The sequence below is a fragment of the Roseburia porci genome (assembly GCF_009695765.1).
Lineage (GTDB): Bacteria > Bacillota > Clostridia > Lachnospirales > Lachnospiraceae > Roseburia > Roseburia porci.
In genome coordinates this window covers 57,672-115,342 of record NZ_VUNI01000006.1, presented here as the reverse complement: position 1 = coordinate 115,342, position 57,671 = coordinate 57,672, and the positions used below count along the sequence as shown (strand labels likewise).

At 42.4% G+C, this 57,671-nt stretch carries 41 protein-coding genes and 1 pseudogene (1 of these 42 only partly in view); 7 read left to right on the top strand and 35 right to left on the bottom strand.

Annotated elements, in window-relative coordinates; genetic code table 11:
• A protein-coding gene (locus FYJ75_RS05410; protein ID WP_154429441.1) for a MarR family winged helix-turn-helix transcriptional regulator crosses the window boundary here: on the bottom strand, window positions 1–13 show its beginning. 527 nt of this gene lie to the left of the window's left edge; 13 of the gene's 540 nt are visible here — the first part of the coding sequence; the start codon lies at window positions 11–13; the stop codon falls past the left edge of the window.
• Window positions 14–214: 201 nt separating this feature from the next.
• Here FYJ75_RS05410 and FYJ75_RS05405 point away from each other — a divergent pair, with 201 nt between their 5' ends.
• Window positions 215–1,963: an ABC transporter ATP-binding protein gene (locus tag FYJ75_RS05405; protein WP_154429440.1), complete on the top strand. Its 1,749-nt coding sequence runs from the start codon at window positions 215–217 to the stop codon at window positions 1,961–1,963.
• Window positions 1,963–3,861 (top strand): ABC transporter ATP-binding protein, encoded by a 1,899-nt coding sequence (locus FYJ75_RS05400; RefSeq protein ID WP_154429439.1) that lies wholly within the window; start codon window positions 1,963–1,965, stop codon window positions 3,859–3,861. Before FYJ75_RS05405 ends, FYJ75_RS05400 begins: the two co-directional genes overlap by 1 nt.
• 127 nt (window positions 3,862–3,988) lie before the next feature.
• On the opposite strand, the gene FYJ75_RS05395 is transcribed toward FYJ75_RS05400, so the two are convergent.
• The 12 genes from FYJ75_RS05395 to FYJ75_RS05340 form a co-directional block, all read right to left on the bottom strand.
• Window positions 3,989–5,347, bottom strand: coding sequence for an NCS2 family permease (locus FYJ75_RS05395; protein ID WP_154429438.1), 1,359 nt, complete (start codon window positions 5,345–5,347; stop codon window positions 3,989–3,991).
• Between the two features lie 18 nt (window positions 5,348–5,365).
• A complete protein-coding gene (locus tag FYJ75_RS05390) occupies window positions 5,366–7,525 on the bottom strand; it encodes an HAD-IA family hydrolase (RefSeq protein WP_154429437.1) in 2,160 nt (719 codons plus the stop codon).
• 89 nt (window positions 7,526–7,614) lie between these two features.
• The gene (gene purD / locus FYJ75_RS05385) at window positions 7,615–8,889 is read right to left on the bottom strand and encodes a phosphoribosylamine--glycine ligase (protein ID WP_154429436.1); all 1,275 of its coding nucleotides are present in this window, start codon (window positions 8,887–8,889) and stop codon (window positions 7,615–7,617) included.
• 48 nt (window positions 8,890–8,937) lie between these two features.
• A complete protein-coding gene (gene purN, locus FYJ75_RS05380; RefSeq protein WP_154429435.1) occupies window positions 8,938–9,564 on the bottom strand; it encodes a phosphoribosylglycinamide formyltransferase in 627 nt (208 codons plus the stop codon).
• A complete protein-coding gene (gene purM / locus FYJ75_RS05375; protein ID WP_154429434.1) occupies window positions 9,558–10,583 on the bottom strand; it encodes a phosphoribosylformylglycinamidine cyclo-ligase in 1,026 nt (341 codons plus the stop codon). The genes purN and purM overlap by 7 nt, the downstream gene beginning before the upstream one ends.
• 173 nt (window positions 10,584–10,756) lie before the next feature.
• The gene (purE, locus tag FYJ75_RS05370) at window positions 10,757–11,263 is read right to left on the bottom strand and encodes a 5-(carboxyamino)imidazole ribonucleotide mutase (protein ID WP_154429433.1); all 507 of its coding nucleotides are present in this window, start codon (window positions 11,261–11,263) and stop codon (window positions 10,757–10,759) included.
• An 18-nt stretch (window positions 11,264–11,281) separates the two neighbouring features.
• The gene (locus FYJ75_RS05365; protein WP_154429432.1) at window positions 11,282–13,312 is read right to left on the bottom strand and encodes an aminopeptidase; all 2,031 of its coding nucleotides are present in this window, start codon (window positions 13,310–13,312) and stop codon (window positions 11,282–11,284) included.
• A gap of 16 nt (window positions 13,313–13,328) precedes the next feature.
• Entirely contained in the window at window positions 13,329–13,661 is a 333-nt protein-coding gene (locus FYJ75_RS05360) for a DUF6142 family protein (protein ID WP_154429431.1), read from the bottom strand.
• A complete protein-coding gene (locus FYJ75_RS05355; protein ID WP_331467467.1) occupies window positions 13,636–14,121 on the bottom strand; it encodes a VanZ family protein in 486 nt (161 codons plus the stop codon). The genes FYJ75_RS05360 and FYJ75_RS05355 overlap by 26 nt, the downstream gene beginning before the upstream one ends.
• On the bottom strand, window positions 14,099–14,779 hold the full coding sequence (gene pyrE / locus FYJ75_RS05350; RefSeq protein ID WP_154429430.1) for an orotate phosphoribosyltransferase: 681 nt from the start codon (window positions 14,777–14,779) through the stop codon (window positions 14,099–14,101). Before pyrE ends, FYJ75_RS05355 begins: the two co-directional genes overlap by 23 nt.
• Window positions 14,780–15,481: 702 nt before the next feature.
• A complete protein-coding gene (locus FYJ75_RS05345; RefSeq protein WP_154429429.1) occupies window positions 15,482–16,783 on the bottom strand; it encodes an HD-GYP domain-containing protein in 1,302 nt (433 codons plus the stop codon).
• Window positions 16,784–16,895: 112 nt separating this feature from the next.
• Complete coding sequence (locus tag FYJ75_RS05340) at window positions 16,896–19,682, bottom strand: glycoside hydrolase family 3 C-terminal domain-containing protein (RefSeq protein WP_154429428.1); 2,787 nt, start codon at window positions 19,680–19,682, stop codon at window positions 16,896–16,898.
• Between the two features lie 127 nt (window positions 19,683–19,809).
• On the opposite strand from FYJ75_RS05340, the gene FYJ75_RS05335 reads away from it, so the two are divergent.
• A complete protein-coding gene (locus FYJ75_RS05335) occupies window positions 19,810–20,706 on the top strand; it encodes a helix-turn-helix transcriptional regulator (protein WP_154429427.1) in 897 nt (298 codons plus the stop codon).
• On the opposite strand, the gene FYJ75_RS05330 is transcribed toward FYJ75_RS05335, so the two are convergent.
• Window positions 20,694–22,124, bottom strand: coding sequence for an InlB B-repeat-containing protein (locus FYJ75_RS05330; protein WP_154429426.1), 1,431 nt, complete (start codon window positions 22,122–22,124; stop codon window positions 20,694–20,696). The two genes, FYJ75_RS05335 and FYJ75_RS05330, sit on opposite strands and share 13 nt — an antisense overlap.
• Before the next feature lie 140 nt (window positions 22,125–22,264).
• Window positions 22,265–23,629, bottom strand: coding sequence for a LuxR C-terminal-related transcriptional regulator (locus FYJ75_RS05325; RefSeq protein ID WP_154429425.1), 1,365 nt, complete (start codon window positions 23,627–23,629; stop codon window positions 22,265–22,267).
• A gap of 202 nt (window positions 23,630–23,831) precedes the next feature.
• On the opposite strand from FYJ75_RS05325, the gene eno reads away from it, so the two are divergent.
• Window positions 23,832–25,130, top strand: coding sequence for a phosphopyruvate hydratase (gene eno / locus FYJ75_RS05320; protein ID WP_154429424.1), 1,299 nt, complete (start codon window positions 23,832–23,834; stop codon window positions 25,128–25,130).
• Between the two features lie 10 nt (window positions 25,131–25,140).
• On the opposite strand, the gene FYJ75_RS05315 is transcribed toward eno, so the two are convergent.
• From FYJ75_RS05315 to yicI, 8 genes and pseudogenes are all read right to left on the bottom strand, one after another.
• Window positions 25,141–25,965: a sirohydrochlorin cobaltochelatase gene (locus tag FYJ75_RS05315; protein WP_154429423.1), complete on the bottom strand. Its 825-nt coding sequence runs from the start codon at window positions 25,963–25,965 to the stop codon at window positions 25,141–25,143.
• Window positions 25,958–26,773: a hypothetical protein gene (locus tag FYJ75_RS05310; protein WP_154429422.1), complete on the bottom strand. Its 816-nt coding sequence runs from the start codon at window positions 26,771–26,773 to the stop codon at window positions 25,958–25,960. Before FYJ75_RS05310 ends, FYJ75_RS05315 begins: the two co-directional genes overlap by 8 nt.
• A gap of 67 nt (window positions 26,774–26,840) precedes the next feature.
• Window positions 26,841–28,399 (bottom strand): annotated as a pseudogene (locus FYJ75_RS05305) (Na/Pi cotransporter family protein).
• Window positions 28,400–28,504: 105 nt separating this feature from the next.
• Window positions 28,505–29,854: an MATE family efflux transporter gene (locus FYJ75_RS05300; RefSeq protein WP_154429421.1), complete on the bottom strand. Its 1,350-nt coding sequence runs from the start codon at window positions 29,852–29,854 to the stop codon at window positions 28,505–28,507.
• A 24-nt stretch (window positions 29,855–29,878) separates the two neighbouring features.
• The gene (locus tag FYJ75_RS05295; RefSeq protein WP_154429420.1) at window positions 29,879–30,544 is read right to left on the bottom strand and encodes a YkgJ family cysteine cluster protein; all 666 of its coding nucleotides are present in this window, start codon (window positions 30,542–30,544) and stop codon (window positions 29,879–29,881) included.
• Window positions 30,544–31,617 carry an iron-containing alcohol dehydrogenase family protein gene (locus tag FYJ75_RS05290; protein ID WP_235907016.1) on the bottom strand — a complete coding sequence of 358 codons (1,074 nt, stop codon included), beginning with the start codon at window positions 31,615–31,617 and terminating at the stop codon, window positions 30,544–30,546. The genes FYJ75_RS05295 and FYJ75_RS05290 overlap by 1 nt, the downstream gene beginning before the upstream one ends.
• Window positions 31,618–31,774: 157 nt before the next feature.
• On the bottom strand, window positions 31,775–34,009 hold the full coding sequence (locus FYJ75_RS05285) for a glycoside hydrolase family 3 C-terminal domain-containing protein (protein ID WP_235907015.1): 2,235 nt from the start codon (window positions 34,007–34,009) through the stop codon (window positions 31,775–31,777).
• A gap of 26 nt (window positions 34,010–34,035) precedes the next feature.
• On the bottom strand, window positions 34,036–36,390 hold the full coding sequence (yicI, locus tag FYJ75_RS05280; protein ID WP_154429418.1) for an alpha-xylosidase: 2,355 nt from the start codon (window positions 36,388–36,390) through the stop codon (window positions 34,036–34,038).
• Window positions 36,391–36,643: 253 nt separating this feature from the next.
• On the opposite strand from yicI, the gene FYJ75_RS05275 reads away from it, so the two are divergent.
• Entirely contained in the window at window positions 36,644–38,506 is a 1,863-nt protein-coding gene (locus FYJ75_RS05275) for a sensor histidine kinase (protein WP_154429417.1), read from the top strand.
• A 27-nt stretch (window positions 38,507–38,533) separates the two neighbouring features.
• Window positions 38,534–40,084, top strand: a complete 1,551-nt coding sequence (locus FYJ75_RS05270; protein ID WP_235907014.1) for a response regulator transcription factor — start codon at window positions 38,534–38,536, stop codon at window positions 40,082–40,084.
• Here FYJ75_RS05270 and FYJ75_RS05265 read toward each other — a convergent pair whose 3' ends face one another.
• The 6 genes from FYJ75_RS05265 to FYJ75_RS05240 form a co-directional block, all read right to left on the bottom strand.
• A complete protein-coding gene (locus FYJ75_RS05265; protein ID WP_154429416.1) occupies window positions 40,085–42,100 on the bottom strand; it encodes a beta-galactosidase in 2,016 nt (671 codons plus the stop codon).
• 88 nt (window positions 42,101–42,188) lie between these two features.
• The gene (locus FYJ75_RS05260; protein ID WP_154429415.1) at window positions 42,189–43,979 is read right to left on the bottom strand and encodes an ABC transporter substrate-binding protein; all 1,791 of its coding nucleotides are present in this window, start codon (window positions 43,977–43,979) and stop codon (window positions 42,189–42,191) included.
• 24 nt (window positions 43,980–44,003) lie between these two features.
• Complete coding sequence (locus FYJ75_RS05255) at window positions 44,004–44,927, bottom strand: carbohydrate ABC transporter permease (RefSeq protein ID WP_154429414.1); 924 nt, start codon at window positions 44,925–44,927, stop codon at window positions 44,004–44,006.
• Window positions 44,928–44,941: 14 nt separating this feature from the next.
• Entirely contained in the window at window positions 44,942–45,898 is a 957-nt protein-coding gene (locus FYJ75_RS05250) for an ABC transporter permease subunit (RefSeq protein ID WP_154429413.1), read from the bottom strand.
• A gap of 162 nt (window positions 45,899–46,060) precedes the next feature.
• Window positions 46,061–48,298, bottom strand: coding sequence for a glycoside hydrolase family 95 protein (locus FYJ75_RS05245; RefSeq protein WP_195838946.1), 2,238 nt, complete (start codon window positions 48,296–48,298; stop codon window positions 46,061–46,063).
• Entirely contained in the window at window positions 48,288–49,127 is an 840-nt protein-coding gene (locus tag FYJ75_RS05240; protein ID WP_154429411.1) for an alpha/beta hydrolase, read from the bottom strand. Before FYJ75_RS05240 ends, FYJ75_RS05245 begins: the two co-directional genes overlap by 11 nt.
• A gap of 414 nt (window positions 49,128–49,541) precedes the next feature.
• Between FYJ75_RS05240 and FYJ75_RS05235 the strand changes: the two genes are divergently transcribed.
• A complete protein-coding gene (locus tag FYJ75_RS05235; RefSeq protein WP_154429410.1) occupies window positions 49,542–50,090 on the top strand; it encodes a hypothetical protein in 549 nt (182 codons plus the stop codon).
• Window positions 50,091–50,097: 7 nt separating this feature from the next.
• Here FYJ75_RS05235 and FYJ75_RS05230 read toward each other — a convergent pair whose 3' ends face one another.
• From FYJ75_RS05230 to FYJ75_RS05205, 6 genes are all read right to left on the bottom strand, one after another.
• Window positions 50,098–52,755, bottom strand: a complete 2,658-nt coding sequence (locus tag FYJ75_RS05230) for an EAL domain-containing protein (protein ID WP_154429409.1) — start codon at window positions 52,753–52,755, stop codon at window positions 50,098–50,100.
• A gap of 11 nt (window positions 52,756–52,766) precedes the next feature.
• Window positions 52,767–54,242, bottom strand: a complete 1,476-nt coding sequence (locus FYJ75_RS05225; protein ID WP_328596864.1) for a methyltransferase — start codon at window positions 54,240–54,242, stop codon at window positions 52,767–52,769.
• A 15-nt stretch (window positions 54,243–54,257) separates the two neighbouring features.
• A complete protein-coding gene (locus FYJ75_RS05220) occupies window positions 54,258–54,941 on the bottom strand; it encodes a peptidoglycan recognition protein family protein (RefSeq protein WP_154429408.1) in 684 nt (227 codons plus the stop codon).
• 18 nt (window positions 54,942–54,959) lie between these two features.
• Window positions 54,960–55,829, bottom strand: a complete 870-nt coding sequence (gene sdaAA, locus FYJ75_RS05215) for an L-serine ammonia-lyase, iron-sulfur-dependent, subunit alpha (RefSeq protein WP_154429407.1) — start codon at window positions 55,827–55,829, stop codon at window positions 54,960–54,962.
• Entirely contained in the window at window positions 55,822–56,493 is a 672-nt protein-coding gene (sdaAB, locus tag FYJ75_RS05210; protein WP_154429406.1) for an L-serine ammonia-lyase, iron-sulfur-dependent subunit beta, read from the bottom strand. The genes sdaAA and sdaAB overlap by 8 nt, the downstream gene beginning before the upstream one ends.
• Before the next feature lie 135 nt (window positions 56,494–56,628).
• Complete coding sequence (locus FYJ75_RS05205; RefSeq protein ID WP_235907013.1) at window positions 56,629–57,654, bottom strand: branched-chain amino acid aminotransferase; 1,026 nt, start codon at window positions 57,652–57,654, stop codon at window positions 56,629–56,631.
• Between the last annotated feature and the right edge of the window lie 17 nt (window positions 57,655–57,671).

Here is a 57,671-nt window from a genome sequence, read left to right as displayed (position 1 = left end):
GCTGTTGACTCATATCTGTTCTCCTCGTATTCTATCCGTCTGCAGATAATTACAGATTGACAAATAAATTTTTTCGTATTATAACTATATTGTTAGCACACTAACTTTTAAAAATCAAGATATTTTTTTCGAAATACATAGCAGTCTTGTTTTCACAGGACTGCCCTTTTATCGTAACAAATATCTGTAAAATATTATGGAAAGAAGGGATTTTATGCTAAAAACACTGGGAGCACAAATCAAGGAATATAAAAACGCCTCAATTGCTACTCCTGTCTTTATGTTACTCGAAGTTCTGATGGAAACGATCATTCCTCTTCTGATGGCATCGATCATCGACGATGGTGTAAACAAAGGTGATACCCATCACATCTACATTACCGGGATCTGGATGATCGCAGCTGCTCTTTTAAGCCTGACATTCGGCTGCCTGGGTGCCCGTTTTGGTGCAAAGGCTTCCATGGGACTCGGACGTAACTTAAGAAAAGCCATGTTTGAACGTATTCAGACATTTTCTTTTGCCAACATCGACAAATACAATACTTCCGGTCTTGTCACAAGACTTACCACGGATGTCACGAACTGTCAGAATGCATACCAGATGATCCTTCGTATGTGTATGCGTGCCCCTGCCAGTCTGATCTGTGCAATGGCGATGTCATTTTTTATCAGTCCACGGATCGCATCCATTTATCTGATCGCAGTTATCATCCTCGGTGGCCTTTTAATCCTGATCACATTAACTGCAATGCGTTATTTCCAGCAGGCATTTGTAAAATACGACGACCTGAATGAAAGCGTTCAGGAAAATGTCTCTGCAATCCGCGTTGTAAAAGCTTATGTCCGCGAGAATTTCGAGAAAGAGAAATTCAAAAAGGCAAGTGCCAACATCCGTAAGCTCCTCGTAAAAGCCGAGAATGTCGTTGTGTGGAATACACCTCTTATGCAGTTTACCGTATACAGCTGCATTATCCTGATCAGCTGGGTCGGTGCCAAAATGGTCGTAGGCGGCTCTCTTAAGACCGGTGATCTGATGGCACTTCTTACATATTGTATGAACATTTTGATGAGTCTTATGATGCTCTCCATGGTCTTCGTTATGATTTCCATGAGTGGAGCCAGCGCAAAAAGAATCTGTGAAGTGCTGACGGAAGAATGTGCACTGAAAAATCCAGAGCATCCTGTCTATGAGGTTTCTGACGGTTCTGTACGTTTTGATCATGTAACGTTCAGCTATTCTGCCACAAGCGAGACACCGGTGCTTAATGATATTAATTTAACGATCCAGTCCGGCGAAACGATCGGTATCGTCGGTGGAACCGGAAGTTCCAAATCCAGTCTGGTCAACCTGATCAGCCGTCTTTATGATGTCAACGAAGGTGCCGTATATGTCGGTGGAAAAGATGTCCGTGATTACGATATGAAATCACTCCGCAATCAGGTATCTGTTGTTCTCCAGAATAATGTATTGTTCAGCGGAACGATCCTCGACAATCTCCGCTGGGGAAACAAAAATGCCACGGATGAGGAATGCATTGAGGCATGTCGTCAGGCCTGCGCCGACGAATTCATCCAGCAGTTCCCGGATCAATACAACACCCACATTGAACAGGGCGGAACCAACGTATCCGGCGGACAGAAACAGCGTCTTTGTATCGCACGTGCACTTTTGAAGAAACCAAAGATCCTGATCCTTGACGACAGTACAAGTGCCGTTGATACTGCTACAGATGCCAGGATCCGGAAAGCTTTCCGTGAAGCAATCCCGGGCACAACCAAATTCATTATCGCCCAGCGTATCTCATCCGTTCAGGATGCAGACCATATTATCGTCTTAAACGATGGAAAACTGGATGGATTTGGAACCCATGAAGAATTATTAAACACAAATGCAATTTACCGCGATGTCTATGAATCACAGACGAAAGGCGGCGGTGATTTTGATGAAGGAGGTGCAGCATAATGCCAGGACCAAGAGGACCACAAGGCCCAAAAGCCAAAATTAAAAATCCAGGCAGACTCTTTCTCCGTCTGATGGGATTTGTCTTTCAGAGATATGCGATCCAATGCATCGCTGTCGTAATTCTGATTTTCATCAGTGTTGCAGCAAACATTCAGGGAACCATGTTCATGCAGACACTGATCGACAATTACATTACCCCTCTGCTCGGTCAGAAAACTCCGGATTTTGCGCCGTTACTTGCAGCGCTTACCCGTGTTGGAAGCTTCTATGCACTTGGTATCCTTGCAGCTTACGGTTATTCCAAGATTCTGATCTATGTATCGCAGGGAACGATCAAAGAAATGCGTGACCAGCTTTTTGACCATATGCAGGATCTACCGATCCGCTATTTCGATACACACGCTCACGGAAATATCATGTCTGTTTACACAAACGATATTGATACGCTCCGCCAGATGATCAGCCAGAGTATGCCTCAGATGATCAACTCCGCAATTACCATTGTCGGTGTTTTCATCATGATGCTGATCTTAAATGTTCCGCTGACTCTGCTTACACTTGTCATGGTCGGAATCACAATCTTTGTGACCGGAAAATTTGCCGGATACAGCAGCCGTTACTTCCTTGCCCAGCAGGAAAATCTCGGACGTGTCAACGGATTCATTGAAGAAATGATGAACGGACAGAAAGTCGTAAAGGTATTCAATCATGAGGAAGAAAACATTGAAGCGTTCAATGTTTTAAATGATGAACTTTTTGACAGTGCCTATAACGCCAACCGCTACGCCAATTATCTTGGACCGGTAAACGCACAGATTGGAAATGCCAGCTACGTATTATGTGCCATGGTCGGCGGACTTCTTGCACTTGGCGGATTTGGTGGTTTTACACTTGGTAAACTTGCAAGTTTTCTGACTTTCAACAAGAGCTTCAGTATGCCGATCAACCAGATTTCCCAGCAGTTTAACAGTATCATTATGGCACTTGCAGGCTGTGAACGGATCTTCTCTCTTCTGGATGAGAAACCGGAAGAAGACAACGGATATGTCACACTTGTCAATGCAAAGGAAGAAAACGGTGTACTCACCGAAACTCCGGAGCACACCGGTGTATGGGCATGGAAGCATACACATCAGGCAGATGGCTCGGTCGATTATATCAAACTGACCGGAGATGTCGTATTTGATGATGTTGACTTTGGTTATAATCCGGATAAAATTGTTCTTCATAATGTAAACCTTTATGCAACGCCTGGTCAGAAAATCGCCTTTGTCGGTTCCACCGGTGCAGGAAAGACCACGATCACCAACCTGATCAACCGTTTTTACGATATCCAGGACGGTAAGATCCGATATGACGGTATCAACATCAACAAGATCAAAAAAGCTGATCTGCGCCATTCGCTTGGTATTGTTTTACAGGATACCCACCTGTTTACCGCTTCCGTCATGGATAATATCCGATACGGCAAGCTGGATGCTACCGATGAGGAAGTATATGCCGCTGCAAAGCTTGCCAACGCAGATACGTTCATCCATCAGCTTCCAGACGGTTATCACACCATCTTAAAAGGTGACGGTGCCAATTTAAGTCAGGGACAAAGACAGCTGCTTGCAATCGCCAGAGCCGCAATTGCAGATCCTCCGGTTCTGATCCTCGATGAAGCAACAAGCTCGATCGACACCCGTACCGAACGCATCGTTCAGGAAGGTATGGATAAGCTGATGAAGGGAAGAACCACTTTCATCATTGCCCATCGTCTTTCCACTGTAAAAAACAGCGACTGTATCATCGTTCTGGAGCAGGGACGCGTAATCGAACGCGGTAACCACGATCAGCTGATCGAGAAAAAAGGAAAATACTATCAGCTATATACTGGTATGAGCGCTGAAATATAATCAGAAATCTGGATAAAATCTCCAGTTAATCAAAACACCGCCATATTGAAGCAACAGCCTCAATATGGCGGGGTTTGTGATTATTCATATATCTATTATACCCTGTTTTCGTATGACTTACGTCTGTTTACAGCAAAATGTATTTGAGTACAAATAAGACTGCAAGTACATACATAAGTGGAGTAACTTTCTTTGCTTTTCCACATACAACGTTGATTACAACATAAGAAATTACACCGATTGCGATACCTTCTGAAATGCTGTATGCAAGTGGCATAGCGATCAGGCAGAGGTATGCCGGAATTGCTTCTGTCGGATCTTTGAAATCGATATCAGCAACTGCGCTGACCATTAAAAATCCTACAAAGATCAAAGCCGGAGCTGTTGCAAATCCAGGAATTGCAACAAAGATCGGGGATAAGAAAATTGCAATTAAAAACAGGAAACCTGTTACAACAGATGCAAGACCTGTTCTTGCGCCTTCGGCTACACCGGAAGAACTCTCTACAAATGTTGTTGTTGTAGAGGTACCAAGTACTGCACCTGCAGATGTAGCAATTGCATCTGCCAGCAATGCCTGTTTGATATTTGGAAGTTTTCCATCCTTATCCAGCATATCTGCTTTGTTTGCAACACCGATCAGGGTTCCTAATGTATCAAACATATCAACAAATAAGAATGCAAAAATAATAACAATGAAATCAAGTGCATTGATAGAAGAAACGTCTGCTTTAAAACACTGTCCGAATGTCTCTCCGATCGAAGTCAGGTCAAAGCTTGACCATGATGGGAATAAGGAATAAAATCCATTTTCTGCATCAACCACATAGATTCCGGCTGCCTGACAGATCATACCAAGAATCCAAGTTACAATGATACCGATCAGAATAGAGCCTTTTACATTCTTTGTATGAAGAATTGCGATTATGAACAGACCGATCACACAAAGAAGTGCACAGATTCCTGTTGTATGGAAATTCTCTGTAAAATCAACGATCGTTACCAGTGTAGAATCATCATTCACAATCAGGTGTCCACCCTGTAAACCAATAAATGCGATAAACAGACCGATACCAACCGATACACCGACTTTCAATGTCTTTGGAATTGCATTGAAGATTGCTTCACGTACATTTGTCAATGATAATACGATGAAAATAATACCCTCTGCAAATACTGCAAGCAGGGCGATCTGCCATGAATATCCCATTTTGCCACATACTGTATAAGCAAAATAAGCATTCAGTCCAAGTCCCGGAGCAAGTGCAAATGGATAATTGGCAAGGAATGCCATTACCATGGTTCCGATAAATGCTGCAATTGCAGTTGCCATCAGAATTGCATTTTTGTCCATTCCGGATGCTGACAGAATTGTTGGGTTAACAGCCAGAATATAGGCCATTGTCATGAAGGTTGTAATTCCACCGATGACTTCTGTCCGGACATTGGTGTTGTTTTCCTTCAGTTTGAATAGTTTTTCTAACATATCCATACTCCTCTTCTTTTATTTGAACTTCTCTATTGGTAACACAGATGGGATGATCTGTGGAAGCTCCGTAAAGGCTTCAATTGCAGCAGTTTTCTCTTTGATCTGGCCGAAGCCATATGCTGCATGGATGAAAGTAAGACCTGCATGCATGGTTGCATCGTAATCTCCCTGGATATCTCCTACATATACCGCATCGGAAAGATCATTTCTCGCTGTCAGAAGTGCGATATTGTCGCCCTTTTGTTTTAAGTTATTGCCATAGCATTCGATGTCCTCCACAAGATCGTGGAACTGATAATGATCGAGAAATGCCTCGATATATCCCGACTGACAGTTGCTTACAATATAAAGGTGATAACCCATTTCCTTTAATTTTTCCATGGTCTTTCGAATCTCCGGATAAAGGGTGCCTCCATGCTCTCTTAAATAGCCATTTTCGCGGGCGCCACATTTTTGCAAAAGTTCAGCTCTCTCTTTTGGCTCAATGCCCGGGAAAAGAAGCTCTGCAATAACATCCATGGTTTTTCCCATGACACCTTTGATATCCTCTGTTGCGATATGAAACTGCGTATAACCGCATTCCTGTACTACTTCATCCCATGACTTTGCGACATTTTCTGCGGAATCCCACAGGGTGCCGTCCATATCAAAGAGAATTCCCATCTTTGGCTGTTCTTCTAACCGGTAAACTCTGCGATATTTCTTTTTAAAATACCGGATAAGCGGCGCTGCACTGACTTCTATGCCGCAGACTGCCTGGATCACTTCCTTCGGTTCCCGTATGCTTCCGTACCTGTGGATCTTTTCGTTCAGCCAATGTGTAATCTTTGCGATCTCTCCGGATGCAAGGATCTCATCCACAGAACCAAGTTCTTTTTCGATCTGCTCCAAATACATGCCATCGTAGATTGAGCCCAGAAGGTACGATGGAAAATATCCAAACGAACCGTCTGACCAGTGCATATCCTGTAAAATTCCCTCTGCATCACTCTTTGGACAGATGCCAAGGTATTCCTGCATTTTATTACGCCAGATCTCCGGCAGACGATCTACCGGTACATGATTGCGGAAGATCTCCTTCTCGATCTCATAACGTAATATGATGTGGAAGCAATAGGTCACTTCATCCGCTTCCGTACGGATCAGGCTGTTTCTGACATGATTGATCTCATGATAAAATTCATTCAGTGAGATATCCTGATATTCCGGAATGCATGCACAGAGTTTCTCATAGATTGGAACCCAGAAATTCTTATTTCTTCCAAGGATATTCTCGTAAAAACGCGACTGGCTCTCATGAATCCCCATATACTCGCAGCTCTCTGCCTTGGTTCCCTCATAATCCGGATTGACATTCTGCTCAAAAATGGCATGTCCGCCCTCATGGATTGCACTGTATAGCGCTGATATCGCATTCTTATCATAATAGTGGTTCGTGATTCTCACATCATCCTGACTGAAATTCAGTGTGAATGGATGCTCACTTTCCGCCATGGTTCCCGCATCTTTTTGAAAACCAATATAGTCCAGCAGAAGCTCACATGCGGCTTCCTGCTCCGCTTTTGGGATAGATCTTGTGAACTTCTTCTCATCCGGCTGCGGTGCAGCAAGTATCTCTTTTACAAGCGGGATCAGCTCTGCTTTCAGATCCTCAAACAACCGGTCGATCGTTTTTGTATCCATTCCACGCTCATACTTGTCCACGAGAACATCGTACACATCTTTTCCCGGGTCCGTATATCCCGCCATCTGCTCTGTCATCTGGATCATTTTCTCCAGATGTGGGGCAAATATCGAATAATCATCTGCCTTTTTGGCTTCCTCCCATGCGGATTCTGATAACGCCTGTTCTTCTACAAACGCCTCATAAAACTGTTCCGGAATTCTTTTTCTCTTATCCAGTTCTTCCTTCATCCTTGTCACAGTAAACTGGATCTGCGGTTTAAGCTGTTTATACTCATCCGGCTGTGATAATGTCTCTAACATTTCTTCCACTTTCGGATCCCGCTCCAGTTTAAACTGCTCCATTGAAAAATGCGTGAGTGCTTTGATGTGTCCATCCTGTCCTTTCGGTGGTGTCCCGGTTCTCATATCCCAGTAAAGCAGCGTCAGTACATGGTCATACTGCTTCATCTGATCCAGATATTTCAAAAATTCTTCTGATGTTCTGCTCATGAATCTTTGTTCCTCTCTTTACCAATTATCCGATACAAAAGAGGCTCTCTCCATACAGAGCGAACCTCTTTGTTTCGAATTCTTTTATTTTACACCTCATCGATGGCTTTGCCAATATCATGACGCATATATTTATTTTTAAACTGAACCCATTCAGTTGCTTCATAAGCTTTCTTTCTGGCTTCTTTTAAGTCTTTTCCTGTGGCTGTAATTCCAAGTACACGGCCTCCGTTTGTAACGATTTTTCCGTTCTCATCAAATTTGGTTCCAGCATGGAAACAGAAATAATCATCCTTATTCTCAAATTTTTCAAGACCTGTAATCTCAAATCCTTTTTCGTAAGCTACCGGATAACCATCGGATGCAAGTACCACACATACCGCTGCATTATCCTCAAACTGAAGATCGATCGTGTCTAATCTGCCATCCACACATGCTTCCATTACATCGATGATGTCATTTTTCATACGTGGAAGAACAACCTGTGCCTCCGGATCACCAAACCGGGCATTGTACTCTAATACCTTAGGTCCGTCCTCTGTCAGCATCAGTCCAAAGAATATAACTCCGGTAAACGGTCTTCCCTCTTTTGCCATTGCATCTACCGTTGCCTGATAGATGTATTTCTGGCAGAATGCATCCACTTCCGGTGTGTAGAACGGGCTTGGTGAGAAGTTACCCATTCCACCTGTATTCAGTCCCTGATCGCCATCTTTCGCACGTTTGTGATCCTGTGCGGAAGACATGATCTTAATGGTTTTACCATCGACATAAGAAAGAACAGATACTTCACGTCCAGTCATGAATTCTTCCACAACCATGGTATTTCCGGCAGTTCCAAACTTTTTATCTTCCATGATCTCCTTCACACCTGCTTTTGCTTCCTCAAGTGTGTTGCAGATCAGTACACCTTTTCCAAGTGCAAGACCGTCTGCCTTTAATACGATCGGCATCTTTGCGGTCTCAAGATATTTCAGTGCTTCCTCCGGATCTGTAAAATTCTCATAAGCAGCTGTTGGAATATTGTATTTTTTCATGAGATCTTTGGAAAATGCTTTTGATCCCTCTAAGATTGCTGCATTTTTGCGTGGTCCGAAAACTTTTAAGCCTTCTGCTTCAAAACGGTCTACGATTCCACCAACCAATGGATCATCCATTCCAACGATTGTAAAATCAATTGCCTTTTCCTTTGCAAAATCTACCAGTTTGTCAAATTCCATTGCACCGATCGGTACGCATTCTGCAAGTGCTGCAATTCCGGCATTTCCCGGTGCACAATAAATTTTATCTACACGTTTGCTTTTTGCTACGGATGTTACAATTGCATGTTCACGTCCGCCGCTTCCAACTACAAGAACTTTCATATGATTTGTCCTTTCTTTCGCAATTATTTATTTGTTATTTTCAAAATATTATTCATGGATCCGTACATGTCCGTCACTTACCGTAACACGTCCGTTTGCGATCAGATCGATTGCCTTTGGCATAATGATCCATTCCGCCTGCTCCATAACACGTCTCTGAAGTACTTCCGGTGTATCGTCCTGTTTTACTTCCACGGCCTTCTGTAAAATAATCGGGCCTGTGTCCGTTCCTTCATCCACAAAGTGTACCGTTGCGCCGGTCACTTTTACGCCTCTGTTTAACACTCCTTCATGAACCTTAAGTCCATAATATCCGGTTCCGCAGAACGACGGGATCAGTGACGGATGAATATTGATGATCCGGTTTCTGTAACTCTTTATCATTGCCTCCGGGATTACAACAAGGAATCCTGCGAGTACGACCAGATCGACCTGATAAGAATCCAGTTTTGCAAGAAAATTCTGATTAAATGCTTCGCGGCTTTCATAATCTTTCGGAGAGATGCACACGGACTGGATTCCATGTTTCTTCGCACGTTCCAGCGCATATGCATTTTTATTATTACTGATCACAACTTCGATTCTGGCATTCGTGATCGTTCCATTGTCAATGGCATCCATGATGGCCTGAAGGTTTGTTCCACCACCCGATACACACACTGCAAGTTTTAGCATAAAGTTACACCCTTTTCTCCATCTGTAATCTTACCTACTACGTAAGGAGTATCTCCTGCTGCTTTGATTGCTTCCATTGTCTTGTCCACATCAGCCGGATCTACTGCAAGTACCATTCCAAGTCCCATATTATAAGTATTATACATCATTTTCTCTTCTACCTGGCCTTCACGTGCCATCATTGTAAAGATCGGTGGAATTGGATAGCTGTTCTTCTCAATGACAGCATGTTTTCCTTCCGGAAGCATACGTGGAACATTCTCGTAGAATCCACCACCTGTGATGTGGCTGCATGCTTTTACACGTACACCTGCGTCCTTGATTGAACGAAGTGCTTTTACATAAATTCTTGTTGGAGCTAAAAGTGCCTCACCAAGTGTTGTTCCTAATTCTTCATGATAGGTATTTAATGTTTCCTTGTCCATCTTAAAGATCTTACGTACAAGAGAAAATCCATTGGAATGTACTCCGGAAGAAGCCATACCGATCAGCACATCCCCTGCTTTTACATCTGCACCTGTGATAATGTCTTTCTTGTCTACCACACCTACTGCAAATCCTGCAAGATCATACTCGTCTTCCGGCATAAGTCCCGGATGTTCTGCGGTCTCTCCACCGATCAATGCACAGCCGGACTGTTTACATCCCTCAGCAACACCACTTACGATTGTTGCGATCTTCTCTGGGTAGTTCTTACCACATGCAATATAGTCAAGGAAGAATAATGGCTCACCACCTGCACATGCAACATCGTTTACACACATTGCAACTGCATCAATTCCGATGGTATCGTGTTTATCCATAATGAAAGCAAGCTTCACCTTTGTACCACATCCGTCAGTTCCGGAAAGAAGCACTGGGTTCTCCATATCCTTGAGTGCAGCCATGGAAAATGCTCCGGAAAATCCGCCAAGTCCTGTTAATACTTCTGGTCTCATCGTTCCCTGAACATATTTCTTCATCAGTTCGACTGATTCGTATCCTGCTTCAATATCTACACCTGAATTCTTGTAATCCATTTTGTTTCCTCCTGTTATAAACGTTCATTTTACCGTTATTACTTCTATAGTATAGCTTGAAACTCTTATTATTTCCAATTATATATAATAATCTAATTTATTAGTATACCTAATATCAGAAAACAAGAAAAGCATTGCCCCGTCAATCCGACAGCGGCAATGCTTTTTGGTCCTTATTTGGAATAATTCTTATATCCAACTTCCTGCAGATGTGCATCTTTTGCCTCAACCTGCTCTTTCAGATCTTTGGAGTAATCCTTTAATCTCTGAAGGAGCTCCGGATCACTTGTTGCAAGGATCTTTGCTGCAAGGATTCCGGCATTTGCACCGCCATTGATTGCGACTGTTGCAACCGGAATACCTGTTGGCATCTGTACAATGCTGTATAAGGAATCTCTTCCACCCAGGGATGTGGTATGCATTGGAATACCGATAACCGGCATTGGGAAGATTGCTGCACACATTCCCGGAAGATGAGCGGCCATTCCTGCACCTGCAATAATTACTTTAAAGCCTTTGGCTTCTGCGCTCTTTGCATACTCAAAAAATACGTCCGGCTCTCTGTGTGCTGAAATGATCGTCATCTCATAGCTTACACCAAGCTTTTCTAAAATATCTGCAGCCTTTGCCATAACCGGCATATCTGAATCGCTGCCCATTACAATACCTACCTGTGCCATAACTTTTGTTCCTCCTTATTATTCATGATCCAGCGGTACATTTAAGGTCTCCGTTCCTGGAACGACAAACCGGCCGCCCGATATGATATCTGTTTTAATACCATCTTTACCGATTGCAGTGATTTTGTCAAGTTCATCATATGGGATCGTAATATCTGTATGGCAGTTAAAGTACACTTTCGATGGATCTTCTTTCCGGAGAAGTGATACTTCATTGTCTCTTGCAACGATCTCTTTTCCATCCGGATTATACACTGCCGTATCCTCACAGTACGTATAGCAGGTGTCTCCTACTGCAAAATGTGGACCGGTCTTTTCCGCGATCAGAATCGGCAGTTTGTCTGCAATGTGATATTTGCGTGCCATCACATATGCAACCGTATTCGTTCCGATCGCAAATTCACCCATCGGAAGTGTATCATGATGAAAGAGAATATTATCCCTAATATATTTCTGGTTTTCTTTTTCATCCGCAAAATTCGTACATGTATAATGCTCGATCATTCCATCTTTAAAATCAATTTCCAGATTTTCATAGCTCAGTCCGTTCAGATATACCTGACTTACATGAAGCTTGCCTGTCGTTCCTTTTAATACCGGGGAAGTAAACACTTCTCCTACCGGAATATTCACATCTGCCACACAGTTTTCAAAGGAAGTCTGTGTTTTCGGATCTGTCAATGGATACGTTGTCACGATCAGATCTGTTTTATTTCCATTTGCGCCAAGAATATGCACATGATCTGCCCGATCAAGCACATCAATGATCTTCTGCTGCATATCCCGATATAACATGTAATCTAACGTATTGATCTTTACTGTCTCCGCAAAGATCTCCCGAAACTGGTTCCCAATCTCCGGAACGGGATAGGAAATAATCGTAAAACTCCGTTCCTCACCCTTAATATACTGGTTGATGATCTGGCTGTACTCGCTTTGACGGTAGACCTGAAGCTGCTGCTGGTTATCATTAAAATGTGGTGCTTCCTGCTTTGTCACCGGAGAAAATGGCTCCTCTCCAAACACTTCGATCACCGCCGGTCCCGCATAAAGAGCCGCCTTTTTCTTCACCTTTTCAAAAACAGTGCGGTATACCTCGAGTCCCCGTTCAACAAGAGCCTTATCCAGATAAAGCGCCTTATCTTCCCTGTGATCATAGGTATACTGTTTGTTCGCCTCGGTTGAAAATGGTTTCATAACCGGTCTTAAATGCAGTTTTGCAAAATTATTCACCGCACAGCGCACCATACGCTCAAATCCGACCGGATAACGGATCTCTACGGTTTCCTTGATACTCAGATCTTTTCTGGTCATTTCAAATCCAATACGGTATCCTTCTGTATAGGTGTCTGCCATCGCCTGAATATCTTCCTGTGGAAGCGTATTTAAAAACGCTGCGATTCCGGTCTCGTTCGCACTGATATAGCGTCCATAGCGATACAGATAACTGAGGTCTGTCAGATCCGAGTTCATAACGATATCCGTGTAATAATCATAATCCGGATCTACCAGACGTTTTACGGAATCCTCGTTAAACACTTCTGAATAATCGTGTTCAAAAGAATATGCCGCCTGACGGATTTCTTCTCTTGTCAGTTCATCCGGATTCTCAAAATACGTATGCAGTTCCACAAAAAGCTCCGCATAAATGCAAAGATACTGACAATTTCCTTCAAATACAAAGGCTGCCGTATTCCTTACCGATGCATAAACTGCACTGAGAATCTGTCCATATTCCTCTCCCAGTATCCGGACTGCATACGCCGGATTCGCAAAACTGGTTTCATAATTTTCTTGTTTAATCTCTGCAAATAAAGCCTCATTGCAGGCCTTTCCGTCACGTTCTGACATGTGTGAAAGTTCCCCGCTACAGGCTTTTTCATAAACAGAATAAAGAAATGTCAGATACGCTGCCACCTGTCTGTAATATGCATCATACGGTGCTTTTGTCTCCGGGTTTGCAGAAATCTCCTTTACCCGATCCATTACAAGTTCCAGACGTTCTTTCATTTCTTCATTTGTTTCACTGATCAGTTCCCGATATTTCATTTTGCCACCTTACTTTTTATACCAGAATTCCCATTGCATATGTACCGAACCAGCCGGCTGCCGAAAGCACCGCAACGAAAAGTGCCAGTCTCGGAAACAATGGGAACGAATTCTCTTCTCTCAGACTCTGGATCGCCAATACCAGATCCAGAATCCCCCCAAACATTGCAAGCACACCAGCGCTGCCATAATACATGGACAGCCCGCCATTTTGTCTGAAGGCAAGTATTACAAAAGTAATATATACAGCAATCAGCCCAACTCCGAGTGCTGTTGCCAGTATACCCTTTTTTGAATGTTTTTTCTCCGTAAATTTAAAGCGGTTACGCTTTCTTTTTCCGAATGCCATGGTACATACTCCTGATTCGTCTCATAATATGATATATAATACAGCCACACAAGCCTCCCAGCGTATTCAGCATCAGGTCATCGATATCAAAACTTCCAATCTTAAATACCAGCTGCATGGTTTCCGCAAGAAGGCTCAGTTCAAAACTGTATAATGTGACATATGCAATATTTTTATGCCACTTTGTAATCATCGGTACAAAAAAACCAAAGGGCATGAACGCGATCACATTTCCGAAAATATTCAAAAAGACCGCCTCAGGCCCAAGGACATCCCGATACTTGAGAAATCGTTTAATCTCAAGAAAGGGAGTCAGGTTATAATGATACTCTGCATCTGTTCCAGATCTTCCCATCGCTTCTGAAAAGAACAGGAAATAGAACAATAGAATCAGATACGCGCCAAACAAAAGCAGAGCAATTCTGTGCCGCGTTTTTTTATTTACAGCCATACTGATCATAATAATGATCGATTGCTGCTTTTATCTCATCATTGATTACGACTTTTCCCTGGCACTCATGATTGTAAAGATGTTCTACAACTTCTTCCATTGTCACGATTGCTTTGCCTTCAAATCCGTATTTCTCTTTGATTTCATCCAGTGCACTTACTTTTCCGCCCTGTCCGACTTCCATACGGTTTAAGCTGACCATCAGACCAACGATCTGGACATCTGCTGCTGATCTTACTTTTGGTACCGTCTCTTCCATGGATTTACCGGAAGTCGTTACATCCTCGATCATTACGACTCTGTCGCCGTCTTTTAAGCTGCTTCCAAGGAAACCTCCCTTATCTGCGCCATGATCTTTAACTTCCTTACGGTCTGAACAGTAACGGACTTCTTTTCCGTATAATTCATGATATGCGATCGCTGTTACGACTGCAAGCGGAATTCCCTTATATGCCGGTCCAAACAACACATCAAAATCATCTCCGAAATTGCTGTGGATTGCTTTCGCATAATACTCGCCCAGTCTCTTAAGCTGTGCGCCTGTTACATATGCACCTGCATTCATAAAAAAAGGTGATTTACGTCCACTCTTTAATGTAAAATCACCAAATTTCAGAACATCACTTTCTACCATAAATTCTATAAATTCGCTCTTATAGCTTTCCATTTTGTAATTACCTCCTTATTTAAGCCATTTTTAGGTATTTATTTGATTTATCTTCGTGCTACTGTACCACTACTGTACCAATTTGTATTTACCCTACCTGTCATTTTTCAAACTGTTCCAATCCTTTCTGATCTGTCAGCAAATCAAAAAGTCAAGCATAGATATACTTTTTTAGTATATCATCCTCTAGTTGCTTTTTCAACCGACAAATCCGCATAAGCTCAACATTTTCTACCTTTGTACTATTTATATTACATTGTCTCGTTGTCCATCCATCCAATTTTTTCTTATTGGCATACCAACGATTTCACACTTAAAACAAGCACCTTCAGAAAGATGATTCTTTCCGTTGGTGCTTTTGTCATTGAACGTATGTTTGTGTTATGTTATAATTTTCTTGTATAATTGAACAGAATGCAGGATGTGATTTTCCGAGTTATGCCCTCTAGTATTACGAAAGAGGGATGATGCCAATGAACACAATGGAAGTGCTTACGCTCTTACTGGTTGTTTTTGCGGCTCTATCTTACATAGATAACCATAATAGCAAAAAGAAATAGCATCCTCCGACCAAAGCGAATGCTATTTCTATAGTTGAAACTGAGGGCAAATCGGCATCACGTCCGATTCACTTTCTAAGTAGATTATACATAAGGGTGCTTGATTTTTCAAGTGCCCTTTTTATTTCATGAATATGTATTTTCAACACAGATTAACCTGTTGTTCATAGATTTTCCTGATCTGATCTTTGATCTCTAGAAACACCTCTGCAATCACCGGATCAAAGTCCTGCCCTTTCCCTTCTTCAATAATCTGAAAACATTCTTCCAAAGGAAGTGCATCCCGGTAACACCGCTTTGCCGATACTGCATCGAAAACATCGGAAACTGCCATAATCCTCGCACTCAACGGTATTTTTTCTCCTGCGATTCCATCCGGATAACCTTTCCCATTCCATTTTTCATGATGATATCTGGCTACTGCATATGCCATCTTTTCATATTCTTCTTCCCCGGTATGTCCAAACAGTTCCAGAACAATTTCACTTCCACGTTCTGCATGCGTTTTCATAATCTCATATTCTTCTTGGGTAAGTTTACCCGGTTTTTGTAAAATAGCGTCCGGAATCGCGATTTTTCCAACATCATGCATTGGTGCAGCCATCGCAAGCGTTTCGATGTATGCTTTTGTCAGCTGTTTTTTGTAATATCCTCTGTCTCTCAATTCTTCTGCAAGTGTTCTGACGTAGGCAGTTGTGCGTTTGATATGTCCTCCTGTGCTGTTATCCCGGTTCTCAACAAGTGTTGCAAATCCCATCACCATCTCATCATTATGTTTTTTCAGTTCGGTAAGCAATGGATTCTCCATGTTCAGATAAATCCCCGTAATCACAATAGTTGGAACAAGTGCTGTAAGCAGAGCCTCCGGCTGAAGCATCTGATAAAATGTCACAAGAAAAGCTGCTCCCAGACAGGTCAGTATCGTAATTTCCTTATGTCTTCCGATATTTCTCCAGTAAAGCAGCAAGAGCCCGATTGCAGCAAACATATACACTGCGATCATTACAAAACAGGTATATGCTGACAATCCCATAGAATAATTTGTCACACGTCCCCTGTCATAATGAAGTTCCGGAATACCAATTATAACAATTCCCAGGTTCAATATAAGTGGAGTCAAAAGTAACATCCATGTTTTTTTCCGTTTCGGCAGTCCTCTCGTAATCTCGCGGATATACAAATACATTACGAATACAAAAGTATCGATAGCGAGAAGAAACTGCAGATGTAGAAAACGATTCAGCGGTGCTGGTACCTGTTCCAGATGATTCACCGTATATGCAGTAATTCCATCTATGGCAATTCCATAAATTGCAATGCCCAAAAGCCACCCAAATACACGATTTTTATCTTGAATCTGATAGCTTCTTTTCTCTCTGATGTAATTACATGTCACATATAATACAATGATCATGCAGCCGATCTGTAGTTTGCTGTATTGCATTTTTTATTTTCTCCCTCTTTTTTCTCAAACATAAACTCCAAACAAATGACCCCCGTCTACATTACCATTGTTATGATTGTAACATAGACAGGGGTCATCGAAAATACTATTTTTAAACTGGTTTAAATTCAAGCCATTCAATCTCCATCTGTGGCTTGACTTCTTCTGCACGCACTGTATAATCTCCTTCTTTCAGTTCCACACAAATCAGCTTCTGGACTGTACTGTTTCCATCTGTTCCACTGATCTGGATTGTTGTAAGAAGGATGTCATTCATGTAAAGATTCATGGCAGCCTGTGCAATATTCGACTGGGAGGATTTCAGTTGTCCTGTAATCTCATAAGTTCCGGCCTTTTCTACATGAACGGTTTCCGTTGTATCTTTTGTAATCAGCACTCTGCCTGCTGCTCCAATTGTCTGGCTCGTTCCCTTCACAGTTTCAGCAGCAACCGGCTCGACAGCTATGATCTGGTTCCAGGCTTTCAGTGGTCTTTTCATAACCGGTGCATTCAGGATAAAACGACAGATATTTGCTGCGCTTCTCTGTAATTCTCCAATTGTCAGCTTACCATTTTCCAAGGCTTCTAACGTGTCATCGCCTGCTACATTATGAGCAGCTCCGTTATTATCCACAACCATGTACAGATCGTTCTGCGAACGAATCATAGACGAGGTCAGTTTTTTGCCCGGCTCACCACCGGAAACCACATCATTCATGCTGGCCCACCAGTCAGTCATCACAATTCCGTCAAATCCCCATTCTTCCCGGAGAATGGTTGTGTTCAGATCATAATTGGATGCGTTCCAGTGTCCGTTCAAAGGATTATAAGAAGTCATGATGGATGTCGCATTTCCATCTTTTACCGCCATTTCAAATCCTTTCAGGTAAATCTCGCGGAGCGCACGTTCTGAGACAACCGAATCCGCAATACTGCGTGCTTTTTCCTGGTTATTTGCAGCAAAATGTTTTATCGTTGCTGCAGAGCCTCCCTTCTTGATTCCGCGTGTCACTGCCGCCGCAAAAGTTCCTGTCACATAAGGATCTTCACTGAAATATTCAAAGTTTCTGCCGTTTAAAGGATGACGATGAATGTTGATTCCTGGGCCAAGCAGTGTATCGATTTCATTTCCAACAAGTTCTTTTCCTTCCATGACATATAATTCTTCTACCATTGGCACATTAAAAGAACATGCAAGCAAAGTTCCAATCGGAAGCTGTGTCGCTTTTAATCCACCTTCCATACGGATTCCGGAAGGTCCGTCCGATGCACATGCAACTGGAATTCCAAGTGCATGCAGCCCTTCGCTGACTCCGCCAAATGCAGCAGCCGTTCCAGGTGTAACCTTTGGACTGCTCATTCCCTCACCACGCACAATGGCTGCAAGTTCTTCTTTTTCCATCTGTGCAATAAAAGCTCCCATTGATGCCTTTTTCTCTGCCACATCTTTAAGGCGGATTCCTGCGTCACCGGTAATCTGCAGTTCTTTCGGAAGATGCTCTTCGATCCGTTTCTTTAAATCCACGGTTCTCAATGGTACATCCTCACTGCATACCTCGTAGCAGCCGTTTTCTTTTTCTTTTCCAGGACGAATGCGTTTGAATGCCTTTACCGGTGCAAGCGCTTCCATGAGTGTTTCCATGACAAGGGTTTTCTCTACGGAATAATTTCCAGTTCCTTCTATCGATACCTGTTCCACTTCCCGGATGCTGCTTCCTGCATATAATACATATGTGCCTTCTTCCAGAACATAACAAAAGCGGTGTCCCGTCACGCCGGAATCATCATAAGAAGCAAACCTTGCCACAGGAATCCGGAATGTGAGGAGTTCTGAATCTCCCGGCTGAAGTTCTCCGGTCTTTTCAAAAGCGCAGAGGACACGTTTTGCTTTTCCAAGTTTTCCCTGCGGAGCCTCCACATAAATCTGTACAACTTCTTTTCCTTTATATGCACCCGTGTTTTTTACATGGACTAGAATCTCAACAACCGCATGCGTACCGCTTCCAGTCACATGCGCTTCGGTAACCGTCCTTGTAAATTCGGTATAAGACAATCCATAGCCAAATTCAAACATGACTTTTTCCGGACAAAATGTCTCAAAATAACGATATCCCACATAAATATCTTCGGTATAGCAGTTCTCTTTTTCATCTCCAAAATGATCAAAAGCTGGATAATCCTGCAGAGATTCTGCGATCGTATCTGTCAGCTTTCCACTCGGTGTCACTTTTCCGCAAAGCAGATCTGCTACTGCATTGCCACTTTCCATTCCCCCCTGCCAGATATAGCAGATGCTTTTGATATGTCCAAGATATTCCGGATCTTTGCACCACTTCATATCAATGATATTTGATACATTCAAAAGTACGGCAACCTCTGTAAAATACCGGGTAACCATCTTCAGATTTGCACGTTCTTCCTCCGTCAGAAGATAACTGCCCTCTTCATTGGCATAATCTTTATCTTCCCCCGCAGTACGGCCGATGATAAAAATTGCTTTTTGTGACTGTGCCGCTGCTGTCTGTGCAATTTCGTCCGTAATGATCATCTCTTTCTGATTCCACGGTTCCGCAGCCCAGCCGCCTCCGCCATTGTCAAATGGATGATCCTTCAGCCATTCCTCGTAAACAGACGCAAGCTGCTCGTTGATACAAAATTCCCCGCTTTTTCGCATCGCATCAAGAATGTCCACATGATACGGTACATTGACAGCACCACCGGAACCGGTACCACTTCGATATGTTTCAAACTGACAACGCCCAAAAACAGAGATTTTCTCATTCTTTTTTATTGGAAGCATCTGATCTTCATTCTTTAAAAGAACTGCACCTTCTGCTGCCATTTTTCTGCAATATTCCCCAAATCCCGGTAATGGAACTCCAATTGTATTTTTGCTCATTTCTTTATCCTCCAAATCATTTAACGTCCTATATCCTTCTGAAAGATATTCTAGTAAAAAAATGATGCAAATGCTATAATATTCATATCAAAAAATAGAAATATTTTGTCATTTAAGGAGAACAGGAATGAATTACCCGGAAGAAAAACAACTCTATATGGACGGTGTTGCCTGTCAATATCTCTGCCACATTGAAATGCCGAAAAACAGGGGAAATGTTTTTCCTGCACATTATCATTATTATATTGAAATGCTATATGCACTCTCGGGACAGTTTCAAATCTATCTGAATGGAATCTATCATGAATTTGCAAAAGGGGATTTTGTTCTGATTAACTCGAGAGAGGTCCATAAGATTGATGCGGTCTCGGATAACGGAGGCTCTTATATCGTTGTGCGTTTTCTTCCGGAGCTTATTTATGATGGAATGTCCCAGAGTCATTTTGAACTGAAATATCTGCTGCCATTTGTCACAGATAACCTGATCCATGAAAAAGTAATCACACAGGCCACTTTAAAAGACACCATGATCCCGGAACTGATGCAGTCCATCATCCATGAATCCGCGCAAAAAAATTATGGCTATGAATTAGCCATAAAAAATCATATCGGTCGTATTTATCTGTGGCTTCTGCGTTACTGGCATACACACGAAGAGACCTCTCTTCCGCTCGACTTTGAAGACCGGAAATTAAAAGAGCAGCTGACTCCGGCACTTACCTACATGCTCTCACACTATGACAGTGCGATCACTGCAACCGACATGGCAGCGCTCTGTAATTTAAGTTACAGTTATTTCTCCAGAAGCTTTCACCGGCTTATGCATGTAACCTTCAGCGAGTATCTGAACGATATCCGGCTTCGTGAGGCCGAAAAGCTTCTGGTCTCGACCTCACAAAGTATCACGGAAATCTCACAGGCTGTCGGTTTTTGCACCACCAGCTATTTTATCAAACTCTTTAAAGAACATATGCACATGTCCCCAAAGCAATATCAGAAGCATTTAAATTCTTATACGGAGTGATTCTTCTTTCTTCGGATATTTATAACACCAAATGCAACCATGCATACTACAAGCACCATGTATATATGTACAGGCATATCGTCTCCTGTAACCGGAGAAGCTGCCTCTGAATTTGACTGTACCTGTGTGCCGTTCTGCGTCGACATATTATTGACCGGTGTACTATTCTGCACTGTCGGACTGACATTCGCAGATGCATCTGACGGGTCATTTGTACCGGACTGTAATGGTGTATTGTTTTCCCTGTCTTTCACTTTATTTCTGGCCACGATCACATAAGTGGAAAACTGATTCGTATCAAAAGAAATGGTCTCATTTTCTACGGTTGTATCAAGTACCGTCAATATTCCTTCATGATTACGCACGATCTCATACTCCATATTTGGATCATAGTCATCCAGTGCCAGCTTTAATGTAATAGGCTTTTCAAATTCTGTAATATTTTTCTCCCAGTTTTCTCCATTCCCTTTGCTGACAACCTGATTCAATGTAAAGTCAACTGCTTTTGCAGATACTGCACCTTCTACCAGTTTCTGTGCCTCTTTCGTATCGTAACTATAATTATCTGTCACATCCATCTGAAGCGTTCCACTTACTGCTGCATTGTATCCGTTTTCAATACTTATGTTTTTGACTGTGCTTCCAGATTCTTTCAGGCTTATTGTATCTGCGGTTTTCTCAAAGATTCCCTGAAAATGCACATTTGTATCCGGCATGCGGAATGTAAATACGGACATATTGTCATCATCCGGAACCAATGTTGTTCCGTTTAATGCAACACTTTTCAGCTGATATCCATAATCCGGAGTTAATTTTACCGTCACTTTTCTTCCCGGTTCTACCGCAATATGTCCCCCTTTGTCATCTCCCGGATTGTTGGCAAACGGAATATCCCGAAAATCAGAAATTCCTTCAATTGCGATAATCTCGGCTTTTCCATGTTCTAAAAATGCATCCTCTCCAAGTTTGTCCTTCTCGTAAGACCATGTAACCGTCACACTTTTTTTATCCAGCTGTATAAACTGTGTACCTGATGCAATGTCGATCGTTGTGGCATGTTCCTCTCCGATTCCAATTCCAGACATTAACATATACTTATCGGTATTCATCGTAATGTACACACGGATCGATGTGATCGAAGAATCAAATTCATACTGACTATCCGAATATTTTATAATTCTGCTCTGATCAAGCAATTCCTGGAATGTAACATAATCTGCTTCTCCATCCGGCTTTACATAAATCTCAAAAGACGAATCCTGCGCCTTCATTCCCTCATAGGAGGTCCACGCATCTCCCTCTATCCGAAATTCGATTCCACCCGCTCCCGCTGCCTGAATTCTTTCCGTTGGCAGAAATCCTGCAAACAAAATAAGAATCAGAAGTAATCTTAAACCTTTTCCTTTTTTTCGTTTCATACTGTTTCCTCCTGTGTCCATAGATAAAAACATCCCATATATTCCGGAATGCCGTCTCATTTTGTATCAAAATGTTAGCATATTCCCCGAATATATGGGAGTTGACATTTGTCTCAATCGTATAAAAGGAAGAAAAAACTTTAATTTCCTGTATTTTTATTCTGCCATTCGAAGTAAAACTGAATCAATCCGATCCTTGCTTTTGTATGCGTCTTCTCATTCATATTCGAAATGTGACGATACAAAGCTGCTCTTGAAATAGCAAGTTCATCGGCAATCTGCTGCACATTATCATCTGATGTAATCAGCATATGTAAAACTTCCTGTTCTCTTTCTGTCAATGCAAATTTCCTTGCAAAAACCAGAAAACGGTCTTCCTGTTCTTCCAGCTCACCTTTGTCCGTTACTTTTTCTGTTTCCTGATAGATATATAAAACCACACTGATGAAAGCAAAAAGAAGCACTGCTGCAAACATTCCTGTCAATTTGTCCGATTTGAGAAAAAATGCAAAGACCGCTGCTGCAATTACAGAACTTGCATTATTTACAGCACGCCCCATCGGAGCCCAGAATCCTGGTTCTTTCATTTCTCTGGATAACTTCATGAATACAACCGTAAAATATACAGAAAAGAACCCGGCTGACAGATAAAAAACAACCAGTCCGGTCAAAAAAGATCCTCCAAAGCATATGACAAGAATACTGGTTGTGGAAAGCAACGTTACACAATACATCAATATCTGCATATACTTTCCCTTTTTTATATCAAACAAAAAACCCGCTGCAAGTCCACTACATGCCAGAAGAAGCCTCGGCCATTGTCCAATGTCAATACTTCCACCCGCATGTACAAGTGTCACTGTGTTATCTAAAGACGCAAAGATAAATGTCATCAGTGCAACCAGAATAACAAGCAAAATTCCTTTATTTTGTGCTGTACTTTTTCCTTTTTTCTGTTCAGACGATATTTCAGTGCCATGATCCACATCCATTTTCAGTGCCAGATAAACACTTATCACCAAAAACAATGCCAGAATGCACTGTTCCAACACGACACTTGGAACCGCCTTGTGATTCAAAAACTGTAGAAAAATTCCAAATGCATAGGAAACTCCCACACAGCATGCCGGTCTGTCTCCCAGCAAAAATTTTTCTGCAGCAAGATCATGTATCATACCGCCTGCACATCCAAGCAGATAAAACAATATTATGCCGGACAGAAGCACAGACCAATACGCTGCATGCCTGCCCATCACATAAATACAACCAAGTGCTGTCAGTAGAAAAGCTGCACTGACCACTTTCGCTTCCTTTGGAATTCTCTTCTTCCAGAAAGCATAGGAAAGAAGTCCCAGAACACTGATTCCAAGAATCCAGCTCTGTGCCAAAACGACCCCATCTGCATCTGTCACATACGCCATCATATTATCAAACTGATACTCCAGTCCGAGAAATACGAAAAAAAATAATCCCAATAAACCAATTGCCTTCTCTTTTGTTTTCATGCGCTTCAACAATTCCTTACTTTTTTGTTCATTATATACCTCATCCCCATGGCAGGAAAAGAGAAATTTTCACCATTAAGACTACTTGCAAATAAAAATGTGTTAGTCTACACTAACCTTGTGTAAATCATTGAGACTCCCATTTCACCGGAAGCCAGCTACTTCCGGTTGGAGTTTCTTCATTACTGAAAGGAGAACAACATTGAACTATTTGGAGATTGAAAAAGTAATCGGACGTGAAATTCTGGATTCCAGAGGAAATCCAACCGTTGAGGCTGAGGTCTATCTCGTAGACGGCACAATTGGTCGTGGAACCGCACCTAGTGGCGCTTCGACCGGTGAATTTGAGGCACTTGAGCTTAGAGATGGCGATAAAGGAAGATATCTTGGAAAGGGCGTAACAAAGGCTGTCGAAAACATCAACACCATTATTAACGATGCGATCGAAGGCATGGATGCATCCGATATCTATGCAATCGATAAATCTATGATAGATGCTGACGGTACTGCCGACAAATCCAAACTCGGTGCAAACGCAATTCTTGCTGTTTCCATCGCCTGCTGCCGAGCCGCTTCTATTTCACTTGATATTCCATTATATCGTTTTCTGGGTGGTGTTTCCGGAAACCGTCTTCCGGTTCCAATGATGAATATCGTAAACGGAGGATGTCATGCACTTTCATCCGGACTGGATGTTCAGGAATTCATGATTATGCCAGTTGGTGCTCCATCCTTCAAGGAGTGCTTAAGATGGTGTTCAGAAGTATTCCATGCACTTGCTTCCATTTTAAAAGAAAGAGGTCTTGCTACTTCCGTTGGTGACGAAGGTGGTTTTGCACCCGCATTAAAATCTGACGAAGAAGCAATTGAGACCATCCTTGAGGCTGTTAAAAAAGCAGGCTACGAGCCAGGCAAGGATTTCAAAATCGCTATGGATGCTGCTTCCTCTGAATGGAAGAGCGAAAAAGGAAAAGGATACTACAAGCTTCCAAAAGCTGGAACTGAGTATACCGCAGAAGAACTGATCGAGCACTGGGTAAAATTATGTGAGAAATATCCGATCATCTCCATTGAAGATGGTCTGGACGAGGAAGACTGGGAAGGATGGCAGAAACTTACCGCAAGACTTGGTGATAAAGTACAGCTTGTAGGTGATGACCTGTTCGTAACCAATACAACACGTCTGGCAAAAGGTATTGAACTGGGCGCAGGAAATGCAATCCTGATCAAACTGAACCAGATCGGTTCCGTTTCTGAAACTTTAGAGGCTATTAAGATGGCTCATAAAGCCGGCTACACTGCAATCTCCTCTCATAGATCCGGAGAAACTGCTGATACCACAATTGCAGATCTTGCAGTTGCTTTAAATACCTGCCAGATCAAAACCGGTGCACCAAGCCGAAGCGAACGTGTTGCAAAATACAACCAGCTGCTTCGTATTGAGGAAGAACTTGGTGACAGTGCAGTTTATCCTGGAATCAAAGCATTTAACGTTAAATAAACGTTTTCAATCAAACAGATCTTTCACTTTTATCAGCATTCATGATTAACTTTACATGTGCAGCATAGAGCTGGCGGATATCCGCCAGCTCTCCTAATCCTTCTACAATGCATTTCACCTTATATCCCGCTTCCTCCATAAGGCATTTCCACGATTCTTCTTCGGCTCCTGCCATATCGTTGTTTGCATGATCCCCGGCCACTACCATAAGCGGGCGCAGTACTGCCTTTTTATAACCACCACCCGTTTTCGTTTTGACCATATGAATGAGATCCGTAATGGAAGGAGACGCTTCCACTGTAGCGACATAATAATTTATATAATTTCTCTTCTGGAGTTCCTTCTGTAGTCTGGTATACACCTGATTGGCTTTTGCCTCTGTTCCATGTCCCATAAAACAGATTGCAGTCTCCCCATCATCATATTGAACGGTTGCGTCAGTTATTGCATCAATTACCCGATTGAAGTCTTCTTCCGTCGTTAAAAGAGGATCTCCAATATCCAGCTGTTTGAACCGGTTCCGATATTCTTCTACCGTTTCTGCCAGATCCATGTATTCTATTCCATCCATCAAATGGGTTGGCTGGACAATCAGCTCTGTAACTCCGTCTTCCAAAGCATGCTCCAAAGCCTCTTTTACATTATCAATTCCAATATGATCTCTCTTTTTTAATTTATCAATGATCACCTGACTGGTAAACGCCCGTCTTACCTCATATTCCGGAAATGTCTCTGCGATTGTCTGCTCAATTGCATCAATATTCCGTTCCCTGCTGTCATTGTAACTGGTGCCGAAGCTCACAACCAGTATTGATTTTTTCCTGTTTTTACTCATACTGCTTCCCCTGCTTCTTCGCCTTATCAATCAGATCAAGAATGTCGGATAATTCGTCCTCGGAAACACTGGTATAATCAGAAAGTTCTTTTAAGGATGGCTCGTGCCCCTTTTCCTCTTTTAAATATTTGATAGCCTCACTGACCAGTGATACCTTTCCAACCATCGCATTTTCGCTTTCATCTTCTCCTGTAAGTTCCCGAATGCAGTCTTTCATAGACTCCTCTACTGCCAGAAGAAGTTCTTTCTCCACATCTGTCTGTTCCTTTGAACCGCAAAGATCACTCAGACACAGAAAAAGTCCCATATTGCCTTCCTGAACAACATCCTCAAATCCGTCCGAAGAAACAGCAAGCTTCTTTGCAATTTCAAGGACATTGCGAAGCCATGCATTGGAGATTGTGTGAATCATTCCCTCATCTCCATCCAAAAGCTTTGCATACATCTCATTCATCTGCTCTCTGGAATATTCCGGGATATCCGAAAGTTCCTCCAGATACATCTGAAACATACGGGAATCCGGCATGCACTCGTTATCCGCCTGTTTTTCTTCCTGCTTATCGCTTTTTTCAGGTTCTGTTTCCACCTCTTCTGCTTTGGCTTCCTCTGTTTCTTCAGCCTGTTCTTCCTCCGCTGCTTCTTCATGTGGTGTCAATAAAAATTCCAACACCATATTCTCCTGATTCTCATTCAGTTCCATATCTTTAAAATAGGAAAGGATTTCTTCTTTGCTGAGCGGCTCCTGTGAAGTACGCATAATCTCCGACACAGCCTTGATTGTTTCCATAAATGTATTCTGATCTAACATATTGTAATTCTCCTGATTTCTGTTATTTGAATATCGATATTATAACGGATTTCCAGAGAAAAAACAATTATGGCAGTACATGCAAAAACTCGTCTGCAATATTAAGTGCGTGATCTCCGATCCTCTCAAAATCTGTAAGCATTTCTGACAGAAGCAGATTTCCTTCAAACGAACACTGGCTGTTTTTCATCCGTTCAAACATATGACTTCGATATAGTCCGGTTATATCATCAATCTTCTGTTCAAGCGCCGCAATCCGACTGTGCCATTGCACAAGATCCGACTGCGGATGCTTTAACTTTTCAAACAGTTCATCACATGTTTTCTGAAGATGGCATACCTCTTTTCTCTCTTCCTCTGTATAGATAAGTCCCATTCGTTCATTCATTTTATAATACTCTGCAATATTCATTGCATGATCGCTGATCCGTTCTATGTTAGAACTTATTGTGTAGCACGAATTTAAGACCTGACTTCCCAATTTTGTATTTTCATGAGGAAAAGCCATTGTTATAAATTTTGAGATATCTTTATTCAGTTCATCGACCTGTTCTTCTCTTTGTTCAATCTGCTGAAACACGTTACGGTCACACTGAAGAAAAACATCATAGGAACTATGTACATTCTGTTCCGCAAGAAACAGCATATCTTCCAGTTTTCTTTTGGTTTCTTCCAGTGTAATAGATGCCATTCCGAGCACATCGCTGTTTTTCGTCTGTAAATGACCGATCTGTCCTTGCACCGGTTCTCCTGTTTTCGGATCGGGAAGAATATGCTGCGCCAGCTTTGTAAGTGCTGTTCCAAACGGAAGCAGGATCAAAGTTGTTGTCACATTGAACATGGTATGCAAATTGGCGATCTGCTTCGGTGCACTTTCTGTCATTCCCTGCAAAACCGGAATGAGTGGTGTTGTTATACATAAGATCGTAAAAATAATCGTTCCAATCACGTTAAATGTAATATGGATAATCGTTGTTCTCTTTGCATTCCGGTTTGCTCCAAGAGCCGCAAGAAATGCCGTAATGCATGTTCCGATATTCTGCCCAAACAAAATAAAAGCGGCACTGTCCAACGTAACGATTCCGCTTCCCGCAAGAGCCTGTAAAATTCCTACCGACGCAGATGAAGACTGGATAATTGCTGTAAAAATCGTTCCTGCAAGAATTCCGAGAATCGGATTGCTAAATTTGGTCAGAAGGCTGATAAAACTCTGCGATTGTGCGAGCGGTTCCATCGAACTTCCCATCATATCCATACCGATGAACAGGATTCCTAGTCCTGCCAGAATACTGCCAACATAACCAATCTTTTCTTTTTTCGAAAAAATAATCAAAATTACTCCTATGAAAGCAATGATTGGTGCAACTGCGCCTGCGTCAAGTGCAATCAGCTGTCCCGTGATTGTTGTTCCAATGTTTGCTCCCATGATGATCCATACTGCCTGATTCAGAGTCATCATTCCGGCATTGACAAAGCCTACGACCATGACCGTTGTTGCAGAAGATGACTGGATTACTGCTGCATCTTATTCCCAGCAGCATTTTCGAGTCCCTGACTCATCATCTGCATTCCATATAAAAACAGTGCGAGTCCTCCAAGAAGTCCCATAATATTTGTGAGTGACATTTTGTTTTTACCTTCATTTCATATATGTTCTGTTTCGTAGTGCCAAAACAAATTATATATGCCGTCCAGTAAAAAATCAGTAAAGAAAACACATCATCTCTCTTCTCATGATTCGATTGTGCTTACATTTTTTCTATATATGATAACAAAATAAATAATCTCCGGAATTGCTGTAATTACCCATGAAACTCCATACAGCAGATAAAGAGCCCGCGTTGTGTGATATACGGCAAAAACCGTATAGATCCAGACAATACGAAATACACAGGATCCAAGTATCATCACAATCGTCGGAAATACTGTTTTTCCAAGTGCTCTGGTGGCTGCAGTCGTACAATCCATGAATGCAGAAATGCAATATGCAAGTCCCATAACCATAAGCCGCTCCATTCCGGCTTCAATTACTGCCTCGTCATTGGCAAACAGGGAAAGGAACTGATGCCCGAACAGTACGAGAAGAAGTCCCACCACAAGTCCGACCATAAAAGAATAGAACAGACAGATCAGATAACTCTTTTTCACACGATCCTTTTTCCGCGCTCCAAGATTCTGCCCCATAAAACTGCCACAGACCGTATAAAAAGCAGCCATAATATCATAGACCAGGTTATCAGCATTCGCCGCAGCCGAATTACCTGCAACTACAGTTGCGCTGAATGTATTTACTCCGGTCTGCACAAACAGATTGGCCACGCTGTAGATCATATACTGAAACGCAGACGGTACACCGATCTGCAGAATTCTTTTCGCCTTTGAGCCCGTAAGCTTCATCTCAGTCATCTGAAGTCTGCACATTCCTTCTCCCCGGAACAGATCCTTTAAGAGAAGTCCTGCTGATAAGTACTGTGAGATCGCACTTGCAGCTGCGACGCCGCATACATCGATCTTTAACACGATTACAAAAAACAGATTTAAGATAACATTCACTACGCCTGCAATCGACAAATATACCAACGGTTTTCTTGTGTTACCTGCCGCACTGAATACTGCATTACCGAAATTATAAAGCGCCACTGCCGGCATTCCAAGAAAATACACATGCAGATATGCCACTGCACCCTCGATCAGCTCTTCTTTCGTATTCAGAAGTGTCAGCAGATCCCTTGCAAAAAACATTCCAAATGCCAGTAACAGAATTCCTGCGATCAGACTGATGATTGCAGCTGTATGAATTGTTTCTGAAACATCCTTTTTTGATCTGGAGCCAATCGCCAGCGCTGTCAGAACATTAATTCCTCCCCCCATTCCAAGAGGAACTGCCAGAAACAGCGTAAGCAGTATCGATGTTGAACCTACCGATCCGAGTGCATATGCACCCGCAAATTTTCCTACAACAGCGATATCCGAAATATTAAAAAGTACCTGAAGCAGATTGGAAAACATAAGCGGAAGGCTTAATAATAAAATCTGCTTTCCCAGTACACCCGTTGTTAAATCATTTGTTTTGTTACTCATCTAACTTTCTCATCTACGCAAAGCTCAGCCTTCAACCGTATCAAGCACCTGCTCCAGCTTATGAAGTCTCTGTTCAAACTGCTCGTAGAAGTCCTTTTTCTCATCGTATTCCGTAAAATATAATCCCTGCAGCATGACCATGTTCAGCTGCTGCAGTTGTTCTGGTGTTTCACCGTCTGCCAGTGCGTTTTGTACAAATTTCTGAAACCTTTTTGTAAAATAATGCCATCTGGTCAGAAATTCCTCATGTCTTTTTAATTCTGGAATTCCAAGCCATTTGTTGATCTTAACTTTGGCTTTTCCTGCTCTGGGACAACCGCCCTCTACAACAAAATAACGGAAATGACCGTTTTCATAATTTCTGCCAAGCGGAAACAGTCTGCAAAGTCCTGGACGAAATGCATGTACCTTGCATCTTCCCTCTTCATTTAAAAACCCACAGCACTGTCGCTCTCCTGTCATTTTCAGATTTGGAAGAATCATTCCCTCCTGTACGTTCAGTTCTGCATATTTCGTAAGAAGTGTCTGAAAATCCAGCTTTAAATGCACACACAGTTCCCGCACATCATATGGATTTAAAATGATCGTATCGCCCATTCCTTCACAACAGGCAGAACAGCCCCTGCAATCATCGCAGGCAATCCTTGCCATATCTGAAGAATCATATAATTTCAATTCTTTTTCCTGCATTACAAATATCTCCGTAAAATCTCTTCATTCATGGAAAATGGGTAGTTTTTCAATTTTGCCGGATTCTCAAGAATGGCTTTCATATCGCTGTCCCATAACTCTTCCGTAATCTGAAGTTCACCGATCAGACCTCTCAGATAATCCTCAAATTCTTTCAAATCTGAAAATCCGAGAAGCGAAAGAACCTCTTCCACTTCCTTCTGATTCTCATAATTGCGAAGGAATCCAGGCAAAAAGAAACCAACTGCCTTTCCGTGCGGAATTCCCATCTCATAGGTCACCGGATAGCTCAGGCCATGCGGAAGACTCGTTCCCGTATGTGCGATCGCCATTCCCGCAACCATTGACGCATGCATGAATGTCTCATAATCCTCGTCGGAAAGCTGTTCTGCTCCGGAAGCAAGTGCCCCTTTTCTGCTTCCCCAGATCCGCAATCCCTCCGCAGAATACATGCGGTTGTATGCATTGGAATTGGTGTTGAGATAAGACTCGATCAGATGTGCCAGCGCATCCACACAAGTGCTGACCATATTCGCATGCGAAGATGTCTTTAAATATCCATAATCAATAAATGCTACTTCGGCAAACAACTTATGCGCAATCGATTTCTTGGTATGTTTGCTGTGCAGTGTCAGGATTGCATACTGTGTAACCTCTGATCCTGTTCCTGATGTTGTCGGAACTGCTGCTACCGGATATGCTTCCATTGGTGTATTCTCATATAACCGTTTCTCTGCATCCGCGATTGCCTCCGGATTTTTTGTTAAAAGCGAGATTGCCTTTGCTGCATCCATCGGTGAACCTCCGCCGATTGCCACAAAAAAGTCAACCTGTTCCTCTACTGCATTCTGTGCTGCTTTTGCAACTGTTTCCACCGATGGATTCTCCTCAATGTCATCAAAGATAACATAATTTTGTCCGTTATATTGTAAGGCATTCTCCACATCCTGAAGTGATCCATTGACCCTACTGGAATGCTTTCCGGTCACAATCATCGCCTTTGTTCCAAGCCTTTTTAATTCCCCTTTGTTTTCCATAACGCTGCCACGTCCACAAAAAACTTTTGTTGGCATATATAGTCTCATCTGCCCCACTCCTTTTCATTGTTTCCATTCATAAACACTTGCCAATATACCACCATTTTTCGGTTTCTACAATACTTTAAAATGCAAAATAACTCTGCATTCTGCCCACCGGCAATCCTACAGAGTTATCTTATTTTGCATCGTATTATTTTATTGTAACTGTCACTGTATCCTGAACATCCTGCAAAGATTTTGCAATATAAATCTGATATTCACCAGGTTCCACAACGAACGCTTTTTCCTTTACATCATAATAGGTAAAGGCACGTCTCGTCAGCGGTATCTGTACCACTTTACTTTCTCCCGGTGCAAGTTCCACTTTATCAAAGCCCCGCAGTTCCTTTACCGCCCGGTCGATCTTAGAATCTTTCATGCCAACATAGACCTGAACGATTTCTTTTCCGGTTCTGTCCCCGGTATTGGTTACCGTCACTTCTGTAATCACAGCCACTTCATCAAGCGGATCTGACTTTTCTGATCTGCCTTTTGCAGCAAGCATATATGCTTTTACATCCGAATAATCAAATGTTGTATAGCTGAGTCCGTGTCCAAAACAGAACTGAACCGGGACGTTATATTTCTCGTAATAACGGTATCCAACATAAATGCCATCGTTATAGGTCATCGTTGTATGTGCATTCATGTGTTTCTTTTCCTCTTCCGTAAGTGGTCTGCCCGGATATTCTCCAAGGGCAACTGCTCCGCAATCCTCCATGCAATATGGCATAGACTCCGGAAGTTTACCGGAAGGATTCACGCGTCCGAACAATACATCCGTCAGAACATTTCCAGCTTCCATTCCACAATACCACTGCCATACGATTGCCTTGGCTTTATCTTTCCATTTGCCCATGGAAACTGCGTTACCAGCCATCATTACAATGACTGTATTGGGATTTACCGCAAGTACCTCCTCGATCAGCTGATCCTGATCATATGGAAGCTCCATATTATCGCGGTCAAAACCTTCTACATCATAGTCGTGGTTCAGACCTGCAACAAGAATTACCTCTTTCGCCTCGCGTGCCAGTGCAACTGCCTCTTTGCGAAGTTCTTCTCTTTTCTGAAGTACCTCTTCACTGACTTTTTTTCGCTCTGCAAGTACTGCATCCTGGTCCAGATTCTCATCTGTACTCTTTTCCTGCCAGCTTTCTTCACTTTCTTCTTTTGGAGATACGTAATAACCTCTTGCATAAGTTACTTTCGTATTACCGCCCAGCTGACTCTTTAATCCCATTAACGGAGAGATTTCATAAAGCGCCTTGATCTCTGCACTTCCGCCTCCAAGAGCATGCAGTCGTTCTGCATTATCTCCGATTACAAGGAGCTCTTTCATTCCCTCTGCTTTGAGTGGAAGCCTGTGTTCCTCATTCTTCAAGAGCACAAAAGATTCTTCTGCTGCTTTACGCACCGTATCACGATGCTCTGCGGTATTGTAACAGCCGGATTTACGTGTTAAATTCTCTGCTGCATCTAACATCTTCAGGCGGAACATCATAAGAAGAAGATGACGGACTTTTTCATCAATATCTTTCTCGGATGCTTTTCCTTCTTTTACAGCTTCGATCAACGGATCTGCAAGAATATATTGATCAAAATCATAGGTTACCGACATCTCCAGGTCAAGCGGGCTCTTTGCCGCTGCTTCCGTATTATGGACTGCGCCCCAGTCAGATACGATCATTCCGTCATATCCCCACTCCTTGCGCAGGATATCGCCAAGCAGTGCTTCGCTTTCACAGCAATGTACTCCACGGAACAGATTATAAGCACCCATCAGCGAATAACTGTGTCCTTTTTTTACGGCTGCTTCAAATCCCGGAAGATAGATCTCTCTGAGCGCACGCTCATCAATCTCAACATTCACCCATAAACGTTCTGTTTCCTGGTTATTTAATGCAAAATGCTTTACACATGCTGCGACATCACTTTCCTGAATTCCTTCGATTAACGGTACCACAAGTTCTGAGATCAGATATGGGTCTTCACTCATATACTCGAAATTTCTTCCGTTTGCCGGAATTCTTTTAATGTTGATTCCCGGTCCTAAAATAATGTCTTTTCCTCGTCCACGGGCTTCTTCTCCCATTACACGACCAGACTCATATGCAATTTTGCGGTTCCATGTTGCAGCAATTGCACTATTACTTGGGCAGTATGTCACGTAATCGTCGGAATTACCTACCGGAATCCAGTTTGCCTTCGGGAACTCCTGACGAACCCCCATGGGTCCGTCAGACATATGCACTGCCGGTATTCCAAGGCGTTTCACTTCGCCGGAATAAAACAGCGCATCTCCATGAATCATGGCAACTTTTTCTTCAAGAGTCAGATTTCCGATCAGCTCCTCGATCTGCCTGTTCATTTCCTGTATCTGCATAATTCACTCCTGTTTTACTTTATTCCTTAAACTTCAACACTGATCGCATTCTTGCACTCTGACAGGAATGTGCTGTTTCCTTCTGTACTTAATACAGTTCCATCCGCACTCTTTGCCTGACAGTTTACAAGCTCTACGCGATATGGTTTCTTTGCATCAGTCTTGACTACGATCTTATTGCCATTTCTGGTAACTTCAGCTGTGAAGTCCAGTTCTCCTGCCATATTGTAAATCTCTGTCTTTGCAGTTTTTCCATCTTCCAGGGCAAATACGCGAAGCAGAACATCATCTGCATAGTCGTATTCCGGATTATCATCGCATGCTCCAATAGCCACGATAGAATTTGGACGTACCATAAGAGGGATATCACAATATCCATATTCGCCGGTATACCATTTACCGCATTCCTGTTCTTCTCCGGTAAAGAAGTTTGTCCAGATCTCTTTCTTTCCGTCTTCGGAAACCGGCAGGTAATATTCACCAATACTGTTCTCGTTAAAGATCGGTGCAACTAACAGGTTATCACCGAGCATGTACTGACGATCAAGATACTGGCACATACGATCGTTTGTATACTCAAGCACCATACTTCTCATGGATGGTACTCCAAGTGTATGAGCCTGAACCGCTGTTTTGTAAAGATATGGCATCAGTTTTGCTTTGAGTCTTGTGAAGAATCTTACAACATCCACAGCTTCCTCATCATAAGCCCAAGGTACACGGTAAGAAGTGCTTCCATGCAGTCTGCTGTGTGAGGACAGAAGTCCGAATGCACACCATCTCTTATATACATCCGGTGTGGAGGTACTCTCAAATCCTCCGATGTCATGACTCCAGAAGCCAAATCCGGACATCTGAAGTGAAAGTCCTCCACGAAGGCTTTCTTCCATGGATTCATAATCTGACCAGCAGTCACCGCCCCAGTGTACCGGGAATTTCTGTCCGCCAACGGTTGCAGAACGTGCAAACAGGACTGCCTGTCCTTTTCCTTTTTTGCGCTCGAGGAGATCAAACACGGTCTTATTATACAGATATGTATAGTAATTATGCATTTTCTCCGGGTCCATTCCATTGTAATATACACAATCTGTAGGAATTCTCTCACCAAAGTCTGTCTTGAAGCAATCAACACCCATGTCAATCAGAACTTCCAGTTTATCCTGGAACCATTTGCAGGCTACTGGGTTTGTGAAATCCACGATAGCCATACCAGGCTGCCACATATCCCACTGCCATACAGATCCATCCGGTCTCTTTAAGAGATATCCATTCTCCATACCTTCTTTGAATAATGGAGACTCCTGTCCGATATAGGAATTGATCCATACGCAGATCTTAAGTCCTTTTGCTTTAATGCGTTTCAGCATTCCTGCCGGGTCCGGGAATACTCTTGAATCCCATGTAAAATCTGACCAGTGGAAATCTTTCATCCAGAAGCAGTCAAAATGGAATACTTTCATTGGAATTCCACGATCTAACATTCCGTCAATAAAACTCATGACCGTCTCTTCATCATAATTGGTCGTAAATGATGTAGATAACCACAATCCGAATGTCCAAGGTGCCGGAAGTGCCGGTTTTCCTGTGAGATCGGTATAACGTCTCAGTACGTCTTTCATCTTTGGTCCATTGATAAAGAAGTAATCCAGGCTCTCTCCTGGAACTGAGAATTCAGCTTTTGTTACAGCTTCTGTAGCCAGCTCCATGGATACACGATCTGTATGGTTTACAAAAATCCCATATCCTTTATTGGAAATATAGAATGGGATATTCTTATAAGACTGATCGGTAGAAGTACCGCCATCTTCATTCCAGATATCGATTGACTGTCCGTTCTTTACAAATGGACCGAACTGCTCTCCTGCTCCGTATAATAATTCTCCGACTCCGATGGAAAGCTGCTGACGCATATATGCATCATTATCATAACTTGATACATACGCATCCCCTTTCCAGTTGGTTTTCATGTATGCAAGATCACGACCACTGCTGGAGCACATTTTCTCCTCACCATTGTAGTATGTCATAGACCAGTTCTCTTTTGTGATCACAAGCTTTGCATTTCCACTGTGAATTACAATTTGGGAATCACTGTCCTCCACGTCTACTTTTGCATTCTCATCAATGTTTAATTCAAATTTCGGGCTCTTATCCAGCACTCCAAGATAATGGGATGTCTTAACACGGATCACCTCCGGCATTGGTGTTGTAATCTCAATTGTGAGATTGGCACCTCCCAAAGTATCTCCTCTGTGTGCGATCTTGTGTGTCGGAGCACATAAAGTTACCTTTGAATCTTCAATTTTTGTAAAATAAACCTCCGCTGGTGAAAAACATGCAGTTCCTTCCTTCTGCAGCCAGCAACCATTACTGAATTTCATATATACCTCCTTATCTGATGTCAGTGACTATCACTGAATTGTAACCATCATAACCATTTCATTTTCCACAGTATACCGAACTTTCTATCTGAATCATACCACAAGAATTCTACTTCTGATACCCATCTTTTTTGACAATTTATATCAGATTTTTCTGGTAAAATAGCTCAAAAAATCTGCGTATCTGTTCTGTTTTATATATGATATAATAACAAGAACGTTAGTGACTATTTAGATATGGAGTATTGATATCATGTTTCAGAAATTCAGACATTCGCTGGCTGTTCCTAAAATCAAACGTCAGATCAATCTTATATTCTTTTTATCTTCCATTATTCCGATTTGTATCTTCGGTCTGTTTGCAATCTTTAATGCACGTAATCAGATGCTTCGTCAATATGAGTCCCAACTGGAGACAGATGCACTCCGCGTCAATTCTACGCTGTTTGACCTTACGACCACAATCCGTATCAGTACCGCCAATATTCTTGACAATGAAAGTTACTGGAATCTGTTTAACGAGACATACACAGAAAATTTTGCCGGCTCTTATCAGAGTCTTGTGAATTATCTCCATACCTTCCGGAATAATACTGCTGCAATTTCTTCTGTCTGCATGTACACAGATAATCCAAGCATTCCGGAAGATGAAGATCACAGTATCCGGGTTATGACAGATGGGTTTGATTCCGAACCATGGTATCAGTATCTGGAATCCTCCGCCTATAACACGTGGACCTGTGCACCTTATGAAGATCGTTTTGGCAACACGACCTATGAACTGACCCTTGTGGAAAAGATTGTTCTGAAAAACAGTCCATACAACGCATATCTTGTCACCAGACTGGACAGCAACTATATCCGCAACCGGCTCCTGACCGGAGAAAACCTGATTATGGCTTCCGTGGATAGCGGTAAGGTGTTCTTCTCTTCCAACCGCTCCTGGATCTGGAAAGAAATGCCTTACTCATCCAATTTTCACGACTGGAATTATAAATATACCGGTCCCGTAACGATCGATGACACCTCTCTTCTTACCTCTATCGTTACCTTCCATCCTTACCAGACCGATAACCGGTTCTACATTCTGGTAAGTGACAAAAATGCATATAACAACATTAATCAGATTACTGTGATCTATCTGGTTATTCTGCTGTTTGCAACACTGGTTCCAACACTTTTGATTTTCCTGTTTTCTTCCTACTTCAGCGGAAGAATCCAGGTATTAAAGCATGCCATGCATCAGGCCAGCCTTGGCGACTACAATATTATTGATAACTTTCGCGGTGATGATGAGCTGACAGATACTTTCCGGGATCTGAAAACAACCGTACACCAGATTCATGAGAAAGAATCCCGTTTTTATGAATCACAGCTCAATGAGCAGCAGCTTATCAATACACAGCAGCAGATGGAATTCAAAATGCTTGCCAGTCAGATCAATCCGCACTTTCTGTATAATACGTTAGAAACCATCCGTATGCAGGCAATCGCAAGCAATAACCGCGACGTTGCTGATTCCATTAACCTTCTTGGAAAAACAATGCACTATGTCCTCGAAAATACAGGAACCAACTCAACAACGATTGCCAAGGAGCTTACACACGTAATTACCTACTTAAAGATCCAGAAGCTCCGTTTTGGGGATCGCGTAAATTACGAAATCCATGTTCCACCGTATCTCAACCTTGAACAGTTCCGCATACTTCCGCTGCTGCTTCAGCCGATCGTAGAAAACGCAATTGTCCATGGTCTTGAGGGCGTAACCCAGAATGGTCTGGTAAGTATCAATTTTATATTAGAAGAACCGAATCTCTATATCACAATTCATGATAACGGGGAAGGTATGGATGAAGCATCCATCGAACAGTTACGTGAACATATTTATGAGAAAAACAATCACTCCTCGGTGTCCATCGGTCTTCGGAATATTGACCACCGGCTCCGGTTGTTGTATGGTGACGAATATGGTCTGTCGATTGAAAGTGAACTCCACAGCGGAACAACACTGACGCTGACCTTACCGCTCAGTCAGATTATTGACCCGGATGCGCTTTCTGATATACTAATGTTACGTGAAGAATATTTAGAACAGGACATCGAATCCGACGAATAGAATTTATGCTTAAAAGGGGAAGAACCAATGGAACACACTATGATCAATGTACTTCTTGTTGATGACGAAGCCATTGTACGGGAAGGAATCAAACATTTAATCGACTGGAATAATCTTGGCTTCTGTATTTGTGGAGAAGCCTCAAACGGAGAAGAAGCCATCGAAAAGATCAAAAAATATCAGCCCGGTCTTGTACTTTTAGATATCCGTATGCCAAAATTGTACGGAACTGATCTGATCGCCAAAGTACGTGAAGACGGATTTACCGGTGATTTTATCATTTTAAGCGGATACTCTGATTTTCAGTATGCACAGACAGCACTTCATTATGGTGCTGCATTCTATCTGACCAAGCCAATCGATGAAGAAGAACTGATCGATGCGGTTTTGTCCGTCAAAAAAAGAATTGAAACGAGAATGAACCAGAAATTCTCGATGAACCAGTATCTCAGAAAAGCAAAACTTACCGTATTCCACGATCTGCTTCTCGGCAAAGAATTTAACGACTCCATCAATTATATGGAACTCGGACTTACTGCGCCAATCTATCAGGTCGTTATGTATGAAGGCTACACGCCATTCTACCAGTCCTATAATTTTGCTGATATCCTGCGGGTAACCAATCAGGGAAATGACTCTTTTGAGCATGTGGTCATTGACAATTCCAATGTCATACTTTTAAAAGGGAATTTTGCTCTGGACCGTTTTAATTCCTGCTTAAAATATTATTCGAACGGAACCGAGAAAAACTCTCCGCTGGACACCATTTTTCTGACTTATGGACCATCTGTATCCACATTATCACAGATCCATTCATCCTATGAGGTCTGCAAACAACTGATGGACCGGCGTTTCTTCTGTTCCGAAAACCAGCATGTACTGTCCTATGAGATGCTTCCATCCACACCCGAGCAGATGCTCTCACTGACTCCGGAAGCAGCCAATGCCTACAGCGAACGACTGATGAACTACATCCAGTCGTTCAACCGTAAGATGATCTCTCACGAACTGGAAACGCTGAGGGATGAACTGTTCCATTGTCAGGATAATGTTATGAGCATGAAGCATTTTCTTGCAGATATTTTCCTTCAGATCAAACAGATGACTTTACATCTGTTCCCGAATGCGGACATTCCTTTTGCCCATAACTCGGCAATCATCGAATTGATTGAGAACAAATATTATCTGTATGAAATTCTTCTGTATTTTTCAGAGCAGTTTGATATGATCATCCGTGCCATTGGAAATAATTCCAGTGAAAGCGTATTTGACGATATTTTATTCTATATCAACCATAATTACCAGAAACCGTTAAAGCTTGAGTCTCTGGCACCGCTGTTTGGTTACAACAGTTCTTATCTGGGAAAACTTTTCTCTCAGAAGACCGGTTTATCTTTTAACAGTTATCTGGATGAGATCCGCGTTACAGAGGCTTCCAAGCTTCTTATAGACACTTCCATGAAAGTCTATGAGATTTCGGCACAGGTCGGTTACAAAAACGTGGATTATTTCCATCAGAAATTCAAAAAACTTAAAAATGTAAGCCCTGCGGAATACCGCAGGACTTACTCGAAATAGTTATTTTTCTTCACGTAAAATTGCAACATCCTTGCCCGGAAGCACCATTTCCTGCTCGTGATAATTTTTTCCGGTAATAATATCTTTATAATTGCCGGAAAGTGATATCTTTTTGCTCTCATCCGCATGGTTCATAACAAACAGATACCGTCCTTTTTCATTCTCACGGCTGGTCACTTCAACCATTTCCGGAGTCTTTAATACCGGTGTAACCCCAGCGTCTTCACAGATCTCAGTAAGCAGTTTCTGATAAAACGCTTCACTGGATGCTGTTCCAATATAATATGCTTTTCCTTTTCCAAAAGAATTTACTGTAGCTGCCGGAGATCCTGCGTAAAAGTCCTTTTCATACTCAGAAAGTGACTTTGCTCCCTCTGTATGGATGATATCGCACAAAAGTTTTGCCGGATATTTCTCACCTTCATAGGTAAACTCGTTCTCCTCTCCGTTTGGAAGCGCATCGATCTCTTCCACCCAGATTCCCATGATATCGCGAAGTTTTCCCGGATAACCTCCAAGTGTGACAAGATCATTTTCCTGCACGATACCGCTAAAGAAAGTAGTCACAAAGGTTCCTCCGTTTCTGGTGTAGGAACGGATTTTTTCATCATAATCACCTTTCACCATATAAAGAACCGGTGCGATCACGATTGCATAAGGTTCCAGGGCATCGTCCATGCCAATAATGTCCACATCATAGTTCATCTTGCGGAGCGATTCGTAATAACGCCCAAACTCTGTCAGATAACGAAGCTCACAGCTTGGTCCTGCAGAATATTCGATTGACCACCAGTTATCCCAGTCAAAAAGAAGTCCGATCTTGGCTTTGGTACGGCTTCCCAGAGTCAGATCTCCAATCTCCTCCAGTTCTTTTCCAAGGGCAGCAATCTCACGAAATACTCTCGTATTCTCATTGCCAACATGATCGATGACTGCTCCATGATATTTCTCACATGCGCCGATGCTTCTGCGCATCTGGAAGAACATAATGGTGTCAGCTCCATGTGCAACTGCCTGATAACTCCAGAGTCTCATAACCCCGGGTCTTTTTAATGCATTATAGGACAGCCAGTTCGTAACACTCGGTGTCTGTTCCATAAGTGCAAACGGTTTTCCCTGTTTTACACCTCTCATCAGATCGTGATCCATTGCAATCTTTGCATAGGAATCATCATTTGCCGGATAGTTATCCCAGGAAACAAAGTCCATATATTTTGCCCATTTCTGATAATCAAGCGGCTTGTAAAATCCCATCAGATTGGTCGTAATCTGAACATCCGGCGTAATCTCCTTGATCGCATTATACTCATCCTTATAACGTTCCAGCATGGAATCTGACATAAATCTGCGGTAATCCAGAGAAATCCCCTGGAACATCGTTCTTTCATAAGCAAAATGTTCACTTCTGAGATCTGGAAGAACGATCTCATCCCAGTCATAGAATGTGTGTCCCCAGAATGTTGTGTTCCATGCCTTATTTAATGCTTCCAGCGTACCGTATTTTTCTTTCAGCCAGACACGGAATGCTTTCTCACAATTATCGCAGAAACATTCACCTCCAAATTCATTGGAAATATGCCATGCAACAACGTTATCGTAATCTTTGTATCTCTCTGCAAGTTTTCTTGCCAGTCTCACTGAGAATTTCTTATAAGTAGGGCTGTTTGGACAGGAGTTATGGCGTCCTCCAAATTTCCGCTTCATTCCACCAAATTCCGTTCTTAAAATATCCGGATATTTTCTGGCCATCCATGCCGGATGTGCGCCTGTGGAAGTTGCCAGACAGACATAAAGCCCATTTTCCTTCACCATGTCCATGATCTTATCTAAAAGACTGAAATCATATACATCATCATCTTTCTGCAGGAGTGCCCAGCTGAATACGTTTAAGGTTACGATATCAATTCCGGCAAGTTTAAACATCCGCATATCTTCTTTCCATACGTCCTCACTCCATTGCTCCGGATTGTAATCTCCACCGTAAACCATTTTGGAAATTTTATCACATTCGATCATATCTTTCTCCTATCCGTTGTAAGGAAAAAGCGCCGGCAGTCCAAGCCACCGGCGTTTTCCCAAATATCATATTATGTTACTTTTTTGATTATTTTGCAGAATCAATAGATTCCTGGAATGCAGCAAACTGTGCTTCACAGTTCTCTTTGTCTACTTCGTAAACCTGATCGTAACCAAGTCCTTTACATGTATCCTGCATCTCTTTTAACAGACTGTTGAACTCATCTTCATCAGATGCGAATGCCATCTGCCAAGATTTCTCAAGGATAACCTGTCCACACTGCTCTTTGATTGTCTCAATATCAGTTGAGTAATCTGGAACTGCATAGTTTGTACCTGGCTCAGTTAATGTCTTTCCGATGCTGTCAAGGTATTCAATCGCTGTAGTATCCTGATCTACTCCGTAATGTTCAGCCCAATCCTGTTTCAGAGCGGAAGTTGTTCTTTCGATATAATCAGGCCATGTCTGGTAGTTGTAGCACATACCTGTTTCCTGATTCTTTGCTGTCATACCAACTGCTTTGTAGTTTAATGCAGAGATACCATCTTTCCATGTACCGCCGCCCCACTCATCTGGAACCTGTAATGAATCGTCAATGTCAACGAATGCCTGTACACCAAAGTCTGTAAGTTTTGGCTGTCCATCATCGCCCATCTCCCATGTAAGTCCTTCTGGACCACATGCTCCACCAGTCTGTGTAGCACTCATTTCAATTCCTTCCGGGCTGTATAACCAGTCGATGAAGTCTGCAAGTCTCTGTGGATCCTGAGCTTTGCTTCCAATCATGATTGCATTGGTCATCTTACCTTCCGGGCTTCCGCCGTATCCAAGACACTCCATATCATCGATAACAGCTGTCTGGAATCCTTTTCCAGCATTCATGTTATCTGTTGTATTGTAGTATCCAGATCCAAGCCATGGCCATAATGAGTAAAGAACCTGTCCATCTGTGTATTTGCTTGCTAATGTATCAAAGTTCTGAGTTGTAGATTCCGGATCTACTAATCCAGCTTTGTTTGCTTCATACATGAATTTTAATGCACGTACATATGCGGAATCATCATCAATTGCACTCTGTACATCAGTTCCATCGGATTTACCAAGAGCAAATCCGGATACGAAACGGTATCCATATAATGCTGCAAGACCTGAAGCATTCTGCATGGTAGCACCATCCCAGTCTTTGAACCAGGAGAACATGTATGTCTGTTTTCCAGAATCACTGGTAGGATCTGCTTCCTGCATCTGTTTACCTACTTCCAGAAGATCTTCCAGGGTGTTCATTTCCGGATATCCGATCTGTTTGTATACATCCCATCTGAGTGAAGGTGCATTCGTAGGATCGGAAGCCTCTGAAGGCTCGGTAGGATCACCGGATGTGATCTCACTTGGAACTGCCCATGTTCCTTCTTTATCTGCAAGTGCGCTGCAGGCTTCAATTGCATCACTGTACTGTTTTAAGTTATCACAATTTGTGATCAGATCTGTCATATCATATACAAGATCTGCCTGTACCATATCTTTTAACTTACTCTGATCTGCATTAATCAGAATCAGATCTCCAAGGTTTCCGTTTGCAGAACGTGTCTGATACAAAGTATCTCCACCACCTGCTACGTTTGGTGCAATAATGTTCAACTCCATGTTGAACTTGTCTTTTACGACTTTTGCAAACCATCCGGACTGAATTCCCTGGAAGTTCGCCTGTGAATCGTAAACATCGATTGTCAGGAAATCTTCATAAGGTCCCCCATGCTCTGAATTCTTGGTAGAAGCTTTCTTGCTTCCGCCATCACTGCCGCATCCCGCGAACAGTGAAGCAGTCATTGCTCCGACAAGAGCAACGCTTGTGAGTCTTCTAAGTGTTTTTCTCTTCATAAAACCCTCCTTATTTTATCTTCATCAACCCTTTACTGAACCGATCATAATACCTTTTACAAAGTATTTCTGGAACATTGGGTAGATAAACAAAATTGGCAGTACAACGATAACGGAAATCGTCATACGAATGGATGTTGGTGTCTGCATTGTAGCAATATTAGCTACGGATGCAGCATTACCGGTTGACTTAACCAGTGAAGCCAGTGAGCTTGCCTGATTCAGGTATGTATATAACAGATACTGTAAGGAATACAGTTTCTGATCTGTAATATAGATCAATGTATCCTGGAAGGAGTTCCACTGACCAACAGCTGCCCAGATTGCGATGGTCGCAAGAATCGGTTTACTGGTAGGAAGGATAACTTTGAAAAATACGGTTAAAATTCCTGCGCCATCAATCTCAGCTGCTTCCTGAAGCGAACGTGGAATAGATTCCACATAGGTTTTTACCATAATTACGTTGAATGGCTGTACAATAGCCGGGATAATATATACCCAGAATGTGTTGGTCAGATGCAGTGTTTTCATTGTCATAAACATTGGAATCAGACCTGCATTGAAATACATGGTTACAACCAGAAGTCTGTACCATAATTTTCTATGCCACATTTTTTCCTGTGTGAACATGAATCCGAGATAAGCAGATGCCATAACGGTACATGCGGTTCCGATTACAGTTCGTCCAACTGAGACAAGTGCTGCTGTTCCAATACCGCTCATTTTCAGAACGTCTTTGTAGTTCTGGAAGTGAATCTGTCTCGGAAGAAAATTAATAAGTCCATTGTTACTTAAATCATTTGCACTGATCGAGTTAATGATCAGATAATAGAAAGGATATGCACAAATGAGTGTGATCAATCCAAACACAAGATAGTTCACGATATTGAATGCATGATCTGCCTTGCTGTGTTTTATTTTATTTTTGCTGATGGTTGCTGCTCTCATTGTCAATCTCCTTCCTATACGATTGTTTCACCACGTGTCTTCTTAGACGCGAAGTTTACAATACATAATAATGTCACGCTGACCAGACTCTTCAAGATACCAATTGCAGTACCAAGTGACAAGCTCTTTCCTGTCATACCGATGTTATATACATACAGGTCAAGTACCTGAATTGATGCTTTGTTAAATGAGTTCTGGAATACATAATACTGATCCATACCGTTGTTTAAGAAGTTTGCAATGGATAACATCAGCATTACGAAATATGTAGGAAGGATTGATGGGATCGTAATATTTTTGATGATCGCCCATCTTCCTGCTCCATCTACCTTTGCTGCCTCAAACATTTCCTGATCAATACCTGCGATTGCTGCAAGGTACATGATTGCGCCCCATCCAAGACCTTTCCATGTTGACCAGAGAATCATCTTTAACCAGATGTGATCACCGCTGTCCAGGAATTTGATTGGCTCTGTGATCAGACCGATCTGCTGAAGTACTGAGTTTGCCATACCTGTTGTAGAGAACAAAGCAAATGCTACTGCATACACCAGAGTCCAGCTGATAAAGTTTGGAAGTGTTGTCAATGTCTGTACCAGGTTCTTAAACCATTTGCATTTAATCTCATTTAAGAAAACTGCAAATAAAACCGGTAAGAATGATGTTGCAATTCCAAGTAAACTCATGGCAAATGTATTTTTCATCACCTGAATCAACTGGCTTACCTGAGTGCTGTTGCTGAATAATGTTTTAAACCACTTAATTCCTACGAACTGACACTGTGAAAGCTTTAACGGTGCTCTGTAATCATAGAATGCATAAATCCATCCATGCAGTGGAAAATAAGAAAACATAAATGTTAAAATCAGGAATGGTAAAATCAAAAGAAAAAGTTTTTTACCCTGCGCTGCGTTCCGTTTTGTCGGTTTTGCTTTTCCTGACGTTGTAGATGACTTTTTTGCCCTTGTCATATCGGTACCTCCCTTTCGATTTAACAGAATTTTAACATTCTACCGCTTTAGGAAATACCTAGAAAATTTCATATGCTTTTCCGATAAAATTAGATTTTTTATGGTATTTTTACGAAATCACGAAAAACCGATGCATTTCGCCTCTATTTTTTATGGTATTTTTCAACTTTTTAATCTGGTATGGCGAATTTTATAGGTAATATTTTGATCTTTCCACTCAATGTCGATGGTTTTATTGCCATGGAGACAAAGTCCGCTGACGCTTCCCTCTTTCCACTCTTTTGGAATTGCCGGAAGAATCTTTACGTCGCCATCCAGTTCCTGAACAAACATCTGAGCCATTGCCATTGTTCCTGCAAAGTTCGCATCAATCTGAAATGGCGGATGACTTGTCCACATATTATCGCAGATCGATCTGGTCAATAAGGTTTTCATATAGAAATAGACTTGTTCTCCATCTCCAAGAACTGCAAACAGATTTGCGATCCACGCACAGCTCCATCCGGTATGCCCGCCTCCATGAGAAAGACGATACTCAATTGATTTTTTACATGCTTCCTTTAATTTCCCGTCACGCCGGAATTCTTCCCCTGGGAAAAGTCCATACGCATGTGATATATGCCGGTGCCCCGGTTCTGTCTCCTCAAACGGATAGATCCACTCCATCAGCCGACCATCCGCTCCAATCTGATATGGAAGCAGTTTCTCCCTGCGCTCCTCAATCTCTGCCAGGATTTTTTCCCCATCCTTACTCATTGTATCCGAAAGGCACTTGTATTTTTTCAATTCCAGATATGCCTTCTCAAAATTGGTAAAAATTTCACGTACAATGCTCATATCCATCGTACATCCCATGCTGATGGAGGAAATTCCGCTTTCTGTACGGAACTGATTCTCCGGTGATGCCGACGGGCAGGTCATATAACGTCCTTTATACTCTACCAGCCAGTCTATCGTGAATAAAACAGCTTCTTTCAGGATCGGATAAGCAAATTCCTTTAAAAACTCAAGATCTTTCTTATATTCATAAGCTTTCCATAACTCCTGGCACATCCATTGCCCGGAAAGTACAAAAAATGCATACAGTGAACTTCCTTTCACCCCTTCGCTTTTTCCATACGAAACTCCAACCGGATTTGTGATCCTCCAGAAATCTGTATTATGTCCCACACAAAACCCTCTGCATCCAAAATGTACCTGCGCTGTCTTCGCACCATTTTGAGCAAGATCTTTTAACAAAGAAAAATATGGTTCCATGCATTCCGATAAATTACAGATCTGTGCCGGCCAGTAATTCATCTCCACGTTGATATTGGTCGTATAGTTTGAGCTCCACGGAGCCCGCATTTCCCAGTTCCAGATTCCCTGCAGATTAGCAGCTTCTGTCCCTTCCCGGGAGGAAGCAATAAGCAGATATCTTCCGTATTGAAAAAATAATGCATAAAGATCCGGGTCTTCTTTTCCTTCTTTTAAAAGTTTTAATCTCTGGTCCGTCGGAATCTCTTTCGTCTTTCCAAGTTCCACCTTCACACGCCGGAATAATGTGCGATAATCTTTCTTATGCGCTGCTTTTAGTTCACGGTAGCTCTTTTTCACCTTAGCAATATTTTTCACTTTAAGCGGATTTTTTCTGCTTCCGCTTACCGATTGCAGGGAAAGTTCACAGTACGATGCATGGTAAATACCAAATCCTTTTTTGTCTGACACCACTGTTCCATCTGTTCTTATTACATGAAGTTCCGTTACAAACCGGATTCCCTGTGTTCCCCAGATAACTGGCTCGTCACTTTCCAGATAAGAGGGTTCTACATGTTCCGGACACTGCCCTCTCATTCGTACTCCATCCGGCAATTGCTCCGTCACATGAAATAGTTCACTTTCAAATGAAAACATCAGGTTCATCTTATGGGAAGAAGTATAGCGGATTCCAATCAGATGATCCGGATAACTTGCAAAATACTCTCTTTCATAAGAAGCATCTCCTTTTTTGTAAGAAACGGTTACCACTCCTGCATCCAGATCCAGCACTCTCTGATAATCCTGTAAGCGCTCCTCATTTTTCACTTTCTGACCATTATCATCTTCCGCCGGACAGATCCTAAGATTGCCCATCGGAAGATAATTTTCTCCGAATTCTCCAAGCAGATGCTGTTCGATCATCTCTGCTGCCTTTGCATAATTTGCAGCAAAAATCTCCTGACGCACCGGCTTTAAATATTCTTTTGCATGATAATTATTTGTATCTCTGGCAACACCAGACCAGAGAGTATCCAGATTCAGTCCAAGTTTTTCCTCTTCTGTTCCCCAGATCATCGCCCCAAGATTACCGTTACCGATAGGATGCACCTGCTCCCAACAGGAAGCAGGTGCATCAAACCAGATCTTATTCTTATAATTCATATCCGACTCCTTCATTCACAGCAGCCTTAAGCCAGTCTCTGACTAAAGGCAGCCAGCTCTGGCACTCTTTCTGTACTCCATAACCTTCCGGTGTTGCAGCCAGGTTGTCACAGGTAGACAGTCCATGTCCTCCCACCGGATACATATGAAATTCAACCGGAATATCATATTTTTTCATTGCCTGAATAAAAAGAAGTGAATTTTCAACAGGAACACAGTCATCCGTATACGTATGCCATAAAAATGCTTTCGGTGTATCCTTTGTCACCTGTTTTTCCAGAGAATTCTTCTCTAACATTTCTTCAGTATACTGGGATTTCAAGAGTGCCTCAAAGGAACCTCTGTGTGCATATTCTCCCGATGTAATAACCGGATAACACAGAATCATTCCTGCAGGACGAAACATTTCATTCCCGCAGCCAAGCTTCTCCGCGATCCATTTCTCATTCCAGAATATTCCGACACTTGCTGCCAGATGTCCGCCTGCCGAACAGCCAAGGATAAAGATCTTGTCCGTATCCACAAGCCACTCTTCTGCATGTTCATGGATCATCTTCATCGTCTGACACGCTTCCAAAAGTGCAACCGGATATTCTGCCGGAGCAACGGAATATCTCAAAATTGCCACATGATATCCCATTGCTGCAAACTGCATTGCCAGCGGATCTGCCTCCCTGTCAGAGGTCATCACATAGCCGCCGCCTGGACAGATTAAGATCATTGGCCTTTTGTCAATTCCGATCTCCGGTGATTTTTCCCACATATAGGTATATAATTTTGCATATGGCAGAGATCCCTCTACCTGAATCTGATACTCATTTGTAATCATTTTTACTCTCCTTGCCCCATTTGAATTTTTATTAGCAATTGCGTAACACTTACAACAGCTATACCTGCATGGACTACGAGTACAAGTAATCGCAGGCACGCTCTCGCTGCTCATCGCTGGCAGCGGCACATAAGCGACCAAAGTACGGTCGCCAAGTACCGACCGCTCTGAAGCACCTGCGAGTTACCTGTACTCGTAGTTCATGCTCAGCTTAATTTTTATGAGTTACGAAATTGCTTATTAAAATTTGTATTTAGGTCTATGGTATCATCTCAGCCGCAAATTTTATACCCATATTTTTAGCGGTAAGTACCTTGTAAATTCCATCTTTTTCTACTATGATTTGGTGCATCGAACATTTCTGTGTTATACTTCTTAATACACAAATGAGAATGAGGTAAAGGAGAACTTTTTATGTTTCGTCTTGTTGTAGATGTAAATGAGATCAATATCGATCAGGTAAAACTTCCAAAAATTCCGGGAATCGGCATGATTACCCGACTCCCGAACGATCAGAAATTTAGCATGCTCGTTACTGTGCTGAATTCCAAAAAAGCAGAACTTCTTCCAAAGATTGAAGAAGCTGTCACAAAAAAATGGGGCTATGTACGTATCACTGATTTTTTCGCTGAAATGCCGGCAGACCGAAGCTGTTACATCCGTTTTCGCATTGATGTTTCCGACGCTGATTATGACCGCGCCATCGATTCAATTCTTCCAGGAATCCTGCAGCCATCCGATGTTTGTGCCATTCTTGGCGAAGATTATTCCGGCTCTTTATCCACTCCGGATGTTATCCGTTATATGCATGAAGCGCCTCTGGCATCCCAAAAGGAATATTATCTTGTCAAAAGTCTGAGTACTGAAAAAACGAATATCGCCAATGCAGTCGAGACCAGCGCCGCTTCACAGGGCGCCATTCTCCGTATTGGCAATATCCGTTTTCTTCTTAAGCAGTCATAGCTTGCTGCTACATCACATAGTTCTTTTCAAATTCTTCAATCGGCATTGGCTTTCCAAAAAGATATCCCTGTCCAAGAGAAATCTTCATCCGCTTGATCATCTCAAGCTGTCTTGTGTCTTCTACACCTTCGACACAGATTGCCACGCCGATTGTCGATGCAAGTTCCGCAACCATTTTCACAAATGCATCCGAAAAATCATCTTCCGCAATGTGCTCTATAAAGCAACGGTCTATCTTAATTACATCGATCGGCATCTCACGTATATGGTTCAATGATGAATATCCGGTTCCAAAATCGTCAAGCGCTACCCGTACTCCAAGCTCCTTGATCTGACTTAAAATCCATTTCATGCGATCCATGTCATTGATTGCAAGACTTTCGGTCACTTCAAGTGTCAGATTCTTTGGATTGATTCCAGTGCTTTCCAGTACGCTTCGGATCTTATCCACAATATCGTTCTGCAATAGCTGGACAACAGACAGATTTACATTAATCTTATACTCCGGATGTCCCATATCATTCCAGTATTTACATTTCTTTGCTGCCTGTTCGAGGACATATTCTCCAATCGGATTAATAAGTCCTAAATATTCTGCAAGCGGAATAAAATCAGTTGGTGCAATAAATCCCATCTGTTCCGAATTCCACCGTACAAGAGCCTCCGCTCCACAGCATGAATTATTCTCACTATTCAGATCTACGATCGGCTGATAAAAAACTTCAAACTCACGGCACGCATTCATGGTTGCGTTTCGCATGTTCTTTTCCAGATCAAGCCTGCGATAGGAAGACGCTTCTGTTTGTTCATCGTAATAGCTGATGCGGTTCTTTCCATTGCGTTTTGCCTCAAAGAGCGCCGTATCCGCTTTCTGGATTACTTCTTCTACGGTTGCACCATCCGTAGGGAACTTCACGATTCCCATACTCATCGTACAGTAGTAATCACCGCCCTTGAGATACCATGGCTTTGTAAAGATCTGACTGATATTATTGCAGATTTCATCCAGCATCTGATAATGTGTATTGGTGATAATAATAATAAATTCATCCCCACCCATACGATAACAGGTTCCTTCCACGCCATGGATTTTCTGAAGACTTTTCGAAATTGCTTTTAACAGAATATCACCATACTGATGTCCAAGTCCATCATTGATGTGTTTAAAATCGTCCAGATCAATATATAACAGTGCTCCTTCGCCACCGGCATCCTTTGCCTGCTTGATATATTGCTCCAGATCATGTTCACACCGCATCCGGTTATATAACCCGGTCAGAAAATCATTGTTTGCCTGTTTTTCGATCTTCTGCTGATACAGTTTCTTATCGGTAACATCATACACCGTGCACAAAGAAACCTTGCGTCCGTCCACCCATTCAATATGCGTCTTATACATATCGAACCATTTATCTTCCTCCGGCGAATACAGTTCTTCAAAGAAATGGTCTCTTCCCTGATCTTTTCTGCTGTAGATGATCTGATCCAGCTTTCCGGCTTTCATACTGTTTCCGAATAATTGACTGAATTTCTGGTTTCTGTAAAGAATCGCTTTTTGATCCTGATCCATAACATAAATACCGCATCCGACATTCTCAAGAATTGCCTCTAAAGATGCGTAAGAACTTGCAAGCGAATTCTTGGCAATCCGTTTGGACAGAATACTTTGAATAATACGTTTTACGTCATTCAGAAATTTAATATCCTTCAAATCCCAGATACGTTCCCTTTGAAATTCCAGGAAACACAGATACATCGTCACTTTCTGTTTCAGTTCAACCGGAAGAAAGATAGCCGCGCTGATTCCAAGCTTTCCAAATAAAGAACGAAACTGTTCCGGAAGCGGTGTATTTGCCGAAATCAGATATGGCTTATCATTGAAAAACGGGATTTGCTCTCTGGGAATATTCTGGCACTGAGACATCCCGCTTTCTCCCGTATCCTTTCTGTATTCGCAGATCATATCCACCAAACCGCTGTTCGGCTGCAGCTGCAACAGACATCCCGCTTCAATCTCCATATGATTGCAGACAATCTCAAGAATATCATCAACGATCTTTACAAATCCGTTCTCGGATTCCAGCATTTTTACAATCGCAGTCATCGTTTCCGAGCGATCCAGCTCCGTCTTGATCTGTTTTTCAGAGGCTGCGCTCTTTTGTATTGCATCCTGTGCGATCAGTTCATCCATCCGGATCGCAAAAAGCTGCTTAGAAAGTACTTCTAAAAATTCCAGCGATTTTAAAAACCGTTCCTCTGTTGTTTTCATCATACTTTCCGGAACAATACTGTCTTCCGTAATTTTTTCCTCCAGGACCGCAGTTGCAATCCAGACGATCTGTGTAATGCCCTCTATTTTTACCGCAACTCCATAAGTCTTCAAAAATGGAACTTTCTGTTCCAATTCAATTACATTCTCAATTCCGTCCGTCATAAGATTCCGGATGGTATCTTTGCACGCCTCGATGTCCAGCATGCATTCTAAAAATGTAATCTCCTCTTCACTTCCATATGGCTCCGTGACATAACTCTGATCACGCGACATACAGCCAAGATATATATTATTTGCTTTGCAAAACTGTTTCTGCAGTCTTTGCACAAGTTTTACATCAATCAGGTCGTTTCCCATATTATTGAACTTATCCTTTGCTCCTGACATCATCATTCTGCTTCCCCTTATTTCGTTCCAATAATCATCAGATAAAACTCATTTTTCTTCTGCATGCAGTACTCCTGCAACAGGCAAAAATTCCTGTGAATCCGCAATTGTTTCTTCACGAAGCCAATCTCATTGGTATACAGGATAATGACCGCATCTTTTGCAAGAATTTCCGGCAGTTTTGTAAAAAAATCCGCATAGAACTGATCGGTTTCTTCTTTTGTCTTTTTCCCTCTGAGCGGCATATTGGTGATAATTTCATCGAACGGATACTCGTGCTTAAAATCAAAGAAATCTCTGTGGATAAAGTTGATCTTCTCCCCTGCAAGCCTTGCATTTTCCCGTCCTTTTTCGATGGCTTCTCCAAAAATATCAGTTGCATAAATTTCTCTTGCCGGAACACAGAGATCCCTTTCAATTAACATCGTCCCAACGCCACAGAACGGGTCCATGATCTGGGCATTTTCTTTTAAATACGGTCTGGCAAGTTCTGCAATCAGTGCTGCTGTCGAAGGATGAATCGAAGCTGCAATCGCGTTTTTCCGGTAAGCAAATCTTTTATTCTTCATTGTATAAAGCTTCATGCATGGATAAAAGCTGCCGTCTTTGGTGGCAATCAGCCGAAGTTCAATCTCATAATCAGAGGTTGAATTTATCATTTTTCCTGCCGACAATCGTTCCAGTTCTGATGAAAGTTTCTTGGAAAAGGCACTTCTTTCCTCGAGTGTCATCGGACTTTTGCATTCGATACGGAAATAAAAATCACCAGATTCCTTATGCAGTCTTTCTAATAGCTCATACATATCGGAATTCCAGAGTTTCTGTGCCGCACTCTTTGCATCCGCCGGAAGAAGTCCACCTGCATGAATTGGGAACACCAGTTCACGATACAGTCTGCTTTGCATAACTGCTGACAGCTGGCTTGTTTCAACCAGTATGCCAAGTGGATGCAGCTTTGCTCTTCCATCTGTGATCGTATGGATAATGGCGCCCTTCTGCTCCCGGTTGCAAAGTAAAAGCACTTCACAGGTCTGATTTCTGGCAGAAAATGTGTGATGTGTGATTCCCTCATACTGAATCAGAATCTTTCTCAGTTCTCTCACCTGTTCATTCACATGCTTTTGATTCTCCGGAAGTACCTCTCCTGTCATAAGAGAGGAAAGTTCTTCTTTCAGTTCCGGCACCAGTTCCTCTACATCCAGATGGGATAATGCATTCAGGTACGCACTCTTCACAAAAAGCGTCTGTTCTCTCTGATATGCTTCCCAAAGAGCTGTTTTGGCATTTTCGCACTCCAGTTCTCCAAGAAGAAGTGCTGCATTTTTTCTTGTCTTTGCATCCTCTGACTTAAGAAAAGGAAGCATCCAGTTGTTATGATCCAGTTCTTCCAGACTCAGTTCCTTCTCCTTTGAATCCCGTACCAGCTGACGCAGTTTACTCAGATTACTTCTCACATTCTGTGCATTTTTTAACTCATTGATTATTGTTTCCACAAGGGTTCTCCTTATCTATTTACGTTCCTCTCCATTTTCGTCGATATATGCGACGACATCTGCTTTAAAGCGTTTCCAGGCATCTTCATGATCTACAAAATATTTCGGACATATTTTACCAGTCACGTCATAGTGCCTGATCACATCATCAATTCCAAGATGATATCGACCGATCAGCCATGCCGTAAGTTCAACCAGTGAATCATAGGTCTCTCCATTAAACTTTCCTGTTTCATCCGGAATACAGCATTCAATCGCTATCGTATCCTCATTGCGGTCATTCGATGCGTATGCCATTTCATCACACGGAATACACTGGATAATCTCACCTTCCAGACCGATTACAAAATGACTGCTGGCGTATGTCTCCCCAGACTGTGCCAGCCCGTTAAAATAATCACGGTTCTGCTGTGCCGTACTTCCGGGATTCGCAGTATAATGGATCACGATTCCATTAACCTTATCCAATGCAATCTGTGGTCTTGAATATTCATTCACATCCAAAAGCTGCACATCTATATCCGGCCATTCCTCTATATACTTTTCGTCGAGGATCTGTTCCTCCGAGTGCATGCTTCCCGTTTTTCTTGCCTGTATATGTCTTACAAATGCAACGATTATGATAATCAATAAAATAATCGCAAGAATCAGGCTTCCAACAATCCATATGCTGTGATCACTTCTACGTTTTCTCCGCATAACTACTTTCCATTCTCTTTACATTCCGGTGAGTTTTTCCCTGAGTTCCACGCCCGTTGGCGTTCCCGCAAGTCCTCCAAGTCCGGTTTCCCTGATGTTTTCCGGCATTGCTCTTCCAATTGCACGCATTGCATCAAAAACTTCATCCGGAGGAATCCGGCTCATCACTCCGGCAAGTGCAAGATCCGCCGATGTCATTGCGTTGACTGCGCCCATAACATTGCGCTTCACACATGGGACTTCTACAAGTCCCGCCACCGGATCACAGGCAAGTCCAAGCAGATTCTTCATGGCGAGCGCTGCTGCATTCGCAATGACTTTTGCGTCTCCGCCCATAAGATATGCAACTGCTCCAGCCGCCATGGATGACGCCGAACCGATCTCTGCCTGACATCCACCTGCTGCTCCGGCTAAAAATGCGCGGTTTGCAATCACACCTCCGATGCCGGCAGCCACATAAAGCGCCTCTGTCATCTGTTCATCTGTATACCCTTTTTCTTCCTGAATTGTCAGAAAAACAGCCGGAATTACTCCACAGGAGCCTGCGGTCGGAGCTGCAACAATCCGCTTCATGCAGGCATTGGACTCGCCCATTTTGATTGCACGTTCCATTACCTTTCCAATAAAATCGCCACAGAGAAGCTGTCCTTTGATCCTTGCATCATGCACTTTCTTTCCATCCGTTCCAACCAGACCACTCTGCGAATAAAGCGTATCCTCATATCCCTCATCCGCGCTTCTCATCGCTTCATACATTCCCTGCATTCTTGAAAATGCCTCTTCTTCGGAAATACCGAGTTCTATACAGTCCTCTTTCTGCACGCATTTCCAGAAAGGGATGTTCTTCTTTGTTACACAATCGATAATTTCTGCCAGTGATTTATACATCTGTTTCCTCCAGGCTAAAATAAGTTACTTTCCTAATTCCTTCCAAATGCTCCAGCCATTGAATTGCCTCCCCCGGCACTTCCTGATCACACTCAATGACCATTACCGCATTTCCGCCTCTGCTTGCACGATATAGCTGCATCGTCGCAATATTGATGGATTTGTGCGCAAGCATGGAAGTCACCTCCGTAACATGCCCAGGCTGATCTAAGTTATGCACGATCAGGGTCGGATAATCCCCACAGAAATGTGCATCCAATCCGTCGATCTGACAGATCTCTACTCTTCCTCCTCCGATGGAAGCGGCAATAATCTCCAGTGTTTTCCCGCTTTTTCCGGTCAGATTCAGTTTGACAGAGTTCGGATGGACATCTCCAAGGTCAATTCCTTCAAACCGGAAATGGATTCCCCTCTCTTCTGCGATTTCAAAACTCTTTGGGATCTGCGGATCATCCACTGCAAAGCCGAGCAATCCTGCAAGTAATGCCTTATCCGTACCATGCCCTTTTCCTGTTGCCAGAAATGAACCGTGAAACCAGATGACTGCATCCTGTATCTTTTCTCCAAGCAGTTTTCTTGAAATATTTCCAATCTTAACAGCTCCTGCTGTATGGGAGCTGGATGGTCCTACCATAACCGGACCTACAATATCAAATAAATTCATGTATGTCTGTTTCGCCTCTCTATGATATAGCTAATTATATCATATCACACAGAAGCTATTTTATCCACAAAAAGTCCGCTCACACGGAGCGGACTTTCTATTCTTTCACATATTTCTTTGTAAGCTTTTGTAAGATTACATAATAACTTTAACCCATCCTTCAGGTCCTTCGATCTCTGCCTTCTGGATTGCTGTCAGTTTATCATAAATCTTCTTAATCTGTGGTCCCATTTCTTCCATTCCGGATGGGAAGCAGATTTCTTTGCCATGGTCAACAATCTTTCCAACTGGAGAGATAACTGCGGCAGTACCACAAAGACCACATTCCGCAAAGTCTTTTAATTCATCAAAGTATACTTCTCTGTGCTCAACTTTCATACCAAGGTATTTCTCAGCAACTACCATGATAGAACGTCTTGTGATAGAAGGAAGAATACTGTCAGACTTCGGAGTAACCAATGTGCCATCTTTTGTAATAAAGATGAAGTTTGCTCCACCTGTCTCCTCTACTTTTGTTCTTGTTGCAGGATCCAGATACAGGTTCTCGTCAAATCCCTCTTTATGTGCTGTTACAATTGCATGTAAACTCATTGCATAGTTTAATCCGGCTTTGATGTGTCCAGTACCATGTGGAGCGGCACGGTCAAAATCAGATACTTTGATTGTAATTGGTTTTGCGCCGCCTTTAAAGTACGGTCCAACCGGAGTAACCAGAATACGGAACTGATACTCATCTGCCGGTTTTACACCGATAACAGAGTTGGTTCCGATCATATATGGGCGGATATAAAGAGACGCACCTGATCCAAATGGTGGAACCCATGCTGCGTTTGCTTTTACAACCTGCTCTACTGCATCAACAAAACGGTCTTCCGGGAATACTGGCATCTCCAGTCTCTCTGCAGAATCCATCATACGTTTTGCATTCATATCCGGGCGGAAACATACAATATGTCCATCCTCTGTTGTATATGCCTTTAATCCTTCGAAACAGGACTGGGAATACTGGAACACACCAGCACACTCATTCAATGTGACGTTTGGATCTGTAATCAGAGCTCCATCGTCCCACTTTCCATCTTTATAATTTGATACGTAACGGTAATCAGTAACCATATAGCCAAATCCAAGATTTGCCCAATCAAGGTTTTTCTTTTCCATCCTAAAATCCTCCGTTT

What these genes read in the sequence shown, in the direction of transcription:
- FYJ75_RS05405 (WP_154429440.1), top strand. Translation starts at nt 215, where the DNA reads ATGCTAAAAACACTGGGAGCACAAATCAAGGAATATAAAAACGCCTCA.
- FYJ75_RS05400 (WP_154429439.1), top strand. Translation starts at nt 1,963, where the DNA reads ATGCCAGGACCAAGAGGACCACAAGGCCCAAAAGCCAAAATTAAAAAT.
- FYJ75_RS05395 (WP_154429438.1), bottom strand. Translation starts at nt 5,347, where the DNA reads ATGTTAGAAAAACTATTCAAACTGAAGGAAAACAACACCAATGTCCGG.
- FYJ75_RS05390 (WP_154429437.1), bottom strand. Translation starts at nt 7,525, where the DNA reads ATGAGCAGAACATCAGAAGAATTTTTGAAATATCTGGATCAGATGAAG.
- purD (WP_154429436.1), bottom strand. Translation starts at nt 8,889, where the DNA reads ATGAAAGTTCTTGTAGTTGGAAGCGGCGGACGTGAACATGCAATTGTA.
- purN (WP_154429435.1), bottom strand. Translation starts at nt 9,564, where the DNA reads ATGCTAAAACTTGCAGTGTGTGTATCGGGTGGTGGAACAAACCTTCAG.
- purM (WP_154429434.1), bottom strand. Translation starts at nt 10,583, where the DNA reads ATGGATTACAAGAATTCAGGTGTAGATATTGAAGCAGGATACGAATCA.
- purE (WP_154429433.1), bottom strand. Translation starts at nt 11,263, where the DNA reads ATGGCACAGGTAGGTATTGTAATGGGCAGCGATTCAGATATGCCGGTT.
- FYJ75_RS05365 (WP_154429432.1), bottom strand. Translation starts at nt 13,312, where the DNA reads ATGAAATATCGGGAACTGATCAGTGAAACAAATGAAGAAATGAAAGAA.
- FYJ75_RS05360 (WP_154429431.1), bottom strand. Translation starts at nt 13,661, where the DNA reads ATGGCATTCGGAAAAAGAAAGCGTAACCGCTTTAAATTTACGGAGAAA.
- FYJ75_RS05355 (WP_331467467.1), bottom strand. Translation starts at nt 14,121, where the DNA reads ATGATCAGTATGGCTGTAAATAAAAAAACGCGGCACAGAATTGCTCTG.
- pyrE (WP_154429430.1), bottom strand. Translation starts at nt 14,779, where the DNA reads ATGGAAAGCTATAAGAGCGAATTTATAGAATTTATGGTAGAAAGTGAT.
- FYJ75_RS05345 (WP_154429429.1), bottom strand. Translation starts at nt 16,783, where the DNA reads ATGCAATACAGCAAACTACAGATCGGCTGCATGATCATTGTATTATAT.
- FYJ75_RS05340 (WP_154429428.1), bottom strand. Translation starts at nt 19,682, where the DNA reads ATGAGCAAAAATACAATTGGAGTTCCATTACCGGGATTTGGGGAATAT.
- FYJ75_RS05335 (WP_154429427.1), top strand. Translation starts at nt 19,810, where the DNA reads ATGAATTACCCGGAAGAAAAACAACTCTATATGGACGGTGTTGCCTGT.
- FYJ75_RS05330 (WP_154429426.1), bottom strand. Translation starts at nt 22,124, where the DNA reads ATGAAACGAAAAAAAGGAAAAGGTTTAAGATTACTTCTGATTCTTATT.
- FYJ75_RS05325 (WP_154429425.1), bottom strand. Translation starts at nt 23,629, where the DNA reads ATGAAAACAAAAGAGAAGGCAATTGGTTTATTGGGATTATTTTTTTTC.
- FYJ75_RS05315 (WP_154429423.1), bottom strand. Translation starts at nt 25,965, where the DNA reads ATGAGTAAAAACAGGAAAAAATCAATACTGGTTGTGAGCTTCGGCACC.
- FYJ75_RS05310 (WP_154429422.1), bottom strand. Translation starts at nt 26,773, where the DNA reads ATGTTAGATCAGAATACATTTATGGAAACAATCAAGGCTGTGTCGGAG.
- FYJ75_RS05300 (WP_154429421.1), bottom strand. Translation starts at nt 29,854, where the DNA reads ATGAGTAACAAAACAAATGATTTAACAACGGGTGTACTGGGAAAGCAG.
- FYJ75_RS05295 (WP_154429420.1), bottom strand. Translation starts at nt 30,544, where the DNA reads ATGCAGGAAAAAGAATTGAAATTATATGATTCTTCAGATATGGCAAGG.
- FYJ75_RS05290 (WP_235907016.1), bottom strand. Translation starts at nt 31,617, where the DNA reads ATGCCAACAAAAGTTTTTTGTGGACGTGGCAGCGTTATGGAAAACAAA.
- FYJ75_RS05285 (WP_235907015.1), bottom strand. Translation starts at nt 34,009, where the DNA reads ATGCAGATACAGGAAATGAACAGGCAGATCGAGGAGCTGATCGGAAAT.
- yicI (WP_154429418.1), bottom strand. Translation starts at nt 36,390, where the DNA reads ATGAAATTCAGTAATGGTTGCTGGCTGCAGAAGGAAGGAACTGCATGT.
- FYJ75_RS05275 (WP_154429417.1), top strand. Translation starts at nt 36,644, where the DNA reads ATGTTTCAGAAATTCAGACATTCGCTGGCTGTTCCTAAAATCAAACGT.
- FYJ75_RS05270 (WP_235907014.1), top strand. Translation starts at nt 38,534, where the DNA reads ATGGAACACACTATGATCAATGTACTTCTTGTTGATGACGAAGCCATT.
- FYJ75_RS05265 (WP_154429416.1), bottom strand. Translation starts at nt 42,100, where the DNA reads ATGATCGAATGTGATAAAATTTCCAAAATGGTTTACGGTGGAGATTAC.
- FYJ75_RS05260 (WP_154429415.1), bottom strand. Translation starts at nt 43,979, where the DNA reads ATGAAGAGAAAAACACTTAGAAGACTCACAAGCGTTGCTCTTGTCGGA.
- FYJ75_RS05255 (WP_154429414.1), bottom strand. Translation starts at nt 44,927, where the DNA reads ATGAGAGCAGCAACCATCAGCAAAAATAAAATAAAACACAGCAAGGCA.
- FYJ75_RS05250 (WP_154429413.1), bottom strand. Translation starts at nt 45,898, where the DNA reads ATGACAAGGGCAAAAAAGTCATCTACAACGTCAGGAAAAGCAAAACCG.
- FYJ75_RS05245 (WP_195838946.1), bottom strand. Translation starts at nt 48,298, where the DNA reads ATGAATTATAAGAATAAGATCTGGTTTGATGCACCTGCTTCCTGTTGG.
- FYJ75_RS05240 (WP_154429411.1), bottom strand. Translation starts at nt 49,127, where the DNA reads ATGATTACAAATGAGTATCAGATTCAGGTAGAGGGATCTCTGCCATAT.
- FYJ75_RS05235 (WP_154429410.1), top strand. Translation starts at nt 49,542, where the DNA reads ATGTTTCGTCTTGTTGTAGATGTAAATGAGATCAATATCGATCAGGTA.
- FYJ75_RS05230 (WP_154429409.1), bottom strand. Translation starts at nt 52,755, where the DNA reads ATGATGATGTCAGGAGCAAAGGATAAGTTCAATAATATGGGAAACGAC.
- FYJ75_RS05220 (WP_154429408.1), bottom strand. Translation starts at nt 54,941, where the DNA reads ATGCGGAGAAAACGTAGAAGTGATCACAGCATATGGATTGTTGGAAGC.
- sdaAA (WP_154429407.1), bottom strand. Translation starts at nt 55,829, where the DNA reads ATGTATAAATCACTGGCAGAAATTATCGATTGTGTAACAAAGAAGAAC.
- sdaAB (WP_154429406.1), bottom strand. Translation starts at nt 56,493, where the DNA reads ATGAATTTATTTGATATTGTAGGTCCGGTTATGGTAGGACCATCCAGC.
- FYJ75_RS05205 (WP_235907013.1), bottom strand. Translation starts at nt 57,654, where the DNA reads ATGGAAAAGAAAAACCTTGATTGGGCAAATCTTGGATTTGGCTATATG.